Consider the following 57,511-nt stretch of genomic DNA (forward strand, 5'->3'; position numbering starts at 1 on the left):
AATCGGTGGAGCTGCATGACAAAGTCATCGGGCATTATCTGAACATAAAACACTATCAATAAGTTGGAGTCATTACCGAAACATGAAAGCAATTTTTCTAAATTAGAATATGCATTCTAATTTAACGTATAGGAAAGGAAATTGAAACCATTTTTGCCACGGGATGTGGTATTCAAAATTTAATCAACTGTCAACCCATGGGGTAACGGGTAAATGGATGTTATGTAACATGATGATACTAATGTGTTTCAAGGTCGTCCTTTAGGCTGATTCAGGTTTGCAGACAAATCTCCCTGCATCAGGTCGGAATATATCTCATCAGACTGAACGTAAGAGTCTATCTCAATAGGACTTTATTCCAGACGAACGACCACAGGCAAAATGCAAGATGGCCTTGTAATTTTCGGCTTTCTTTTCCCATCGGGTCAGGACTCGACGAAAGCGATTCATCCAGCTATGCTTCCGATCAACTACCCAACGATGGGCTTTGAACTCCATGATTTTACTGGCATCAGACTCCTCTTTACGGGACTGGATGTGCGGCTCGTAGAGGCGACTCTTTAGATAGGTTTTCAGCCAGCCTGCTTCGTAACCTTTGTCCAGGCAGAGCCTGACTTTTTGACCCGGACGGCCTGTCTGAAGGGCATTGAGTGTATCTGCAACCCGTTTGATGTCGTGCATATTCGCTGCTGCGACGACCAGTGACAGAGGAAGCCCGTTAGCATCCGTCAGCTGGTTGCGTTTTACGCCTTGTTTCCCTCTGTCCGTGGGATTGCGGCCAGTTTTTTTGTTCCCGACGGCGGCGATTTGGTCATACAGCCGCCCATTGACAACCATGACCAGTCAATGCCGTCCAGATGTTCACAGGCAAGCAAACCGCTCTGCCAGAAGCGCTCAAAAACACCTGCATCACGCCATTCCTGGAAGCGCCGGTGTGCAGAACTCGATGGACATATCCCGGTAGCATTCAGTGCGTTCCACTGACAGCCAGTTCTGAGGACGAAGAATATGGCATCCATTGCAGCACGGTTATTCTTTCTGCACTAACGGCAGCCATTATGCCGGTGAAGCAAATATCCCAACGCTCGGCTTCGGGCCATCACGGGAGAACTTAGCTCATGTGATCGATGAATACATCGAAGTGAAACAACTGCTGGGCGCATCACAGGGTTACTATGCGTTGGCAAAAGCGTTAACTAAATCTGAAAGTTGAGCCGCCGATGTCGTTAGAGACAGCTTGATTGCGAAGGCTTTCACGTGCAGAACGCCCGATTCCGACTGCGCAGAGCATACTGATGTTCTGTGCGTCGGAACGTGTTTGTTCAGATTGATGCCGGAACGAGACAATTTAAGAACAAACCGCCCCCGGTTAGCAGGATCGTCTCGTCCGGCAGGAAAGCATGCTAACACCTACATGAAGTTCCTGTCAGTGCCAGTCTCCGACTCAACACCACCAATCTGCATTTCACCACTGCGAAGTAAGGGGCGCAACGTCCGGCTATGAAGGGTCAGATTTTTTCTCCTGTGTACTTTTTGTTCTCCATATCTGCATCCGGTTAATCGTTTCCCGACACAACCCGTCCCGCAAGGGTGAAGTGCACGCATGCAGCGCCCTTGCTGGACAGAACGACGCCGGGAAAGCGAACCGTCAGGCGATACGAAGACGAAAATCATACACTGACGGAGAAAAAACCATGACGATTTCCTTGCATACAACCCGGACAAGCACCCCTAACACCGCAGCGGCGACCAGCGTATCCCCGCTGGACCCGTCAGGCTCCTCAAAAACGAAATTTTCTAAAACCAGAACTGACATTTATCAGACTTGCCCGCCAGAGTATCGGCAACATGCTGTCGTGCCGCGTGTAGCGTCTGCGTCAATTTGCTGTTGAACAGGCCTGATATCCGACTTGGCAGAATGTACCGGTGGATCAGCGCGGCGCAGACGATACCGATCGTTATCTCCTGCACCCGGATGATAGCAATGTTAAACACCGAGCCTGGGTCGGATACGGCGGGAAAGCCAATCAGGCTTGCGGTGTAACCGGCCAGTACAAAGGCATAGGCGCGGGGAGTACGGTCAAGCAGGGATAACCAGAGGCAGAAGGCTATCCAGCCTGTCATCATCACGCTACATAAAATAGGCATATTCACAAACGTGGGTACGATCAATACCGTTGCCCCTGCGCCCGCCACGGTGCCGGCCAGGCGATAAAGACACCGGCTCAGCGAAGCACCCACCGAGGTTTGCGAAACAATATAGACGGTGATGATGGCCCAGGAGGGCCGTTCCAGGCCAATCGATAGGGCGATATAATAGGCGAGCATTGCAGCGGCAAAACTCCTGAGGGAATAGAGCAGGGCATGGGCGTCGCTCAGTAGCATGGGAGTGATTATGCTGCCTGACCAGCGGCGTATCGCGTGCCAAAAAGGGACGTGTTGGGGGATGATTGTATTCATGCCGAGAATTATTCCCGGTTTGCACACGTCACTAAATACTCTATTCTGTCAAAAAATACCTAAATGTTGCCAATAACATGACATCCCGACTTGCCAATACCTTTTTTGATCCCGACAGCGCGTCGAGCCCGGCAGTCGCTCGTCATATCGATTTCGTCGATTACGCAGCCGAAGTGCCGGTTCATACGCACCGTAAAGGGCAGTTGATTATTGCTCTGTATGGGGCGGTAATTTGTCGTGCGGAAAACGATATCTGGATTGTGCCACCCGATTGCGCGGTGTGGATCCCCGGCGGCGTTCCTCATAGCGCCAAAGCGACCTGGAATGCGCACCTTAACTATCTGTTTATTGAACCAGGCACTGCCGCATTGCCGGAAAAATGCTGCACGCTGGCCATTTCACCGCTGATTAAAGAGTTAGTTGATCGTTTAACGAATGAAGGCGTTGATTACGTACCACAGAGTCATGTTGGCAGGCTAACCAGAGTGACACTTGATGAACTCGTGACCATGCCACAGAAGAAATTGAGCCTGCCGGTCTCTGCGAACCCTAAAATTCGTGCTATGGCCGATGCGTTAGTCAGCAATCCAGACGACCGGAGTACATTCAAGGTCTGGGCAAAGCGACTGGCACTCAGCGAACGCTCGTTAGCACGCTTAATGCTGCGTGAAACCGGTCTGACCTTCGGTCGCTGGCGTCAGCAACTGCACTTGATTATTGCCCTGCGGGAGCTGGCAAGTGGGGTGTCAGTACAAAATGTGGCAGCAAACCTGGGGTATGAGTCGGTTAACGCATTTATCACCATGTTCAGAAAAACCATGGGCAGTACGCCAGCGCACTATTTTTCTGTTCGCAAAACGGCGGATTCATAGGCCTGATAAAGTGTGAGGCTCTTGATTTACGCGTGGGCAAGATGCGGGCAAGCTTAGTGAGTTGAACGTCTGCTATGAGCGAGAAACGGACATTCAGCTTAAAAGTGAAAAAAGTGCTGATTTTGCTTTCAGCTCCTGTTAACTTGAATGAAGATGAAAACAATCTCTGTGCTATTCCATTCAATCATTATTATCACCTGTCGAATTCAGGTGGGATAACGTTCGCCATTTTCCCGCCGGTAAGGCGGGCCTTGCCGGTAACAATCCAGTGAGGTAAATAATGGACAAAAATACAGTAACGACGCCTGAAAAACCTGTTCTGCACTTGTTATGTGGAAAAATTGCATCAGGAAAATCCACATTGTCAGCAAAATTAGGAGCATCACCTGGGACCGTAATTGTCAGCGAGGATCACTGGCTGGCTGCTCTCTTTGCCAATGAAATGCAATCCATATCTGATTATGTGCAGTGTTCATTAAGACTGAGAAATGCTATGAAGCCTCATCTGGTGTCACTACTAAAAGCTGGTTTATCAGTAGTTCTTGATTTCCCGGCAAACACAAAAACAAATCGTGAATGGATGATGAGCATTATTAAGGCGTCAGGTGCCAGTAATCAGCTGCACTATCTGAAAGTATCTGATGAAGTATGCAAATCACGCTTACACGCTCGTAACGCAGAAGGAGAACATGAGTTTTCGGCCTCAGATCAACAATTTGAAATCATAACGCGTTATTTCTCAGAACCAGCAGTTGATGAAGGGTTTGATATTATTGAATACAGCTGAATCTGCCTTACTACACATAAGCCGTCAGCTGGCGGCTTTGTTAATTTTTCCATCGTTTACAGCTCTACACGATTCAACAGTGTATTCAACGTCCGCTCCTGGCACGAAGCGGACAAGTTACCTGAGCTGAAGGTCCACTACGTGCGAGGAGCAGACATACCTGAAACATGGACTTTTATGCAGTCAGATAAAAAGGACAGAAATGCTAGCAAAATCGCAGGTAAATTAACAAGGAGAAGATAACACTGATGCTGTTTTGCATATAGGGTATAGATAACCGATCTATACCCTAACCATCTTATTTACCAGTGGATTTACTTGGCTTTAATCCCGGAGTATTACCGGGAGTATCTTTATTATCACGCCGGCGTTGATCCGGTTTACCTGTCGATTTGGCGATTGGTTTAGGACCTGGCTTAAGACCCATGATAGTTATCCTTCATATGTTTGAGAGAAAATCTCCCAAAGTTGGTATATGGGAAATAGTAGAAATTATCAAGATGGGTAAATCACCTATTTATGATTAATTCGTCATTGTTTGAGCGATGTCAGTTTGTTGGTAAAAGCAGTCAAAATGCAGATGGATGGTAACGGCGTAAGAGTATCAATGCTTACCGGCATTCCTGTTTGCTGAGGTGATGGTATTAGAGTCCGGTCAAAATGGACTTCTGTTTAGCCACATGAGGACTGACTATCGTGAGTGTTGTCCGTTATCAGGGCCGAGTATGATCTCAGATTGCTTCATTTCAGCCCTGAAGGATACACAAGAACCCCGTTCGGTCCGCATTGGACCCACGGAGGAGTCAGAAACTGTAGCGCACTCAGAACCTAGGTGTAGCCAGACTGCAAGAGCGTACTGATCGACCAGAATTCACTTGCTGCTGCTGTGAGTAATAGCGTGACCAGAATGAGTACGATGACCGACGTTATTCGCTCAACCCGGCCACTGCCTGCAACGCGACAATAACGGGTTCGTCCCGCATTGTATCCGGACGGTAATGGTAAACCGTTCTGCTCAGGTTCGGACTTCGGCAGGCCTGAAAGATACTGAGTCCAACTGTCGTTTCAGATGAATGACCAGCTCACGCTTACAGGCTGGTTTTAAAGCTTTTTTTCGATGACGTCTTTAAGTGCCCGGCACTCAAGGCTGAGATCAGCAAACATCTGTTTCAGACGTCGATTCTTATCCTCAAGGTCTTTGATTTTTTAATATCGGCCGCTTCCATCCCGCCATACTTTGCCTTCCAGTTAATGGGATGGACTACCTCCTCCCGCTACGGTTAACTGTACGAAATGCGCTCACCAGGAGAATCACCATGAATATCGTATTTCTGGGTATTGATCTGGCTAAAAATGTTTTTCAGATCTGCGGGTTAAACCAGGCCGGCAAACCGGTTTATACGAAACGCACTGCCCGAAAAGAATTGCTCCAGACGCTGGCAAATATTCCTGCATGTCTGATTGGGATCGAAGCGTCCACCGGGGCATTTTACTGGCAGCGTGAGTTTGAGAAACTGGGTCATAACGTAAAAGTCATCAGCCCCCAATATGTAAAACCTTTTGTCCGTGGGCAAAAAAATGACGGTAACGATGCGCAGGCGATAGCTGTGGCTCTGATGCAACATACGATGCAGTTTGTTCCACCAAAAAGCCCTGAACAGCAGGATATTCAGGCTCTGCACCGTGCAAGACAGCGTATTGTCATGCGACAGTCTGTCAAATCCGGGGACTGCTGCTTGATCGGGGAATAACAATCGGCGCGGCAGTCTCAAGAGTTCGTCGTGCTGTTTCGCTTATCCTTGAAGATGCTGAAAATGGTCTTAGCGTTAGAATGTGCAGGACGATTGCCGAACTCTATGATCTCTTTAACGATCTCGAGCGTCGGATCCATTTTTTTGATAAGAAAATTGAAACAGTATTCAGGCAATCAGAAGCCTGTCAGCGTATCGCCAAAGTTAAAGGCATTGGCCCTAAAACGGCCACGGCCGTTGTTGCTGCTATTGGCAAAGGAACTGAATTTAAGAATGGCCGCCACTTTGCTGCATGGCTGGGTCTGGTTCCACGCCAGCATTCGAGTGGCGACAGGCAGGTGCTGATGAATATGACGAAAAAAGGCGACAAGCATCTGCGAACACTTTTTATTCATGGTGCCCACGCTGTCGTCAGGGTTGCCACGAATAACAATGATGGTCATATGAATCAGTGGGTTAACCAGTTAAAGGAACGGCGCGGATTTAATAAAACGACCGTGGCGGTCGCTAACAAAAACGCGAGAATAATCTGGTCGATGCTGAGAAATGAGACCGAGTATCAGGTAGTGTGAAATTAATCCCCTGCCAGCAAAAGTTGCAGCGTACTGAGAAATGGTGACAGGTTGCACCTGCACAATCGGAACCTGACTATTATATTGGCCTCAGAGGCCGTCCAGTTGTTGAGGCGATTGTGTGTGGATTACCCATTTGGGCACAGATTTTCCTGATGCCGGATAGATGTAAGCAACAACCCAAAACCAGATTCAGTACTTGCAAAACGGAGGTAGTCCATAGATGTAGTAAGTGGCTTCAGAGATACCGGCCTCCCGGCAGACATCTTGAACGGTTCGTCCGGCTTCAACCGACTTAATCGCAGCGATGATCAGATGCTCAGTAAAACGGACTTTACGCATAGCGATCTCCTTCGTTGGCAGAGTGATTATGCTGGATGATCACTAAATATGAATGGCACGATTATGCGGGATACTTACATTTTCTTACCGACGTTAATGTTTTTCACGAGCACCGACTCTTGGCACTCAGCGGGCAGACTCTAAGCATGGAAGATCTTCCGAGAGCGTAAAATAGACCCTGGAACAGCGATAAAGTAAAATTTTATGGCTTCAGTACTTTTTAAACCATTAGTGGTTAGTAACATATTCTATAGTGAATAATCAGATTGATGGGGTAAATGAATAAAATAAGTATACTAGTAAGCAAAACGTTAGCATCGTCTTTAATGATCTCAGATAACCAGGTTTAAATAGCTATAATGAGCACAAATCACTATTAAAAAAGGTAGGGATAGTTAACTTTTACTTCAATGTGATAGCTTCATTGAAACGTAACTAATTGATTTGTTGTAAGTGTTATGCCTGATAAGCAACTATTTCATAAGTTATGTTGTTATACCTACTAAAATTATTCTTGTGATCGCGTAAAAAATAATTTACATTCAAGCTACTATTGAATTTACTCTGGGTAACAGAACGTTATCATTTTTTCGAAGCAGAGTTATAACCGTATCTGATTTGATAATTTAACACTGATCGCCGCCAAAACAAAAAAAGTAGTCAATGCTAATCATTTAGACTTTACTGAGGCTTAGTATGCACAGGAAAAAACAAAAAATTCTGAAGCCGTTAGCCTTTCTTGGTGTGGCATTTTTGGTTGGGGCAATTTTAGATTGCACCATTTTTGTTCGAGATCAAAATGAGCGAAACAGAACTACGGCTATCGAACTTACCTCAGTGATTGAGAAAATCATTGCTTATGCGGATGACGTGAATACCAGAGTGCTTAAGCTCCCCTATAGTAGTAATTCCTGCGAACGACAGTTACCTGAGATTAGGACCATTATTACAACGACGCCTTTTATCCGCTCAGTACTTACAGGAAATGGTAATACCATCACATGTCATTCGTTAATCGGTAAATTGAATGTGGTTGATACTCAAAGAGAGTATCAGGGTGGTAAACTTGCCCTGCTGTCCGGAAATCTGATACAGACAAGGCATCCTATTTTATTAGTGAGAGATATACGTGGCTCATTTTTTCTGTTTCTGCCATTGATGGTGTGTATGTTCAGACAGTTATGCAGCAACTTACGGAGTCAGGATCAGTAATACAATTTACGATTGGTAATGTAAATCTGCATTCAGATGGTTCATTGAGCTGGGAATCCTATTCCGGTAAAACGGTTGCTTTTCAGAAGGTATCTTCAGACAGATACCCCTTTGATCTGAGTGTCAACCTGAATAATTCGTCGATTCTCGGTGCCTGGTTTATGTATCAAAAAATGCATATCGTCCTGATGGCGCTGCTCTTTGTTGTTCTCTCCGGAGTAGTGCTCTTCCAGGGCAGAAAGAGTTTTAGTCTGGATGATGACATTAAGCTTGGGATTAAGGGTAATGAGTTTATTGCTTATGGCCAACGTATTGTTGACCTCGATAAAAATAGCGTGTCGGGAATGGAGATTCTGGTTCGGTGGATTCATCCAACAGAGGGCATCATTCGTCCCGATCTCTTTATACCTCACGCAGAGCGGTCAGGGATGATTATTCCAATGACCCGAAGTTTGTTTGTTCAGGTTGCCAACCATATCAACAGCTCCAGTGTGCCAGACGGTTTTTATTTTTCATTCAATATAACAGCAAAACATTGCACTGATATGGGATTGTATGATGACTGCATGACTTTTCTGGAAAGTACAAAAGATAAGAACATCTCCCTTGTACTGGAATTAACAGAAAGAGAAATGGTTCCTCAAAATGAACAGACACTCAGATTGTTCAAAATGCTCAATGACGCGGGCGTCATGATCGCCATTGACGACTTTGGTACTGGTCATTCCAGTCTCTCTTATCTTCATAACCAGCACATCACCGTACTGAAACTGGATCAGTCTTTTGTTGCCAAGATTAATACTGATGCGGTTTCCGGGATCTTGATTGACAGTATTATTGAACTCGCTCATAACCTGTCCCTGAAAATAATCGCAGAAGGTATCGAAACTAAAGGGCAATCCATTTATCTGAAAAGGAAAGGCGTAAAGTTTGCGCAAGGCTATCTGTACGGAAAACCTCAACCCGTGGATGAGTTGTTGTCTTCATTGAGAAAATGAGGCGGAGCAGTCTGGTTTGAAGAAGGGGCGTTTCTGACGAGCCTTGATAATTAACAATCCCACCCAAATTTTGCCAGAAACGCCGGCTTAGTTTATGTCAGATGTGTATATACCATTAACCATTTACGACTGGATTTTTCCTGTTTTAGCCAGGGTTACGGTAAATTAGTTCATTTTGATTTATCGATAAAATCTGGCCATATAACGAAACCGAGACTAGGTTTATATTGCTTCATCTGAAATTTATTGCTTATCTTATGGTTATGTGGTGCCACAGTCAGGACGAGATCGTGGCTTCCAGGGAACACAGCTGCCGGATGTAACGTGGTTCAGGTGAATGGAAAACCTTTTAAAGGGGCACTGAAATCATTTCTTGTTTTATTTAGAAGTTGCGCAACTCATTGCCCGCACCCCGCGGCATTTTTTACGGTTACATTATATGTTTGCGGGAAGTATTTCAGAATACAACCTTTGCGGTTAATTAATATCGTATTCAGTGCCAGCAAAGCCAGCGGTTTCTGGCTCTATGTTATTCACCGTGTTTTTATCAATCAGTGTTTAATATAATGCCATCTCTCGGGATGGCATTATATGGTCTATCAGCGTACCAGATGGAGGAAATGCAGATGCTTCTCGTACTGGTCCAGAATGTCGTTAATGAGCTGCTCCTGATTCCAACCCATAACATCATAATTCTGACCGCCTTCTTTCAGATAGACATCTGCCCGGTAGTATTTATGCTGCTCTGCCTGAATTTCATCGCTGTCCATTGCTGCCAGCGCAAAGGCTGGCGAGTTATAGCCGCGAAGACGGACCTCATAGATAAAGTCGAGCTCATTACCCAGGTCCACTTCAAACCGAAGGCGGTCTTCGCTGGCGTTGCTGATATGACTGTTTGTCCCCTGTTTGTTTAGTTCTTCCTGTACAAGCCCCATCGCTGGTTCAATAACGTCGTCCATGAATCTTTTGACCAGGGACCGTTTCGGCAGATAGGCAATATTTCTCAGCCTGCGCTGCCAGGGGATCGGATTACGGGCTGCAGTGGGGGCGATGGTGGCCATGCTCAGGCTTTCACGTTTTGTTAAATCCCGGCGTAGCGCTTTCAGTAATCCATAGATGGAAATCAGGAGTATCACTGAGAAGGGCAGAGCACTGGCTATGGTCACCGTCTGTAAAGCGCTGAGCCCGCCCGCAATCAGGAGTGCTACTGCTACTGCCCCCATCATGGCCGCCCAAAAAATGCGCTGCCAGACCGGAGTGGTTGTGACACCTCCGGATGCCAGGGTATCGACCACCATCGCTCCGGAGTCAGCTGAGGTGACAAAGAAGACAATAACCATCGCCATCGCGATAAACGAGAGCACGCCTGAGAATGGGAAATGCTCAAGGAAGTTAAACAGTGCGAGGGCGACATCCTGCTGTACCGTATCTGCCAGGTCAGTCGCCCCCTGAAGCATGATGAGATAAATTGCGCTGTTACCAAAAACGGTCATCCACATCAGCGTGAACCCGGCCGGAACAAAGAGTACGCCGGTGACAAACTCACGTATCGTTCTGCCACGCGAAACACGGGCAATAAACATGCCAACGAAGGGAGACCATGACAGCCACCACCCCCAGTACAGCAGTGTCCAGCCACCCAGCCAGCTACTGGATTTCGGCTCGTAGGCATACAGATTAAACGTTTTGCTGACCAGCTCAGACAGATAGCCACCGGTGTTTTCGACAAACGATTTCAGCAACAGTACCGTTGGCCCCAGGAACAGCACCAGCGCCAGCAGCAGAACGGCCAGCCCGAGATTCAGTTCGGACAAAATACGGATGCCTTTATCCAGTCCTGTCACGACAGAAATGGTTGCCAGTCCGGTAATAACAACGATCAGGATCACCTGAACGGTTTCGTTAACGGGGATCCCGAACAGATGATTCAGGCCGGCATTAACCTGCAGAACGCCGTATCCCAGAGAGGTTGCGACACCGAACACTGTACCAATGACCGCAAAAATATCGACAGCATGACCTGCCGGGCCATAAATACGGTCGCCGATAATGGGATACAGTGCTGAACGGAGTGTCAATGGCAGGCCATGCCGATAGCTGAAAAAGGCCAGTATCAGCGCCACGATGGCATAAATTGCCCAGGCGTGCAGACCCCAGTGGAAAAAGGTCAGACGCATTGCCTCTTTTGCTGCCTCCACGGTTTCGGGGGTTCCTGTCGGGGGAGAAAGATAGTGCATGACGGGCTCTGCCACCCCGAAGAACATAAGCCCGATGCCCATCCCGGCAGAAAACAACATGGCAAACCAGGAGTGGTAACTGAAATCGGGCTGGGCATGATCGGGGCCAAGTTTGATGTCACCGTAACGGGACAGCCCGAGAAAAGTGACGCTGAGCAGGATCAGTGCCACTGCCAGAATGTAAAACCAGCTGGCATTTGTGAAAATTTGCTGCTGCAGTAGTTTGAATTTTTTATCAGCGAGTTCCGGGAACAACGCCGCAAAGACAACAAGAAGGACGATCAATATTGCTGAAGGAAAGAAAACAGCCTTATTTATCTGGCTCCCGGATTTCTGTGGGGTGCTTTTTGTGTCACTCATATCCATATCCACTTTGTCAGGTTTGAGACTGATCTCAAAGAGGTCTGAAGGTTAATTTTGGCATAGAAATTATCCCTGTGCCGCTTCGTTGCCGGACAACTTTAGTTCCGGCGTTAACACCGCTCTTGTTGCGCCTCATTCTGTTTAAAAATACTCCGAATCTCACTTTCTGATTTCCCTCAGCAGTAAAAGCCACCATAAGAAGATCCCCATGTTGTAAGTATCCCCGCAAAAGTAAGCGTCGCATACTGACCGTGTTGACGCTCGCATGGAGGTGTATCAGCTCAGACTTTAGTTGATAGGTTTTGTTGATTTAGCATAATCAATCTGACAAGGACTACTTTGAGCGAAAATCGGACGTTTTGCTCATTGATCCTGCGTTGGCATTCATCCACTCAGCAAGAGAATCGAGTGTCGGACGCAGCGATTTGCCCAGCTCAGTTATTTGATACTCAACTCTCGGTGGAACTTCAGCAAACACAGTTCTGTTAACCAATCCACGAGTTTCAAATTGCCGCAGTTGGCGAGTAAGTTCTTTCTGAGTAATAGGGCTGACAGCTCGTTGTAACTCACTGAAACGAACAGGTTCGCCTAATAAAATGAGACGATAGAGGATGGGGATCGCCCATTTACCAGCTATCAGATTCACAAAACTAACCATCGGGCAGCCTGTGTTGCTCTCTATTAAATCTGAAATATTTTCTTTCATTGGACCCTCATCTTATGCCATAGCATTCTATAAGGTTACTTAGTATCCATATAGTTCCTACTTCCCAAAGGATACTAAAGGATGAATAATTACTCCACTACTTAAACGTGGAGTTCAGAAAATGGGCCGACTTGATGGTAAATATGCACTGATTACTGGTGGCACCAGCGGTATTGGTTTAGAGACAGCACGTCAATTTCTGGCAGAAGGAGCGAAGGTTGCCATCACTGGTCGCAGTGAAAAAAAACTACAAGAAGCAAAAGAAGAGTTAAGCGACGTAATTCTTTTTCAAACTGAGTCAGGCGATATTCCTCAACAAGCTAACCTGTCGGCAGCGTTAGAGAAACTATGGCCAAGACTTGATATCTTATATATAAATGCAGGGGATGTTACGCATAAGCCGCTGGAACTCTGGGATGAGCAGACTTACGATGCTCTCATGAATACCAATCTTAAAGGCCCGTTTTTCCTGATAAAAGCACTGCTTCCAATATTATCCAATCCGTCCTCCGTTATTGTTTGTGGCTCAGTTAGTGCGCATATTGGTTTTCCACAAAGCAGTGCTTACGCTGCAAGTAAAGCCGCGATACTTTCTCTGGCACGAACTCTCTCCGCAGAGCTTCACCCGCGTGGAGTCCGTGTAAATGGTTTAAGCCCCGGCCCGACTGAAACACCGGCATTAAACAAAGTTGGGGGCGAAGTGGACAAAAATAAATTCAGAGAAGATATCAGAGCACTGGTACCCATTGGGCGTTTAGGTACACCCTATGAATTAGCTAAGGCAGCTGTTTTCCTGGCTTCTGATGAATCTGCATTCATGGTTGGTACTGAGCTACTGGTAGATGGTGGAGTTGGGAATCTTTAGCTGAGTGATATCCGATAGCCTGATTGAAAAGGATCAGGCTAACCCGTTCCTTACTAATCATTACAGTAGAAATTTAGCTACTTCTGCCTCTGGCACAGAGCAGCCAGTCAGATTAGATCCAGCTCTGTGCCATAACTGCGTCGGGTCAAATCAGCAGAGGTAAGTCGGCCTTCCACGGCAGCAGATCGCGCAGCCGGTTCACCGGCCAGTCCTGGATGTGGCCGATGACGTAACGCAGCCACGCCTCCGGCTCCACACCGTTCAGCCGGCAGGTGCCGATCAGCGAGTACAGAACCGCTGCACGCTCCCCACCTGCGTCTGAACCGGCAAACAGCCAGTTCTTCCGGCCCAGGGCGACACACCGCAGCGCGTTTTCCGCGATGTTGTTGTCGATTTCCGCCCAGCCATTGCTGCAGTACAGGTTCAGCGCGTCCCACTGCTTCAGCAGGTAGGCGAAGGCCTTCGCCGTATCCGAGTGGCGTGACAGCACCTTCATCTGAACCTGTATCCAGTCGTACAGCGACTGCATCAGCGGCACGGTCTGCGCTTTCCGGACCGCCAGTCGTTCCTCTGCCGGGCTTCCGCGTATCTCCGCCTCGATGGCATACAGCTCGCCGATGCGCTTCAGCGCTTCGGTGGTGACGTCGGTCGGCGTGCGGGCATGGACGTCGTGGATTTTCCGCCGGGCGTGCGTCATGCAGGCCGCTTCCGTAATGCGGCCGTCTTCGTACAGGGCGTTGTAGCCCCCGTACGCGTCCGCCTGCAGGATACCGCTGTACCCGGCGAGATGCTGCTGTGGATGAACGCCCTTACGGTCCGGCGAGTACGCGAACCACACCGCCGCCGGGAGCTGCGACCCTGCGTGGCACGACTCAACTCCAAGCCCTGACGGCTGTATATCTCCGACTGACGATAGTGTGGCGTGTGCTCCGCGAACTTCGCCGTGACGATGTGCGCCAGCAGGCCGGGGCCGGCATAGCTGCGCTCGATGGGTTTTGACGGCATGGGGGCCTGAACGATGTGGTCACAGCGGCAGCAGGCAAGCTTAGGCCGCCGCGTTTCGATGACCTTAAAGGCGCTGCTGATGAGCTCCAGCTGCTCCGATACGTCGCAACCCAGCGCGCTGAGCTCGCCGCCGCACGCCGGACAGGCGGTCTCATCCGGAGACAGCGTGCGGGTTTCGCGCGGGAGTGAGGCCGGCAGCGGTTTGCGGGCGGAAGACTGGCGCAGCGGCTGTGGCAGTACCGGGTCATGCTGCTCGCCCAGCACTTCTGCCATCTCCTCCTGCAGGGCATTGATGCGCTCCTCTGCCTCGCGCACCTGGCGCTGCGTTTTCTCACGCAGCTTTTCGGAGCTTTTGCCGAACTGCATGCGCTGCAACTTAGCGACCAGCGCCTTCAGCCGGTTGATTTCGCTGGCGTACGCCGCCACCCGCCGTGAGAGCAGGCGGTTATACTCCGCCATCTGGCGGATGGTGTGCTGCTGCGTGTCCAGCAGCGCCCGGAGACGGGCATTTTCGTCGGAGAGTGAGCGTGCCATGTGCTGACTTTACTGCAACTCATATGCGCAGGCCAGGGCGTTCCGTCCGCTGCGGGTGCTTCCAGTTAATGCCTTCCAGCAGCATCGCCAGCTGAGCCGGCGTCAGATGCACTTTGCCCTCGCGGGTGACCGGCCAGACGAAGCGCCCACGCTCCAGACGTTTGGTGAACAGGCACAGGCCGTCCCGGTCTGCCCACAGTACCTTTATCATGTCACCCCGACGTCCGCGGAAGATGAAAAGGTGGCCGGAGTATGGTTCATCTTTGAGGACGTTCTGAACCCTTGAGGCCAGACCGTTGAAGCCGTTACGCATGTCGGTCACGCCGGCGACCAGCCAGATACGTGCGCCTGCAGGAAGGGAGATCACCGCTGACCTCCCTGCATTTCCCGGATAAGCATCTGCAGAAGTTCCGGCGTGAGTGTCCCGCGGATACGCAGCGTACCGGCGGGCAGAACCAGTTCGCAGCAGGGAGACGCTTCCGCAGAGGGGGGCAGCGCGCTCACCGGTCTTTCGGCAGCGGTCAGCGTCACGGGGAACAGTGCTGGCGTATTGGCCGGAGTCCCCAACAGCCCCAGCTGATACAGCCGGCGCCAGTTGAACAGCAGATTGTCATTGATGTCATTTTCGCGGGCAAGCTGCGCCACGCTGACGCCCGGCATCATCGATTTCTCCACCAGGGCGATTTTGAACTCCCGGGGGAAGTTGGGGCGGCGTGGCCGCCTGTGAACTGCCGGTGTTTCAGCAGCGGCAGGGGGTACGACGGGAAGAACGGACGATTTTCGGGAGGCCTGCCGGTACAGGCGTTTATCCAGGCTTCTGGCATCTACGCTGACCGGCAGAGGCCAGACTAGTCCAGCATTCTTAAAGCGAGCGAAGAGTTCGCAGACGGTGGTTTTGGGGATGCCTAACCTGCGACCCGCTTCTATTCGCGAAAGATTTTCATCAAAATGAAGGCGCAGAGCCTCAGTAATCCATGTCCGGTTTTTCACGCGATAATGTCCATTAAAAATGATGGACATTATTGTCCCGCAACGGGAGTCTACCGGACAGACGGTCTACATGAGCCGCTTACCTGCAAAACGAACCATTAATTTTTTAAGAGTCTCTAGGCCGCCAACTTCCGCTTGTGGAACGTAACGGACCGCTTGAAGAGGCGTGTGGTCTGCTAAGAGCTGTGAGTTCACAGTTTGACAAAAACATGACTAAAATCGTGGCTTGTTAAATAACAGGTAAAGGGATATTTATTTTTTGTTGATTATTATTACAGTTGTATCGGGAGGTTAACTAAAAATATATATTTATCATGGGTATAGAGTTTTATGAAATTGCTATCCTACCTCAGATTATTGGGCTGGCCTAATCTATAGATCAGGTTTCTGTGTCCTGAATTATATTTTCCATACAGGCATTCCTGTTTGCTGAGGTGACGGTATTAGGTCCCGGTCAAAATGGACTTCTGTTTAGCCACATGAGGACTGACTATCGTGAGTGTTGTCCGTTATCAGGGCCGAATATGATCTCTGATTGCTTCATTTCAGCCCGGTAGGATGCACAAGAACCCCGTTCGGTCCGAACAGGGCTCACGGGGGAGTCAGAAACTGTAGCGCACTCATAACCCAGGTGTAGCCAGACTGCAAGAGCGTACTGATCGACCAGAATTCACTTGCTGCTGCTGTGAGTAATAGCGTGACCAGAATGAGTACGATGACCGACGTTATTCGCTCAACCCGGCAATATGACTGCATTGCGGCATTAACGGGAAGGCCCGCCAGCTCCTGATAATCCTGTTCATCCAGAAAACCATATAACTTATTTCTCCAAGTGGTTCTGTTTTTTCCCAACAGTGAAAGGGAATGTCTGTTGATATAGACCGACATCCCGTATGAGATGGCGATATATAGGGCCAGTGCACAAAATGCCAGGGCATACACTTTTTGCGGACCACTTGCCTTCAGAGACTCCAGACTGTAACGAAGAACCAGCGTGCTGATAACCAGGGCCATATCTTTCCACAACGCGGAGGCCAGATCCCGCGACTGCTGTAGAATTTTCTGGGTCTCCTCCGCTAGGCTTTTTCGCAAATCGGCCAGCGATTTCAGGGTGTCTTTTCCCCCCGTCCGGATATGGGCCTTGTAGAGCAGCCTGGCTGACTCTAGCGCAGGGGGGAGCCGGTACACAATGCCTTCACAGAACGTGATACCCTCCGGCCATTCTCTGGCCAGTTCGCTGGACAGAAAGGTATGTTTAAGCTCAATTTCGTCCCCTTCCAGAAAAATCCATTTTGCCGTTTCCTGAATGACATCAAAGGCGGGCAGAGCTGCATGTTCTTCCCCGAAAGGGATTTTCCGTGGTGGTTTTCCGGACAATCCGACTTTTTTTATTTCGGCGGAAAAAAGCTCATTGACGAAACACTTCAACAACTCCCGGCAGGCGAGCGACGCCCAGAGCTTCATTGGTTCGTCGGTCATTTTATCACCGGATATCAGGAGCCAGGGGGCAATGGTATCCGGAGGAAGAAAATCGGTTGAAAAACACCTGATAATACTTTTTGTGAGGGAGACTGTCCGTACGGGGACGTTGATTTCACTTGCCTCCGGCTGCATCTGTTTCCATGGCACAACCTTCCACTGTTGTGTTTCAAACGATTCATTGACAAACAGGGCGTAGATACGGTGATACTGACGAAGCCTGGGATCCTGGAGTAAAAACGTGCGCCACCCTTCAAGGGTGAAGAGTCGCAGGATCCCGGGGATCTCATCGCTGATTATGGTGATAAAGTGCTTCTGACCGGGGACACCCTGTGCGGGGTGGATATCATCCCGACTTTCATCAACAAAGGTGATCCGAAGGTTTTCAGCATCAGTATCGATCACTTCTCCCCATAACTGAAGGATGTCATTATCCATGGTTCCGGAAATGAACAGTTTCCGGGTGGTTGTTTGCTGATCTTCCGTGATCACCAGATCAGATGCGCGGCGTGAGCAGTCAATTGCCTTACCGATTTTTTCCAGTATCGATGTCATCTGTCACCAGCCCAGCAGTCACAATCACTATACGTTTTCGCCCGTCTTCCATCGTTTCGATATCCGGGGCATTATCCTCATCGTAGATAACGATAACATCTTCCAGTGTTTCCAGCTTTCTTTTCCGTGGCTTAGGGATGTTCTCAGGGACGATCCGGAAAGATTCACCTGAAATGCCCAGGTCTTTTATTTTTCGGGTGAAGGATTTGACCAGTGGATGATCTTCTTCCATCGGTCCAAAAATCTGGTTCAGCAGGGAAAGCGGCTCATCGGTATTAAAATCCTGTGCCCCGTGATGTAACGTTTCATAAATCTTGTTAACACCGCTGCGTCTGATGTCGTCTGGCAGCATGTCGCGGTGCTTTTTGAAGACATCCTTAAGCGCGGCAACCAGTTTGTTGCTGAGGTCGGTTGTACTGTTGACTCGTTGTACCTGCAAAAAACGCTCAAAATAAACGGAGATATTGGTTCGTTTGCTGCGATCCCGTACGACAACCTGTCCACCCTGAGCATCTGCCGTCAGGCGGACCAGAGCAATTTTCTGCATGGCTTCCGCTTTCTTGACGAAGCTTTCGCGGAAACGTTCGAGTCTGGGGACCTGAAACTCGTTTCCTTCTTCATCCAGCACGTAACGCACCACATCTTCATTATCATATTTAATGAGAGCAAACAGTTTTTCATCGTTGAGGGTGTGAAGCTCAAAAAGAAAGAATACCCCCATACTGGCATTCTTGGTGTGATGGTGAGACTGAAAATCGTTTGCAAGAAAAGTGGACTGTTCGGTGAAACTACTGGTGTCGGTATCGGCATGGTTCCTGATGAGGCGCAGAATACGCTCTGTATTGGACAATTCCGTAAACCGGAACATGTTACCGCTTAATGCAGATTTAATCCGCTCGAGAAAAAAATCGACGTGTTCAGGCGGTGATATTTCACTGAGCAGCACGGGGATCTCCAGCTCTCCGCCAACGACATGGAAAATCATTCGTTTTATTGTCAGTCCATTAATTTCTTCATCCGTTAAAAAGCTCATAGCGACATCCCGTTATTTTGTGTCTTATATTATCATTAATTGCTGTGACAGGCTTTAACTTGGGTAGTATAGGTAATCCATTGTCCCTGCGTAAAATATTTCAGGACAGGGTCAGGTGTTAGTGAGCCTCCAATACCTCTGTGAAGAAAGGTATACAGGGAAAAAAATAAAATAAGGAAACATTCTCCCGGCATTTCTGCCGGGAGAAAAGATTATAATTATTGTCTGGCGTAATCGAAAGGTGAGACCGGCTTTTCATGGTTTGCATCCAGAAAATCCCCCCACCACTGCAGCATGAGCCTGCGTTCATCCAGAAACTCCGCTTTATGAATGTAAGCTGCACGTACGCCATTACGTTCCTGATGGCTCATCTGGCGTTCAACAGCATCTCTCGACCATAACCCTGACTCAATCAACGAACTACAGGCCATTGCCCGGAAGCCGTGACCACAGACATCGACCTTTGTATCGTACCCCATCAGGCGTAATGCGTTATTCACCGTATTTTCACTCATGGGTTTCCACGGATTGTGATCGCCAGTGAAAATCAGCTCATATTCCCCGCTGATGGCGTGGATCTCTTTCAGAATCTCCAGCGCCTGAGTCGAGAGTGGCACCAGATGCTCTGTCCGCATTTTTGAGCCACGATGGGAATACTTCACCCCTTCAATAGGTTTCCGCTCTGGAGGAATGGTCCACATGGCTTTCTTGAAGTCGATCTCAGACCATCTGGCAAAGCGAAGTTCACTGGAGCGGATGAAGATAAGCAGGGTAAGTTTAGTTGCCAGTCGGGTGAGAGGTTGTCCTCTGTAGGTATCCAGTCGTTCAAGTAGCTCTGAAATGCGATTTAAGGCGAGGGCAGGGCGATGCTGGCGTTTCACCGTCGTTAAAGCGCCAGCCATATCCACGGCAGGGTTATAGCTGATAATGCCTGACTGGGCAGCATAGCGCATGATTGCAGTGATACGCTGCTGAAGGCGGGCTGCAATCTCATAAATCTCTTTAGCTTCGGCTGCTTTAACGGGGATAAGTAAATCTGGAGTCCTGAGAGTGGTAATATCGCGTGAGCCGATAAAGGGAAAAACATGGCTCTCGAGACTTTTCAGTATCTTCTCACTATGTGAGGCAGACCATTTTTTGTTGCTCTTATGCCACTGACGGGCAATGTGCTCAAATGTATTTTCGACATCTGGTACGGCTTTCTTTGCTCGTTTCTGTTCGCAGGGGTCAATACCATCAGAAATGATTCTTCTGGCTTCATCACGTTTCTCGCGTGCTTCAGATAAAGAGACTACAGGATACTGACCGAGGGCCAGTGTTTTTTCTTTACCAAGATGGCGATAGCGAAGCCGCCAGTACTTTGAGCCGTTCGGATGGACCAGCAAATGCAGGTTGCCGCTGTCGGCTAGTTTATACGGTTTCTCATCCGGTTTAGCTGCCCGAATTTTGGCGTCAGTCAGTGCCATAGCTGGGTTCCTGGTTGATTTGAGGGTACAGAATTTTATCGAATCAGACTATACCCTCAGTTGTACCCTCGCAAGGGACTTGATGCGGGTTGAGGTTGATTGAGTCGGGTGGAGTTAAGGGATTGTTGAAGTGTTGATTTTGGCGGGCTTAGAATGCAAAAACGGACCTCCGTGGAGGTCCGTTGATATGAATTTGGTGCCCGGACTCGGAATCGAACCAAGGACACGGGGATTTTCAATCCCCTGCTCTACCGACTGAGCTATCCGGGCAACGGGGCGCATTAAACCCGATCTGCCCTCAGTCGTCAACGAAATTTGTTGTTTTCGTTACAGACTGCGCAATCTCTCACCATTTAGCCGCAAACTTAAGCGAAAAGGTGTGTCCAGAGCGCAGAGAGCGGCATGGCGATCAATAGTGCGGGCAGCATATTCACCACGGCAAACATCTTAATTCCGCAGATGCGCAGCCCGGTTGCCAGCAGGAGCAGTCCGCCAACGGCGGTGAAATCGGCCATCATCGCCGGCGTTGTCAGCGGGAGAATCAATGTGGCGCAGGTAGCGAGCGCCAGTTGGATTACTAGCATCGGGACGCAAATCACCGTAACGGCGACGCCAAGTGTAGTGGCGAAAATGGTGGCGGTGAAGAAATCGAGAAACGCTTTTGCAATCAATATGCTCGGATCGCCGGTCATCCCTTCCTGCATCGAACCAAAAATCCCCGTACCGCTGGCGCAAAACAGAATAATGATTGCTACATAGTTCTGAATAAACGACTCATGCGAACCGTGTTTCGCCTTGCCGCCTGGTCGGGAAATCAGGCTTTTGGCTCTACTCACCGCACTGTTAATGCCTTTTTCCAGATAGCAGAATTCGCCAATTAGCGCGCCGAGCAGAGTCGCCAGCACCATCACCGGCAGGTTGGCGCACTTGATCACCAGCAAAATGCCAATCCCTAACGATGCCAGTCCGAATATTGAGGGCATAGATGAGCGAATACGCTCCGGCAACCGCTGACTCAGCACTGCGCCGAGAACACCGCCCAGCAATACGGCTCCGGCGTTGATAAATGGCCCGATAACCACGCTTAACTCCTGTTACTTAATCATTGGTATTGCATGATTATGACATGTTAGCGCTGCATTACGCTTGGCTTTGGGTGGTTTAATGCATAATGATTCCTTCTTGCACCTGAAAATAAAAGGTGACATTATTGCGCGAATTTTCTCCTTCCTGTCTCACCACTCGGTGAGGGTAACTGCGCTTATGAAAACCATGAAAATCGCCGTCAGCCGCGAGCTGGTCTCTTCTGTGTCTACGCACCGTGAAAAGGTGACGTTGGACAATACTGATTTCACCGATGTGGCGGCAGTCGTTGTTTCGACGGCTGACAGTCGCAGCGGTATTCTTGCGTTGTTGAAACGTACGGGCTTTCAGTTACCGGTGTTCATTTTCTCGCAAGAGCCAATGGAAGTGCTGGATGGCGCTGCCGCAGTAATCTCGGGAAAAGCTCAGGAGTTTCTGGAACTGGAAACTGCTGCCAGCCGTTATGAAGAGAATCTGTTGCCACCCTTTTTCGACACCCTGAGCCAGTATGTGGAGATGGGCAACAGCACCTTTGCCTGTCCGGGACACCAGCACGGAGCATTTTTCAAAAAACACCCAGCAGGGCGGCAGTTCTATGATTTCTTCGGGGAGAACGTGTTCCGCGCCGATATGTGCAATGCTGATGTGAAACTGGGCGATCTGCTGATCCATGAAGGTTCCGCCAAGCATGCGCAAAAGTTCGCGGCTAAGGTGTTTAACGCGGATAAAACCTACTTTGTGCTAAACGGTACGTCGGCTGCCAACAAGGTGGTGACTAATGCGCTGCTGACCCGCGGCGACCTGGTGCTTTTTGATCGCAACAATCATAAGTCCAACCATCATGGGGCATTGATCCAGGCAGGTGCCACGCCTGTCTATCTCGAAGCAGCGCGTAACCCGTTTGGTTTTATTGGCGGGATTGATGAGCACTGCTTTGATGACGCTTATTTGCGGAACCTGATCCGCGAGACGGCTCCGGAGAAAGCCGACGAGGCGCGTCCGTTCCGCCTGGCGATCATTCAGCTTGGCACCTACGATGGCACGATCTACAACGCCCGCCAGGTGATCGACAAGATCGGTCATCTGTGTGACTACATCCTTTTTGACTCGGCCTGGGTGGGTTACGAGCAATTTATTCCGATGATGGCGGAAACATCCCCGCTGTTACTGGAGCTGAACGAGAACGATCCGGGTATTTTCGTGACCCAGTCGGTGCATAAACAGCAAGCCGGGTTCTCGCAAACCTCTCAGATCCATAAAAAGGATAACCATATTCGCGGTCAGGCACGTTTCTGTCCGCACAAGAGGCTGAACAATGCGTTTATGCTGCATGCCTCCACCAGCCCGTTTTATCCGCTGTTCGCAGCGCTGGATGTGAATGCCAAGATCCACGAAGGCGAAAGCGGACGCAGGCTCTGGGCCGAGTGTGTTGAACTGGGCATTGAGGCGCGCAAGGCGATCATTGCCAACTGCCATATGATCAAACCGTTTATACCGCCGGTGGTGGCGGGTCGGCCGTGGCAGGATCATCCCACACACGCCATTGCCAGCGAACGCCGCTTCTTCAGCTTTGAGCCGGGCGCCAAATGGCACGGGTTTGAGGGGTATGCCAGCGAGCAGTATTTTGTCGACCCTTGCAAGTTGCTGCTGACCACGCCGGGAATTGATGCAGAAACGGGGGAGTACACCGGGTTCGGTATTCCGGCGACCATTCTGGCGCATTACTTGCGGGAAAACGGCATCGTGCCGGAGAAATGCGATCTCAACTCGATCCTGTTCCTGCTGACGCCAGCCGAGAGCAGTGAGAAGCTGGCGCAACTGGTCGCGATGCTGGGCCAGTTTGAGCAGCATATTGAAGACGATACGCCACTTGCCGATGTTCTGCCGACCATCTACCAGAAGTACCCGGTGCGTTACCGGGATTATACCCTTCGCCAGTTATGTCAGGAGATGCACGATCTCTACGTCAGTTTTGATGTGAAAGATCTGCAGAAGGCAATGTTCCGTAAAGAGAGCCTGCCTGATGTGGTGATGAATCCGCAGGATGCCAACCAGGCGTATATTCGCGGCAACGTAGAGCTGGTGCGCATACGAGATGCGGAGGGACGAATTGCTGCCGAGGGGGCGCTGCCCTATCCGCCAGGCGTACTGTGCGTGGTACCGGGTGAAATCTGGGGCGGGGCGGTACAGCGTTACTTCCTGGCACTGGAGGAGGGCATCAACATGCTGCCGGGATTCTCACCGGAACTACAGGGTGTGTACAGCGAGAAGGATGCCGACGGGATCAAGCGGTTGTATGGGTATGTGTTGAGATAGTGCGGGCTGTTGCCCTCACCCTAACCCTCTCCCACAAGGAGAGGGAACATTCCATCAAACCGCATTACGCCTGTACATCCTCCTCGGATGCCCAATCTTACCGTACAGCATCTCCACCGTCAGAAACCCCGCCTCCACGCAGTGCTCCAGATAGCGCCGGGTAGTGGTTTTACTTAACCCGGTTTCCTGAACCACCTCATCGACTGAAAAACAGTGTGTGGCCTGCTCGTTAAACAGCGCCTGCACCCGCGCCAGCGTATTTTCCTCAATGCCTTTGCTGCCGTTGTCCTGGCGGTAGTTTTTCGCCTGTAACTGATACAGCGAATCCACGTTTTGCTGGTCGACAATCTTCCAGACGCGCTGTTGCTCGGCGAATTGGACAAACCGCTCCAGTGACTGACTGAGCCGCTTCCAGGAGACGGGTTTGAGGATATAGTCGAAAGCGCCATTACGAATAGCCTGGCTGCAGGTGTCCATATCGCTGGCGGCGGTAATGAAAATCACCGAGCAGTTGGCGCGGGCGAGCATGGGGTTATTGATAAGCGAGATACCTTTGCCATCAGGCAGGTAGTTATCCAGCAGCATGAGTTGTGGCTGTTTGCTTTCAAGCTCAATCTGAGCCGCCGCCAGCGACGAGGCGATACCTACCAGTCTCAGACGCGGATGTTTACTTATCAGTTCCGCGTGCAGTTGCGCCAGTTCGTTCTCGTCTTCAACAATCAGTACGTCGATAAGTTCATGTTGCATAGTCGGTGTCTTCCAGTTGCCGGGCGATTCCCGTGGCAGGGATAAACAATGAGAAAATGGCGCCGCGCGGAGTATTATCGGCAACTTCTATTGCGCCCCCAGCCTGCGTGACATAGCTTTCGATCAGATACAGGCCAATCCCATGATCGCCGCGTGTTTTGGTGGTGATACCGCGTTCAAATATCCTGTCACGGATCTCCGGTTTAATGCCAACGCCCTGGTCGGCCACTTCTATAATCAGTTCCTGTTCGCTGAGTTTTATCAGCACTTCCACCGGTGCATGGGGCTGCGGTGAACGTTGTGTCGCTTCAATGGCGTTATCCAGCAGGTTCCCAATAATTGAAATCAGCTCTTGCTCCCCAAGGGGCAGGAACGGTCTGTCCAGTCGACAGGCCGGGTCGAAACTCAGTTCGACCCCTTTCTCCCGCGCACGGGCGGCTTTCCCCAGCAGCAGGCCGCACAGGGTCGGGGAACTGAAGCGTGAAGAGATAAAGTCCAGCAGCTCCTGGGCGTGCTCAGACTGCGCCTGAATGTAGCCAATCGCCTCTTCATAGCGCCCCATATGCAGCAGGCCGGACAAGGTCGTCATCCGGTTTAACTGCTCATGGCGCATGATGCGCAGGTTATCGACATAACGCTTAACCTGGCTGAGTTGAGCGCTAAGCGAGTCTATTTCATTGCGATCGCGGAAAGTGATCACCCAGCCCTGTAACTCACTCTCAAGCATGATGTGTACCCGGCTGGCAATCACCGTGAGATCGTTAAAACGGCAAATCTCATCATGGGTATCTTTCGCCAGCATCGTCTGCGTGTCGAAGAACGGGACCGGATCGATCACCTGGCTAATCAACTGCCCGCGCAGTTCGCGTGCTGGCTGGCTCAGACCCAGTAGTTTTCGCGCTGCCTGGTTAATCACTTCAATGCGCCGTTGATCGTCAATGGCAATCACCCCTTCATAAATAGACTCCATCATCGCCTTTTGCTGGCGCACCAGCAGGCCGATCTCTCGCGGTTCGAGGGAGAAAATCTGCTTCTTAATGCTGCGGGTAAAGAACCAGGAGAAGATGAAGAGAGCTATCAGCAACAGCACGGCGGCAATCAGGATATTGACGACTTTACTGACGGTAACGGTCTCAAGGTAGCTGGTGAGATAGCCTACCGAGACAATGCCAACCACTTGCCCGGCATCGTTGAAAATAGGGGCTTTACTGCGTAGCGAAATGCCCAACCCCCCTTTACGGATGGTGGTGATACTTTTTCCCTGTAAAACGGCTTCGTTGTCTCCGCCAACCAGCGTTGTGCCGACTCTGTCAGCAAAAACGGAATGAAAAAGGTGCTGTCCCTTATTATCCCCAATCACAATAAAGCTGGCGTCACTGTGTGAAGCTATTTTCTGCATAAAGTTGTGAATACTTTTGATATCTTTTTGTTCAACTTCATCGCGTAATGTAGGAATAATCGCAATTTCTTCTGCCTGTATTTTGGCACGCGCACTCATTTCCTGATAAAGCTGTTTGCCGACGTCGACATAATAATATCCACCCAGTAACGCAAAAAGTACTGAGAAAAAGGCAACCAGCGAAATAAACAGCTTGATCTGGAAAGATACTTTCATAACTATCACGCGAGGTAGCAACAAAGAAAGCCAATATATCATCTTTTTTCGAGTGGATGACTGCTTTGCCGAAAACTTGTGATCCCTTGCACAGCGGGGGCTGTAAAAGATTTATCCTGAAGGCTTATGTGCTTCAGACCGAACAATAAAATGTTATTTGTTTGTTCAGTTCGGAAAAGAAACCATAAAAACCACGACAATAAATAAGGTGTTAATCACATTAAATAAAAGAAACCATTAAAACCATAGCTGCCATTAAAACTTCGCTTTTAATATGCCATTCCTCACATAAAGTAAGCCTTTGTGACTCTAAGCTGAACGCACAAAATAACCAAGGGGCTTATTATGAGCACAACTGACGATTCTTTCTCTGTTACCCACGACCCGATTGATATTCAGCGGCCATCGCTCAAAGAGCGCTGGTGGCATATTATGGATACCTGGAAAATCGGGATTATTCCTCTGCCACTGTTCGTTCTTGCTGGTGCACTGATTGCGATTGATTGTCTGGGCGGGAAACTGCCGAGTGATATCGTGGTGATGGTGGCGACGCTGGCTTTCTTTGGCTTTGCCTGCGGCGAGTTTGGCAAACGCCTGCCGATTGTCGGCAAGCTGGGAGCGGCGGCGATTTGCGCCACCTTTATCCCTTCCGCTCTGGTCTATTACGGCCTGCTGCCGGATGTGGTGGTCGAGTCCACGACCAAGTTCTACAAATCTACCAACATTCTCTATCTCTACATCTGCTGCATCATTGTCGGCAGCATCATGAGTATGAACCGCACGGTACTGATTCAGGGCTTCCTGCGCATCTTCTTCCCGATGCTGTGCGGCGAAATCGTCGGCATGCTGGTGGGGATGGGCGTCGGTCTGGCGCTGGGTCTTGAGCCATTCCAGATCTTCTTCTTTATCATTCTGCCGATTATGGCGGGTGGCGTAGGGGAAGGGGCGATCCCGCTCTCTATCGGTTATGCCACCCTGTTGCACATGGACCAGGGTGTGGCGCTCGGTCGCGTGTTGCCGATGGTGATGCTCGGTGGTCTGACGGCAATCATTATCTCCGGCTGCCTGAACCAACTGGGTAAACGCTACCCACATCTGACCGGTGAAGGCCAACTGATGCCAAACCGCGCCAATGCGGATACCACCGTCTCTCAACCTGCCTTCTCCGGTAAAGCGGATGTCACCACGATTGCTTCTGGCGCGCTGCTGGCGGTACTGCTCTACATGCTGGGGATGCTCGGTCACAAACTGATTGGTCTGCCTGCACCGGTTGGCATGCTGTTTATGGCGGTACTGGTGAAGCTGTGCAACGGTGCTTCTCCGCGTCTTCTGGAAGGTTCTCAGGTGGTCTACAAATTCTTCCAGACCTCAGTAACTTACCCGATTCTCTTCGCCGTTGGCGTGGCGATCACCCCGTGGCATGAGCTGGTGGCCGCGTTCACAGTGAGCAACCTGTTAGTCATCGTCAGCACGGTTTCTGCACTGGTGGCGACCGGTTTCTTCGTCGGTAAAAAGATTGGTATGCACCCGATTGATGTCGCCATCGTCTCCTGCTGCCAGAGTGGCCAGGGTGGTACCGGCGATGTGGCGATCCTGACCGCAGGCAACCGTATGAGCCTGATGCCATTTGCCCAGATTGCAACCCGTATCGGCGGCGCGATTAACGTCTCTATCTCACTGCTGATTCTGAGCAACTTCCTCGTCTAAGTTTTCAGGAAAGAACAATGAAACTCGCAAGCTTTTTATACCAGGGAAAACGCAGCTACGGCATCGTGCAGGCCGAAGGTGTAATTGATTTAGGTCGCCGTCTGGGCGACCGCTACAGCGACCTTAAAGCGCTGTTGCAGGGCAACGGGCTGGCACAGGCCACCCGTTATCTGAACGATGCCGTGGATGTACCTCTGAATGCAATCACCTTCTTACCGGTGATTGAGCAGCCAGAAAAAATCCTCTGCGTGGGCATGAACTACGCCGACAAGCGCAAGGAGTTTGACCAGCATAACCCGGCCCCGACGCTGTTTGTGCGTTTCCCGGATTCCCAGACCGGCCACAACGAGCCGGTACTGAAACCGCGCCATTCCAGCGAATTTGACTACGAAGGCGAGCTGGCGGTGATCATCGGTAAAGGCGGGGAGAACATCAGCCGTGACGATGCACTTCGCCACGTGGCGGGTTATAGCTGCTACATGGACGGTTCCGCCCGCGACTGGCAGCACACCTGGTTCACCGCCGGGAAAAACTGGCGTCAGACCGGAGCATTTGGTCCGTGGATGGCAACTGCCGATGAAATTCCTGACCCGCATCAACTGGTGATCCGCACCTGGCTGAATGGCCGTATGGTGCAGGAGGACAACACCAGCAGCATGATCCACAAGGTTGCGGAGTTGATCGAGTACATCAGCACCTTTACTCGCCTCAGCCCAGGCGATGTGATCATCACCGGCTCCCCTGGCGGGGTGGGTAAAAAGCGTAACCCGCCGTTGTTTATGAAAGAGGGCGATCGCATTGAGGTGGAGATCGAGCATATCGGTCATCTGAGCAATGTGATCATGGAAGCGCCAGCCACCGGGCTTGCGGTAGCACACTAAGTAAGGCGGCAGTATGCAATCGCAACCCATTGATTTTCGCCACACCCTCGTGGCGAAGCACCCGGAACGCTTAAGCCAGATCCGTTATCTGCTGGCAGACAGCGGCCTTGGCCTGGACAACGACATTGAGCTGTTTGTCGAAGCCTGGTCCGGCACGCAGTTGGTGGGTTGCGCCGGGCTCGCTGCCAACGTCATCAAGTGTGTGGCCGTAAACGAGCAGCTTCGTGGCGAGAACCTCAGCGCGCGTTTACTGGCGGAGGTGCAGAATGCAGCGCTGGAGCGCGGCCATTTTCACCTATTCCTCTGCACCCGTCCGTGTAACCGGGAGCGTTTTGCCCGCAGCGGCTTCTGGCCGATTGCGCAGAGCGGCAACAACGCCGTACTGATGGAGAACACCCCGCAGGGGATTGAGCGCTACTGTCGTTCGCTGAGGCGTCAACGTCAGAACGGGGAGAAGATTGGCGCGATCGTAATGAACGCCAATCCGTTCACCCTTGGTCATCGTCATCTGGTGGAGCAGGCAGCGAAGCAGTGCGATGCCTTGCATCTGTTCGTGGTGCGCGAAGACGCCTCGTTCTTCCCCTTCAGCGCACGCATCGAGATGGTGCGGGCGGGTGTCGCGCATCTGACGAATGTGTTAGTGCATGAAGGCTCGCAGTACATCATCTCCCGCGCCACATTTCCGGCCTATTTCCTGAAAGAGACCGGCAAAGTGCAGCAGGCGTGGAGCGAAATCGACGTGTTGATCTTCCGCGACTTCATCGCCCCGGCATTGGGTATCACCCATCGCTTTATCGGCTCGGAGCCGTTTTGCGATATCACCCGCCAGTACAACCAGACGCTGCACGACCTGCTGATCACGCATATCGAGGTGGTGGAGATGCCGCGCATCAAGGCCACCGGTAACGCTATTTCGGCGTCAGAAGTACGCCGCTTACTCAAGACACAGCAGTTTTCCCGGATCCGGGACATTGTTCCGGACTCCACCTTCGCGCATCTCGAAACGCATTACCGTGCGAGTGCGGAAGTCGCTTAATTACCAGGAATTTATCATGAAAATTGTTAGGGAGGCGCTGGCCGGAACACAGGAATCCAGCGACCTGATGGTGAAAATCGCTCCCGCTCACGGCGAGCTGGAGGTTGTCATCCACAGTGAAGTGATTAAGCAGTTTGGCGAGCAGATCCGCCAGGTGGTCAACGACACATTGCGCGCCATGAACGTGCTCCAGGGATTAATCATTATTGAAGATAAAGGGGCGCTGGACTGTGTGATCCGCGCCCGCCTGCAGAGCGCACTCCTGCGCGCTGCGGATGAACAGGCTATCAACTGGGGGGCGCTGAAATGAGCAAACTCCGTCGCAGCATGCTGTTCCTGCCGGGTGCTAACGCCGCCATGCTCTCAACCGCGTTTATCTACCGCCCTGACTCCATCATGTTTGACCTTGAAGACGCCGTCGCTCTGCGCGAGAAAGACACCGCCCGCATGCTGGTGTTCCATGCGTTGCAGCATCCGATGTACCAGGATATCGAAACCGTGGTGCGCATTAACCCGTTGAGCACGCCGTTTGGCTTGCTGGATCTGGAAGCCGCCGTGCGGGCTGGCGTGGACGTGATCCGTCTGCCGAAAACCGATACCCCGGATGACATCTACGAACTGGAAGGCCACCTGGAGCGCATTGAGCAAGAATGCGGGCGCGAGGTCGGTTCTACCCGTGTGATGGCGGCCATAGAGTCAGCCATTGGTGTGATTAACGCCGTGGCAATTGCCCGCAGTTCTCCACGCTTGATCGGCATCGCGCTGGCCGCCTTTGACTACGTGATGGATATGCAGACCGAACGCGGTGACGGCACCGAGCTGTTCTACGCCCGCTGCGCCGTGCTGCACGCCGCTCGTGCGGCGGGCATCGACGCCTTCGACGTGGTGTGGTCAGACGTTAACGACGAAGCCGGGTTCCTGCGCGAGGTCGATCTGATCCGCAAGATGGGCTTTAACGGTAAATCGCTGATTAACCCACGCCAGATCGACCTGCTGCATAACGCTTACGCCCCGACGCAGGAAGAGGTGGATCACGCGAAGCGGGTGATTGAAGCGGCTGAAGAGGGTGAGCGTAACGGCCTGGGCGTGGTTTCGCTCAATGGCAAAATGGTGGATGCACCGATTATTAACCACGCGCAGGTGGTGCTGGAACGCGCGGCGGCTTCCGGCGTGCGTCGTTAAGGATGAGATAATGAATCAGACAGAACTGCTCCATGTGAATTTTCCCCATCTGCGGGACTTAAAACCCTTTGATACCGCCCACAGTGCGACGCCGTGGCTGAACAATCCAGAAGAAAAACATACCCGTAAGCTGTGTTCTTCTGTTGAAGAGGCCGTGTTACGTAGCGGCTTGCAGGACGGGATGACCATTTCGTTTCACCATGCGTTTCGCGAAGGTGACCGGGTGATCAATAACGTTGTGGCACTGCTGGCGAAGATGGGTTTCAAAAACCTGACCCTGGCCTCCAGCTCACTGATGACCTGCAACGATGCGTTGATTGAGCATATTGAACGCGGTGTCATCACCCGAATTTATACCTCCGGGATGCGCGGCAAACTGGCGGATGCCATCTCTCATGGCCTGATGGATGAACCGGTGCAAATTCACTCCCATGGCGGGCGCGTGAAGCTGTTGCAGGACGGCGAGCTGAACATCGACGTGGCGTTTCTTGGTGTGCCATGCAGCGATGAGTTCGGCAATGCCAACGGCACACACGGCAAATCGAGCTGCGGCTCGCTGGGCTACGCCATGGTGGACGCGCACTTTGCCAGCAAGGTAGTACTGCTGACCGAAGAACTGGTGCCATTCCCCAATATGCCCGCCAGTCTGGTGCAGGATCAGGTGGATTACATTGTGCAAGTCGAGAGCGTAGGTGACCCGGCGAAAATCAGCGTCGGCGCGGCACGCGTCACCAGTAATCCGCGCGAGCTGATGATTGCCCGCTATGCAGCGGATGTGATTGAACACTCCGGCTACTTCAAACCTGGCTTCTCAATGCAGACCGGCTCCGGCGCGGCGGCCACCGCCTGTACGCGCTTTATGGAAGAGAAGATGGAGCGCAGCGGCGTGAAGGCACGCTTTGCGCTCGGCGGCATCACCGGCAGCCTGGTGGATCTGCACGAAAAAGGGCTGATCGAAAAGCTGCTGGACACCCAGTGCTTTGACGGGCAGGCAGCAGCATCGCTGGCGCGCAACCCGAACCACGTGGAGATCTCCACCAACGTTTACGCCAACCCGGGCAGTAAAGCGGCAAGCTGCGACCAGCTCGATGTGGTGATCCTCAGTGCGCTGGAGATCGACGTTGATTTTAACGTCAACGTCATCACCGGTTCCGACGGCGTGATGCGCGGCGCGTCCGGCGGTCACTGCGACGTGGCCGCCGCAGCGAACCTGACCATTGTGGTTGCGCCATTACTGCGCAGCCGCATTCCGACGGTGGTGAAGCGGGTTACCACGCGCCTCACGCCGGGCGAAAGCATCGACGTGCTGGTCACCGATCACGGCATTGCGGTCAACCCGGCGCGCCCGGAGATCCGCGAGCGGCTGCTGGAAGCCGGACTGAAGGTTGTGGATATCAACGCGCTCTACGAACGGGCGATTTCCCTGACGGGTGTGCCCAAACCGATTGAATTTACCGACAAGATCGTCGGGGTGATCCGCTACCGTGATGGCAGCGTGATCGACACCGTTCGACAGGTGAAGGAGTAAATATGACTTTAGCGACACCCGTGCGGGCGGGTGTCAGCCTGGACGAACTGCTGGCGGCGAAAGAGTGCCGCGCAGCGCGTCAGGTTGACTGGCTTACGCACTATCAACAACCGGTGATTTCCCTCACGCTGGTTACGCCAGGAGAAATCAAAGACAGCCTGCGCTATCGCAACACAATGGGCGTGGCATTGCAGATGTGCGATCAACTGCTGTGGGAAAACCGCTGGCAGGTGCTCGACCGCCAGGTGCTGTGGTTGCCAACCGGGCCCGAAGCGCTTTGGTGTGTGTCGCATCCGGCGGCTGAAATCAAAGCGCACTGTGCGGATCTGGAGCAGACACATCCGCTCGGCAGGCTGTGGGATCTGGACGTGATCTGCCCTCAGCACGGCCATGTCGGGCGCCAGTCGCTGGGGACCAATCTCAGACGCTGTCTGATTTGCGATGAACCGGCCCACGCCTGTTCCCGTTCGCGTAACCATCCCGTTGAACAGGTGGTTTCTCGCGTGGAGAAGATGATCGATGACTGGTTTGCTCGCGACTAAACCGCGCCAGGCTGACGTACCTGCGCTTGCCGAAGCGGCGTTGTGGCAGGAACTGGAACTGACACCCAAACCGGGGCTGGTGGACAAACTCAATAACGGTTCACATCGCGATATGGACCACGCACTGTTTGTCCGCAGTATTGCGGCGATTACGCCGTGGTTTTCGCGCTTTGCTGAACTCGGTAACGCGCATGCAGATAGGCCCGCAGATGAACAGTTACGGATTATTCGCCCGATGGGAATGGCCTGCGAACAGGCGATGTATGCCGCGACGAACGGAGTGAACACGCACAAAGGCGGAATTTTTGCCCTGGGTTTACTGTGCTATGCCGCCGGACGTGTGAAAAATGTCTCCCCAGAAAGCCTCTGCTGTGAGGTAAGTAACATCTGCAGTGGGATGGTGTCGCGGGAGCTGGTCGCCCGCAGCGGACAGGCTACAGCGGGAGAGCGTCAGTTTCAGCAGTATGGCTTCACCGGCGCGCGCGGTGAGGCAGAAAGCGGCTTTGCTACGGTGCGTAAGGCGCTGGTGCAATGGAACGGGCATTCACTTCACGGCCTGCTGTTACGCCTGATGGCAGTCAATCAGGACAGCAATCTGGTGTCACGCGGTGGCATTGAGGGGCTGCGCTATGTGCAGGGATATGCGCGTGAATTACTGGTGAACGGCTGGGATCGTGAGGCGTTGCTTAGAATGGATGAGGCATTGATTGAACGCAATCTGAGTCCGGGCGGTAGCGCGGATTTGTTGTCGGTGGGTTGGGCACTCTCTGAAATAAAATAGCCGGGTGGCGCTAACGCTTACCCGGCCTACGAACGGTGGTTTTTGTAGGCCCGGTAAGGCGAAGCCGCCACCGGGCACAACACCACAAAGATTAGTGCGCTATCGGCTGTGTACCGTGCGCTTCACGGACGTGCTTGTACTTGAACAGCGCGATAAACGCGAAGAACAGCACCAGCGAATATGCAGCGAAGATGAGCCACACTGGCTGCCAGTTGGTGATGCCGTTAGTGGTATACATCTCAACCACTTTACCGCTCACCACACCACCCAGAATACAGCCGAAGCCGTTGGTCATCATCAGGAACATACCCTGCGCACTGGCGCGGATTTCAGGCTTCACTTCTTTTTCCACAAACACCGAACCGGAGATGTTGAAGAAGTCGAAGGCGCAGCCGTAAACAATCATCGACAGAACCAGCAGCACGGTGCCGAACGGGCTTGGGTCGCCGTAGGCGAACAGACCGAAACGCAACATCCACGCGGCGATACTGATAAGCATCACGTTCTTGATGCCGTAGCGGCTCAGGAAGAACGGGATGGTCAGGATGAACAGCGTCTCAGAGATCTGCGAGATAGACATCATTACTGACGCATGCTCAACGATAAAGCTGCCAGAGAACAGCGGGTTGTTATCGAAGCTGTGCAGGAAGGTGTTGCCGAACATGTTGGTGATCTGCAGTTCAGCGCCCAGCAGCATGGAGAAGATAAAGAAAATCGCCATGCGTTTGTTTTTAAACAGCGCGAATGCGTCCAGGCCGAGCATGGTGCTCCAGCTCTGGTTTTTCTGCTGATTAGAAACCGGAATGGTTGGCAGAGTCAGGGTGAACAGCGCCAGTAGCACGGAGAGCGCCGCACCGATATAGAGCTGCATATGGCTCAGTTCGAAGCCTGCGAAGCTCACGCCCCACATCGCCATGATAAAGCCGATGGTGCCCCAGATACGGATTGGCGGGAAATCGGTCACGATATCCATATCATTGGATTTCAGGCGGTAGTAGGAGATGGTGTTGATCAGCCCAAGTGTTGGCATGTAGGCCAGCGAGTTAAGCAGGATCACCATGAACATCGCCCCCGGCGTGGTCACCTGGGCTGCCATAAACAGCGTCCCCGCACCTACCAGATGGCAAAGCATGTACAGCCATTTAGCACTTAACCACTTATCTGCCACGATACCGAGCAGCGTAGGCATGAAGACAGCCGCAATACCGAGCGAGCTGTATACGGCACCGATTGACGCGCCATCGAACTTGAGCGTCACAAACATATAGGAGCCGAGTGTAGTCAGCCAGCTACCCCACAGGCAGAACTGCAGAAACGACAATATTTTAAGCTGCAGCTTAAGGTTCATGTTACTTTCCTCACAAGTGAGCGGGAGATATGTTGTTTTGGGAACATTCAGGGTTGTTATTTGATGCAATTCTATCAGTTGGCAACGATATGTTTTGTTACCTCCCGCAAAAAAATGCAATCCACATTAATTTGCAGTTTGGATTGTGATGCAAATAGCATTTTCGTATGGGGGTTCGAATTCCCTCTCCCATTTGGGGAGAGGGGTAGGGCAAGGGGCGTTTTTTAGCGACGACGATAGTTCTTCTGCGCCGTATTCACCTTATACAGATAACGGCGGGATTCCGCGGACGGGTGGCGGGTGGTCAGGGTTGAATAAACATCTCCTGGCGCCATGCTGTTGATGATGTTTGCGGCCTGCACTTTGTCATTCGAGAACACGCGCAACACGCTGCCCGCACCACCGTTATACGCAGTAATCACCGCATAACGACGTGACGTCGGGTTATCAATTCCGCCCAGGTACACATTGTTGAGCATGGCCAGGTAAGCTGTGCCGGTATCAATGTTGCTCTGTGGGTCGAACAGATAGCCGCGGCTTGGTGTGCCGGATTTACCCTGAGCACGGAAGACATCTTTACCGGCGCTGTGTTGCACAACCTGCATCAGCCCCAGAGCATCGGAACGACTGACCGCGTACGGGTTAAACGAAGATTCCGTTTGCATGATCGCCAGGATCAGCGACTCATCCACACCATATTTACGCGAGGCCTGACGCACCATTCCCAGGTACTTATGCGCACGCTTGTCGAGGTGGTTCGGAACGAGGTTGATGGTGACGCTGTAGATAATCTTCAGGCCGTTTGAGCGGCTTTTCAGACGGGTCTGCAGCAGATAGTCAGCAAATTTTGTGGCGCGACCTTCCCAGCGGATAGGTTGTCCGGTCTGATCGACGACCTGGCCGTACAGGAACGGTTCCTTCGAGATAGTAATATCGTCGGCGTCGGAGTAGAGATCGATAGAGCCTGGATCGTCACCCATCAGCAGGGTTTTGATAATTGCCTGCCGTAACCGTGCCGCCGGATCTGTGCCTGCGATGGTCTCTATCGTGATCGTACCGTCATCGAAGTTGATGTGGCTACGGGTCAGATAAGCGTCGGTGTACTTAACGTAGTCCTTAGGTCCGGCAATAAGAACTTCGTTAAATCCCCATATGTTCTCGATGTTGTGGGCAAACTGCCCCATCAAAATGTCAAAACCGTTGGTGTCCTTGATCCAGGCTTCGTTGTAATCATCGCCTTTTTTTGACGAACACGAGACAAGCAACGGCGCAACAAGTGCTAGCGCTAAAAGTTTTTTCATCATTCCGGGAGTGCGTGTTGTGTTTGCTTTAACGGCGGGGGTATCCCCGCGCGCTGTTATTTTTCCGGCGGCGTATAGCCTTCGATGTGTACGTCTTTGCCTTCAAACAGGAAGCTCACCATCTCCTGTTCCAGCAGCTTGCGGTGTTCCGGGTTCATCATGCTGAGTTTTTTCTCGTTGATCAGCATGGTCTGTTTTTTCTGCCACTGTCCCCAGGCTTCTTTGGAGATTTCGTTATAAATGCGCTTACCCAGATCGCCCGGGTAAAGCTGGAAGTCCTGGCCTTCAGCGTCACGCTGCAGGAAAGTACAAAAAATCGTTCTGGCCATACTCATTCCTCTTTTTTAGCCGATGCTAAACCATTGCACCGGCACGTAATTGCTGTAACAGGCGCTCCACGGGAGCCGCCAGCCCGACTGATGGCGGTTGCGCTAAGTTATACCAGAGAGCAGTGCCTTCATCCATGCATGAGGTGAATGAGGACACGGGAAGCCACATCGGAACAATATCCAGATGGAAATGGCTAAAGGTGTGGCGAAACGCGGTCAGTTGCGTCATTTTATCGGCCGCAATCCCGCGCTTTTTAAGCCATTCCCGAAGCAAATCTTCATCTTCAAACTGTGGGAAGCAATACAGACCGCCCCACAGACCGCTCGGTGGACGCTGGGCGAGGAAAACGTCGTCCCCGTGTTGCATCAACAACATATAGCCTGTGCGCTCCGGCAGAGTCTGTTTAGGTTTCTTGCCCGGATACTGCGCCCATGAATGGTTGGCATACGCCACGCAGAGATTGTTGACCGGGCAGAGCTCGCATTTAGGCTTCGAGCGCGTGCAGACCATCGCGCCCAGATCCATCATCGCCTGGTTAAAACGCTCTACACCTTTGGCTGGGGTCACGTCTTCACTGATCTCCCAGAGACGTTTTTCAACGTCCTTCTTCCCAGGCCAGCCATCGACGGCATAGCAGCGTGCCAGTACGCGTTTTACGTTGCCGTCGAGGATCGGGAAATGTTTGCCGAGTGACAACGAGAGAATGGCACCTGCGGTTGAACGTCCGACGCCAGGCAAGTCCGCCACCTCGTCGAAAGTTTCCGGAAATTGTCCGTTGTGGCGCGTCGCGACCTGCTGTGCGGCCTTGTGAAGGTTACGTGCGCGGGCGTAATAGCCAAGTCCGGTCCACAAGTGCAGCACTTCGTCCAGCGGCGCATTGGCCAGATCGGTCACTGTCGGGAAGCGCGCCATAAAACGCTCAAAATAAGGAATTACCGTGGCGACCTGCGTTTGTTGCAACATCACCTCGGAGAGCCATACTTTGTAAGGCGTTTTTTCAATTTGCCAGGGCAGGGTTTTACGCCCGTATTTGTCGTACCAGTCCAGCACCTGGGCTGAAAATTGAGAGGCTTGCATGGTCATCGATTCGCATAATCAGGGACGCAGATTGCAGCACAGCGTCAATCTGCTGTAAACCGGATCTTTCCCATGCTTGCATAGAAGCCTTAACTTTGGATAATGCCCGTTTCCCGAACATTCTCACAAGCAGACAACTCTTTTATGAAAAACGACGTCATTTCACCGGAATTTGATGAAAACGGTCGCCCGCTGCGCCGTATTCGCAGCTTTGTCCGCCGTCAGGGTCGCCTGACTAAAGGGCAGCAACACGCGCTGGACAACTACTGGCCGGTGATGGGCGTTGAATTCACTGAACAGCCTGTCGACTTTGCCGAACTGTTTGGCCGCGAAGCGCCCGTAACGCTGGAGATCGGTTTTGGTATGGGTACCTCGCTGGTGACCATGGCCAAAGCTCGCCCGGAACAGAACTTCCTCGGTATTGAAGTACACTCGCCTGGCGTCGGTGCATGCCTGGCAACAGCTCATGAAGAGGGCGTTGAGAACCTGCGCGTGATGTGTCACGACGCGGTGGAAGTGCTGCACAAAATGATTCCTGACAATTCTTTGAACATGGTTCAGCTCTTTTTCCCTGACCCATGGCACAAAGCACGTCATAATAAACGCCGTATCGTTCAGGCTCCGTTTGCGGAGCTGCTGAAAAGTAAGTTAAAACTGGGCGGTGTCTTCCACATGGCGACCGACTGGGAACCTTATGCGGAACATATGCTGGAAGTGATGTCGTCGCTGGACGGGTATAAAAACCAGTCTGAAAGCAATGACTATGTACCGCGTCCGGATTCGCGTCCGGTAACGAAATTTGAACAGCGTGGCCATCGTCTTGGCCACGGTGTATGGGACTTAATGTTCGAGAGGGTGAAATAATGGCAAAGAATCGTAGCCGTCGTCTGCGTAAAAAAATGCACATCGAAGAATTCCAGGAAGTGGGTTTCTCCGTTGCGTGGCGTTTCCCGGAAGGCACCAGTGTAGAACAGATTGATCAGGACGTAGATGCGTTCATCAATGACGTGATCGAACCTAACAAGCTGGCCTTCGACGGTAGCGGCTACCTGGCATGGGAAGGTCTGATCTGCACCCAGGAAGTGGGTAAATGCACCGAAGAACATCAGGCTCTGGTACGTAAATGGCTTGAAGACCACAAACTGGAAGATGTCCGCGTCAGCGAACTTTTCGACGTTTGGTGGGACTAATAAAGAAGTCAAGGGCCAGCATTAGCTGGCCCATTTTGTCTGAGGGAGTGTTTAAGATGCGCAAAACGTTGCTGGCTGTGGCTTTGATGGCAACCGGATTCACCGCCCATGCGGATTACAAATGTAGCGTCACCCCACGTGATGACGTGGTGTTAAGCCCGCAAACCGTGCAGGTCAAAGGCGAAAATGGCGATCTGGTGATTACGCCGGATGGTAACGTGACGTTTAATGGCAAGGTGTACAACCTGACTGCCGCGCAGCGTGAGCAGGCGAAAGATTACCAGTCCGATTTGCGTACCGCGCTACCGTGGATTGACCAGGGCGCTCTGACGCGCGTTGAGAAAAGCCGCGTTGCGCTGGATAAGATCATCACCAAAGAAGTGGGTGAGAGCAGTAATATGCGCACCCGTCTGACAAAGCTCGATAAACAGCTGAAAGAGCAGATGAACCGTATTATTGAGCATCGTACCGACGGCCTGACGTTCCACTACAAAGCGATTGATCAGGTCCGCGCTGACGGGCAGCAGCTGGTGAACCAGGCGATGGGCGGTATTCTGCAGGACAGCATCAACGAGATGGGGGCTAAAGCGGTGCTGAAAGGCGGCGGTAACCCATTGCAGGGCGTTTTAGGTAGCCTGGGCGGCCTGCAGACCTCGATTCAGAACGAATGGAAGAACCAGGAAGATGATTTCCAGCAATTCGGCAAAGACGTGTGTAAGCGCGTGGTGTCGCTGGAAGACAGCAGAAAGGCGCTGGTGGGGACGTTGAAGTAAGATCTCTGCGCGCTGGTCTCCCCAGGGGAGAGGGAGAGGGAGTAAGAGTTCCCTCTCCCTGTGGGAGAGGGTTAGGGTGAGGGCATCAGGCATTGCAGTCGTTGAAGAATGAGATTTAACACTGCTTCTTCGTTAACGCGAAATTCATTATTCCAGAACCGCATAACCTCCCAACCGTTAGTTTTCAAATATGCAGTCCGCCGCTGATCGTAGGCCTCTTCGTCCTGATGTTGTCCCCCATCCAGCTCAATAATCAGTTTCGCCTTAAGGCAGGAAAAATCAACGACATACGCGCCGATCGGCATCTGGCGGCGAAACTTATATCCAAAGAAATGACGACCTCGAAGCAAATACCAGAGGCGTAATTCTTCGGGCGTCATTTGTTTGCGAAGTTGTTTTGATTTTTCCATCCTCACACTCTGTCAGCCTTTCCCTCAGCTGGCAGAACGGGATGCAAAATCCTGAATCAGCCTTCAGGGAGCTTCAGCGAGGAACAGCTCAAGAAGAGAGTTTAAGAACAGTTTGCCGTGCTCGGTGATTTGCCAGTATTCATCACATTCGGTCAGATACCCCTGCGCCAGCGCTTCGTCAATCTGCGGACGAATCACAGCTTCCGGCAGGCCGGTGTAGAGTTCGAACTCTTTACGCGGCGCGGCTTCCAGCAGGCGGAAACGGTTCATAAAGAACTCAAACGGCTTATCCGCCGCCTCAACGTCATGCTGACGCTCCAGGTAGCGACCTTCCATATACCCACGCGGGTGGCGAGTCTTGGCCGTGCGCAGAATACGCCCGTCCGGGAACGTCACTTTACCGTGAGCGCCGCAGCCAATCCCCAGGTAATCACCAAAACGCCAGTAGTTCAGGTTGTGTTGACACTGGTAGCCCGGCTTTGCATAGGCAGACGTTTCATACTGCTGGTAACCCGCAGCGGTCAGAAGCTGATGGCCCTGCTCGAAGATATCCCACAGCGCGTCGTCATCCGGCAGTACCGGAGGGCGGGAACCAAACAGCGTGTTCGGCTCAATGGTGAGCTGGTACCACGAAAGATGCGGTGGGTTCAGCTCGATCGCCTGGCGCAAATCGTCCAGCGCCTCGTCCAGCGACTGGTCCGGCAGGCCGTGCATCAGATCGAGGTTAAAGCTGCGCAGGCCCAGCCCTGTAGCCAGCTTTGCCGCACGCTTCGCCTCTTCCGGGCCGTGAATACGCCCCAGACGTTTTAACTTCGGCTCGCTAAAGCTCTGCACGCCGATGGAAATACGGTTCACGCCCGCACGTTGATAATCGACAAAACGGTCAGCTTCAACGGTGCCGGGGTTGGCTTCCATTGTGATTTCAGCATCTGCTGCCAGGTTCAGGCGCACACGCACGCCGTCCAGCAGCGTTTGCATCGCCGGACCTGACAGCAGGCTCGGTGTACCGCCACCAATAAAAATGGTCTTAACTTCACGTCCCTGTGCGTAAGGTACATCGGTATCCAGGTCGGCCAGCAGATGTGCAACGTAGTCATCGTGTGGCACTTCACCTTTCAGCGCGTGCGAATTGAAATCGCAGTACGGGCATTTCTGCACGCACCACGGGATGTGAATATAAAGACTCAGAGGTGGCAAATTAGCCATTACGTAACGCTTCCAGTAACAGTTTCAGTGCGCGTCCACGGTGGGATATCGCGCTTTTCTCTTCACGGGTCAGTTCCGCCGCGGTTTTACCCTCAGACGGAACAAAGAAAATCGGGTCATAACCAAAGCCGCCGTTGCCTGCTGCTTCACGAGTAATCACACCCGGCCAGCTACCGTGGCAGACGATGGGTGTTGGGTCTTCAGCATGACGCATATACACCAGCACACAGTGGAACTGCGCGGAACGCTGTTCGGCAGGCACATCTTTCAGGGCGACAAGCAGCTTTTCCAGATTCTGCTGATCGGTTGCGTCTACGCCAGAATAGCGCGCGGAGTAGATCCCCGGCGCACCACCGAGAACATCCACGGCCAGGCCGGAATCATCGGCAATTGCGGGCAGGCCTGTTATCTGCGAGGCATGACGTGCTTTCAGGATCGCGTTTTCGATAAACGTCAGGCCTGTTTCTTCGGCGGAGTCGACACCGAGTTCGGTCTGGGCAACCACATCCAGCCCAAAATCATTTAATAGCGAGGCCAGCTCGCGTACTTTACCGGCATTACCGGTCGCGAGAACAACTTTCTGCATGGTTTAGTCCTGTTCTGTCAGTGCCGCGACTTCCGTCGGGATAGATTGCGGGTTGAGGATTTTTACCTGTTTATGCCGCCCAAGTTCGCCTTTTTCGATGATGACCTGGCTTTTCGCCACGCGAAACTGTTTTGCCAGATATTTGGTCAAATGCGCGTTCGCCTGGCCGTCAACGGGTGGGGCAGTGATGGCGACTTTTAACTCGTCGCCATGCAGTCCAACAATACTGTCACGGCTGGCTTTCGGCTGAATATACAGCCGCAAAACCAGCCCGTCAGCGCAGGTGCTTACGGCGCTCATAGCGCCATCCACAGCCCCGGCAGCAGCATATCGCCCGTGGACTGTAATAGCTCAGCGATGCCCATATTGATCACATAGAGCAGCAGAACCAGGATCATTGGGGAAAAATCGATGCCGCCCATAGACGGAAGCAGGTTACGGATCGGGCGCAGCAGAGGTTCGGCCAGTTGCATCAGTGCGTACTCCACCGGGCTACGACCCTGGCTCACCCAGCTCATGATTGCCATGACCAGAAGCACCCAGAAGATCAGCAGACCGACGGTTTTAATCAGGATCAGTACCGCCGCAATCCAGATAATCGGCTGGAAGGTGATGACCATAAACAGCACAATCGCTTTGATAATGCTCAGAATAAACGCCACCAGCACAGAAGCACTGTCGATGGGCCCCATCGCCGGGATAATACGACGCAGCGGTCCGACAACAGGCTGCGTGATTTTCACGACAAACTGCGAGAATGGGTTGTAAAAATCAACACGGGCCCACTGCATCCAGACGCGCAACAAAAGCGCCATCGTATACAGCTCAATGACCGTTGAGAGCAGGAAAGTCAACGTCTTCATGGCGTTCCTCAGGTTTCCTTATTATTTTGAGTAGTCGCGCGCACCGAAAATTGCCGTACCGATGCGCACCATAGTGCTGCCTGCCGCGATGGCGGCTTCCATATCATCCGACATGCCCAGAGAAAGCGTGTCTACCGTTTGATAGCGCGTTTTAAGCGCCTCAAATGCTACAGCCATTTGCTGTGCTACGGCAAACTGCCTTTCATAACTTGACTCGGGCGCCGGTATTGCCATCAATCCACGCAGTGTTAAATGCGGCAATTCGGCGACTTCTGCGGCCAGTGCATCCAGTTCGTCCAGAGTAATGCCGGACTTGCTGTTTTCGTCACTGATGTTGACCTGAATCAGCACATTAAGAGCGGGCATTTCAGCCGGACGCTGCTCGTTCAGACGGGTAGCGATGCGCAGACGGTCAATGGTATGACACCAGTCGAAGTGTTCCGCGACCAGTCGGCTTTTGTTCGACTGCAGTGGGCCAATAAAGTGCCATTGCAGATCCGTAATCCCCTGTTCCTGGAAGTAGCGAATTTTATCCACGCCTTCCTGCACATAGTTTTCGCCAAACGCCCGCTGGCCAGCATCAATTGCTTCTGCGATGGCGCTCGCAGGCTTAGTTTTGCTGACTGCAAGTAACGTAATTTCTTCTGAAGCACGGCCGCAACGTGTTGCTGCAGCTGAGATTTTGTCCCGGACCTGTGCCAGGTTATGCGCAATGTCGTTCATTTTCCGAGGAGTAGTCTATGGATGTGGAAGAAATTGTGGCCCTTAGTGTAAAGCATAATGTCTCCGATCTACACCTGTGCAGTGATTCGCCACCTCGCTGGCGTAGATTAGGCCGTCTTGAACCGGCACCGTTTCCGCCTCCTGATGTCGAGGCATTGTTAAAAGGGTGGCTGAATGATGAGCAGCAGGGAGCATGGTGGGCAAACGGGCAGGCGGATTTTGCCGTAACCATTGCAGGAGGCCAGCGTTTGCGCGGCAGTGCCTTTAAACAGATGAAAGGGGTCTCTGTGACGCTACGGCTGTTGCCGCGAAGCTGTCCGCAACTCGCTTCGCTGGGGGTACCACGGGCTGTGCCGGAACTGCTAACGAACGACAACGGATTGATTCTGGTCACGGGCGCGACCGGCAGCGGCAAATCCACCACGCTGGCGGCGATGGTCGATTTTCTCAACCGTAATACTGACGGCCATATCCTGACGCTCGAAGATCCGGTGGAGTTTATGTACCAGAGTGAACGCTGCCTGATACAGCAGCGAGAGATTGGCCAGCACAGTCCGTCATTCGCCGAGGCGCTACGCAGCGCGTTACGCGAGGATCCTGACATTATTCTGCTGGGGGAACTGCGCGATAGCGAAACGATCCGTCTGGCGCTGACGGCGGCGGAAACCGGGCATCTGGTGCTGGCAACCTTGCATACGCGCGGTGCATCCCAGGCGATTGAACGGCTGGTCGATACGTTCCCTGCTCAGGAGAAAGATCCGGTGCGTAATCAACTGGCCGGCAGCCTGCGGGCGGTACTGGCGCAAAAGCTACTCCCCGATCTACAGGGCGGTCGCGTGGCGCTGTATGAACTGCTGGTGAACACAGCGGCTGCAGCGAATCTCATTCGTGAAGGAAAAACGTGGCAACTGCCCGGTATCATTCAAACCGGTCAGCAGGTGGGGATGCAGAACTTTGACCAGAGCCTGGCAGAAAGGCGGGCACAGGGGCGACTTCAGGCTCCCTGTGCTCAGTAGCCCTGTTCGAAATAGCTTTCGAGAATGATGACGGCAGAAGCAGAGTCTACGCTGCCTTTGTTGAGCGCCCGGAAGCCCCCATGCTCAAACAGGCCTGCACGCGCTTCGACAGTGCTAAGACGCTCGTCGTGAAGCTTTACAGAAACGCCAAAGCGGCCATGGATTTTATTGGCAAACTTTCGCGCTCTGGCGGTCAGTGGCTGCTCTGTACCATCCATATTCAGCGGCAGTCCAACGATAACATCATCCGGCTGCCACTCTTTGAGCAGACGCTCAATAAGATTCCAGTCAGGCGTGCCGTCGTTGGCCTTCAGTGCCGCGAGCGGACGGGCGGTACCCGTGATGCGCTGACCCACGGCGACACCGATGCTTTTTGTACCAAAATCGAAGGCCAGAAGTGTTCCGCTCATCAGGCGTGCCCCGCTACGCCAGGCATGGTCAGAATATCAATGCCAATCAGTTTCGCCGCCTCACGCCAGCGATCGGCGATAGGGGTTTTAAACAGGATATTCATGTCCGCAGGTGCCGTAAGCCAGGCGTTATCGAGTAGCTCTTGCTCAAGCTGGCCTTTTTCCCATGACGAGTAGCCCAGCGCCACCAGTACTTCAGAAGGCTGCTCTGCAGTACCCAGCGTTTCAAGCACGTCGCGTGAGGTTGTGATGACAGTATTGTCAGAGATTCGAATACTGGAAGAGAACTCTGGCGGCGTGTGCAGGATAAAACCACGGTCTTCTGCAAGAGGTCCGCCCAGCATCACCGGTTTATCAAGCCGGATTTCCGGCAGGCGCGCTTCAGCCGAAATTTTCAGCTTTTCCAGAATCCCCTCAACCTGGAGGTTTTCCAGCGGTTTGTTGATGATGATACCCATCGCACCGTCTTCGTTGTACTCGCAAATATAAACCACGGCGCGGCGAAAAATCGGATCCTGGAGAGCAGGCATGGCAATAAGAAAGTGATGCTGTAAATTCATTGTCAGAGGTACTGTTTCCTGGTTTAAAAAGCGACAGCGCCCAGTATGCGGACAAACTGTGGGGCTGTCACTAATAGTATTAGTAAGTTATTTCTGGATACGTTTCTCGATCGCGTCCATCAGCATTCCGGTAATCGAAATCGGGAATTCCGCTTCGATTTCACGAATGCAAGTCGGGCTGGTAACGTTCACTTCAGTCAGGCGGTCGCCGATGATATCCAGACCAACAAAAATCAGACCTTTGGCTTTAAGCGTTGGGCCGACGCGGCGGGCAATTTCCCAGTCGCTTTCGGTCAATGGACGCGGCTCACCACGGCCACCAGCCGCCAGGTTGCCACGGGTTTCGCCACCCTGCGGGATACGTGCCAGGCAGTAAGGAACCGGCTCGCCATCCACGACCAGAACGCGTTTATCCCCATCTTTAATGGCAGGAAGGTAGTTCTGGGCCATGCAGTAACGGGTGCCGAGTTCGGTCAGCGTTTCAGCAATTACACCAATATTCGGGTCGCTTTCTTTCACGCGGAAGATTGACGCACCACCCATCCCATCCAGCGGTTTCATGATGATATCGCCGTGCTTTTGCCAGAATTCTTTCAGCTGCGCTTTGCTGCGGGTTACCAGGGTTTCCGGCGTCAGGTCAGAGAACCAGGCGGTGTAGAGCTTCTCGTTACAGTCGCGCAGGCTCTGCGGTTTGTTGACGATCAGGGTGCCTTTCTCTTCGGCACGCTCAAGAATGTAGGTGCAGTAGATGTATTCGGTGTCGAACGGCGGATCTTTACGCATCAGGATGACATTAAGATCGGCAAGCTGGATATCCTGCTCGGTGCCGAATTCATACCATTTGTCGTAGTTCTGCTCGACGTTAACGATGCGGGTGCGTGCGCGAGCTTCACCGTTGATCAGATAAAGATCGTTCATCTCCATGTAGTGGAGTTCATAGCCGCGACGCTGTGCTTCCAGCAGCATTGCGAAGCTGGAATCTTTCTTGATATTAATGTTTGCGATGGGGTCCATCACGATGCCGAGCTTTATCATGTGCTTCTCCGTTAATGCTTCAACCCAGATCGCCAAACCGTACCTGTAGCGCGGTAATGGCCGTGAGTGCCGTTGTCTCAGTGCGCAGAACGCGAGGTCCCAACAGAATATCAGTAAACTGGTAACGTGCCGTCATCGCTATTTCGTCGGCCGACAGGCCGCCTTCCGGGCCAATCAACAGGCGTACACGTTCAACGGGCAGCGGCAGCGTATTGATACTGGCGCTGGCGCGTGGATGAAGATTGAGCTTCAGCCCGTTCTCTTCTTCAGCACACCAGTCCTCCAGAGCCATCGCCGGGCGGATCTCCGGAATACGGTTGCGGCCACTCTGTTCACAGGCAGCAATGGCGATTTTCTGCCATTGCTGGATCTTTTTGTTCAGACGTTCCGCATCCAGTTTAACGCCACAGCGCTCAGAAAAAAGTGGCGTAATGAGGCTTACACCCAGTTCAATCGATTTCTGGATGGTGAATTCCATCTTTTCACCGCGCGACATCACCTGGCCTAAATGAATATGCAGCGGCGATTCACGGTCATCCACTTCGCCACGCAGCACATTTACGTGCACACTTTTCTTATCCGCTCGCGTGATTTCGGCGTCGAAAACCTGATTAGATCCGTCAAATAGCAGTATGGCCTGGCCTGCACCCATGCGCAGCACACGGCCAACGTGGTTGGCGGCTTCATCAGACAGGGCGATTTCGCGACCTGCGGTAATCAGTTCAGGGTGGTAGATGCGAGGAATGCGCATAGTCAGAAATTCCATTAGTCATGCGATGTAAGCGAATTGCCGCTAGTGTAGGTTAGCTCTTTTGCGCCTGGCAAGCCCGCTGGACATAAGGGTTATGATTCCCCTGAACTCTGGCGATACGTTCGTCGCGCTGGCATTCCCACTCCGTTACCGGGTATTGCTTATCCCATGCATTGAACAGTTGGGTTTGCTGACGCGAAAGGTTGAGGTCGTAACGGTCACGCATATAGAAGTAGGTGCGGGCGATACTGCCGCGCGCGCGGGCTGGAGGCTCGGCAACTTTCTCTTTGAAATCAACCTTCATACCGCACTGTCCGTACTGGCCTTCGCCACCGTTCCACTGGCTGTACATAAAGTTGCCGCGGTCGCCATTCACTTCACCCACGGCGGGTTGCAGGTTATGCATATCGCTTTCCATCTGGCGATAAACCGGGTCGCTGGCGCAGTTTTTACGTCCGCCATCCTGCCAGCACTGACGCTGGTGGCCAAACTGCCATGCCGGCACCACATGTTCCCATTCGATGCGGCTGGCTCGATTCTCGTTTTTACGCACTTTATAGCCGCAGGACTCCAGGTCAACGATCCCTTTTTTACCCTGCCAGTTAATCTTACAGCCACAATAAAAATCACCGGGAACGTCCGCGTTAACTTTTACACCTGCGGCTTTAGCCTGAGAGAAACTATTGATACCGTCGGCCAGTGCATGGCCTGAGAGCGCCGTCGTCAGAAAAGCGACCGCGAGAGAGAAATTACGGGACATCTTACACTCCGTGTCAAAACGAGCCCGCAACGTAACGAATGTTGTTCCTGTATGCAATCAGTCAGATCAGAAAAGTTCCTGAAAGTTCAGCTGATTATTCCGCGATCAGCGGTTCGCCACATTTGACACAGCGGTAGGTTGCTTCGCCTCGCACCACGCGATTGTGACGGCGAACGGTGAGCTGATGCTGCTGACACTGGCAGCGGTAAGAGTAGGTATTGCGGCGTACTGATTCCAGCTCGAACTGATGGGTTCTGCGAGCCGGAACACCGAGCACGGCTTCCATCATCCATTTCCACTCTTTTCCGTGAGGTGCGACGCGGCCAAAGTGTTTCCATACCAGAAGGTGTGCCAGCTCGTGCGGAACCACTTCCTCGATGAACGCCTGCTGGTTTTCCATCATTAACACCGGATTAAGGCGGATCTCGTAAGACTCCAGCCTCGCGGTACCCGCTGCGGTTCCACGCTGCTGGTAGACGAGTTTGGGTTCAGGATAATTGCGGCCGAGCTTCAGGTTCGCCTGGGCGAGTTTTTCCCGCAGGCTGCGCATAACGGCTTGCTGGATGGCAATGGGGAGACGGGGTGCTTTCATAGGGGCAGAGCATAAAACGCGAAGCGGGGAGGTGCAAGGGGCACCTCCCCGTGAGGGGAATTAGTCGTGGGCGCCGATTTCGCGCAGCGGACGACCTTTCATCAGGTTACGTTCTATATGTTCCAGCGAAACGTGTTTGGTTTCTGGAACCAGCCAGATAGTCAGAACAATAAAGAACAGGTTCAGACCAGAGTAGACCCAGAATGTGTTGGCATTCCCCAGACTGTTGAGCATGGTCAGGAAGGTTGCGCCGACAATCATGTTTGCCACCCAGTTGGTCGCGGTTGAGCAAGTGATACCAAAATCACGCCCTTTCAGCGGCTGAATTTCGGAGCACAGCACCCAGATCAGTGGACCTGCACTCATCGCGAAACCAACGATGAACATCAGTAGCATGGCCACGGCAAAGTATTGTGCTGACGATGAGTGAATGCCCACATGCATCATGGTGCCGAGCACACCCATCCCAACAGCCATCACCAGGAAGCCCAGTGTTAGCGTTGGTTTGCGTCCCCAGCGGTCAACCAGGCCGATGGCGATAAAGGTTGCCAGCACGTTGGTCAGACCCACGATGACGGTACCCCACATCTGCTCGGTGGTATTGGTGTAACCCGCCAGTTCAAAGATTTTTGGCGCGTAATACATGATGACATTCATCCCGGTGAACTGTTGCATTACCTGCAGCAGCACGCCGAGGAACACCGCGCGGCGGAAGTTGCTGTTCTCTTTAAATAGCGCCCAGCCGGACTGTTTCACTTTCAGGCTTTCGCGGATCTCTTCCAGCTCGTTTTTCGCTTCTGCACTGGTATCACGCAGGCGCAGTAGCACGCGTTCTGCATCAACGAAGCGGCGTTTGGCGGCAAACCAGCGTGGGCTGTCCGGCAGGAAGAACACGCCAATCAGCAACAGAATGGCCGGGATGATGATCACGCCGAGCATCCAGCGCCATGCGCCGCTGTAGCTAAATGCGGTATCAGAAAGGTACGCGCCCAAAATACCGATGGTGATCATCAACTGGTACATGGAAATCATACTGCCGCGGATTTTCTCCGGTGCAATTTCAGACAGGTAGAGTGGGGCGGTATATGACGCCACCCCTACGGCCAGGCCGAGCAGCACGCGGGAAACCAGCAGCACTTCTACGTTTGGCGCCGCCGCCGAGAACAGTGAACCGGCCACGAACAGGATAGCGCCGATCATCAGGCTTTTTTTACGGCCCAGTTTGAAGGAGAGCCAACCGCTGCCGACTGCACCAACCGCTGCGCCGAACATCATGGAGCTCACCACCCATTCCTGAGTGTGGGCACTTATCTGAAACTCATCGGTGATGAAGGGGAGCGCACCGGCTATCACGCCGATATCCAGGCCAAAGAGTAATCCTGCCAGGGCGGCGAGGAAGCAGACGAAGAAAGTCATCGCCTTGTTGGACGTACGCCCCTGTTTTTTATTGTCAGGCATTATGCCCTCCAGTTGGGTTATCAGTTTTATTGATATTAAGGGTAGGTGAGTGACCCGCAAAAATATGTGAGATTAATCACAATGGTGTAATCGGTTACACTAACTTGTAATCGTCAATAATATTAACGCTTTGAAAATATAGAGGTAAACGGAGTGATATGCATCACGAAAGACGAGATTTCAGACTTAACTTAAATGGAATGTAACGGCAGAAAAAAGATGCTCATGCAAAGAGATTGTTCTGAAAGAAAAGCATGAAAATAGAGGTGGAATCGATTACATAGGGTGCAGTTTTGAGCTACCAGCCGACAAAAAAAAAGCCAGCACAAAGGCTGGCCTGTTTAACGCCGTCAGTCGATTATTTCAGACCGGCAGCTTCACGCAGCAGAGCGGCTTTGTCGGTTTTTTCCCATGGGAAATGTTCACGACCAAAGTGACCGTATGCAGCGGTTTCTTTGTAGATAGGGTGCAGCAGATCCAGCATCTGAATCAGACCGTATGGACGCAGGTCGAAGAACTCACGCACCAGCAGAGTCAGCTGTTCTGAAGGTACTTTCTCAGTACCGAAGGTTTCAACCATGATGGAGGTTGGTTCAGCTACGCCGATAGCGTAGGACACCTGAATCTCACAACGGTCAGCCAGACCTGCAGCAACGATGTTTTTCGCAACATAACGCGCGGCATACGCAGCAGAGCGGTCAACTTTTGATGGATCTTTACCAGAGAACGCACCACCACCGTGACGTGCCATGCCGCCGTAAGTATCAACGATGATTTTACGACCAGTCAGGCCGCAGTCACCCATTGGGCCGCCGATAACAAAGCGTCCGGTTGGGTTGATGAAGAATTTGGTTGCTGAGCTCAGCCATTCACCAGGCAGAACTGGCTTGATGATCTCTTCCATCACTGCTTCTTGCAGGGATTTCTGGTCAATCTCTTCGGAATGCTGGGTAGACAGAACTACCGCGTCGATACCGACGATTTTGCCATCGTCGTACTGGAAGGTGACCTGGCTTTTCGCATCCGGGCGCAGCCACGGCAGGGTGCCGTTTTTACGCACTTCAGCCTGACGCTGCACCAGACGGTGTGCGTAGGTCACAGGTGCTGGCATCAGCACGTCAGTTTCGTTGGTTGCATAACCGAACATCAGACCCTGGTCGCCCGCGCCCTGTTCCAGCGGATCGGCACGGTCCACGCCCTGGTTGATGTCTGGAGACTGTTTGCCAATTGCACTCAGTACCGCGCAGGAGTTGGCATCAAAGCCCATATCAGAATGGACATAACCGATTTCACGCACCGTGTTACGGGTGATCTCTTCGATATCAACCCATGCGCTGGTGGTGATCTCACCGCCAACCAGAACCATGCCGGTTTTGACATAGGTTTCACACGCCACGCGCGCTTTTGGATCCTGGGTCAGGATCGCATCCAGCACCGCATCGGAGATTTGGTCAGCAATTTTATCAGGATGTCCTTCTGATACGGACTCGGACGTAAACAGGTGTTTTGCCATGTTTTATTTCACCTAAGAGGAATTTGGTTAGCTCAAGCTGCTGTGTAGAATAGCCAAAGGAGATAATTCTACCAAGGCCTGCAGGTTTTTGACACTGGCAGTCTGAGTGTTAATCAGTATGGATGGATTAACATCTGGACGTCTATTTTAGGTCACTTCTTCACCCGATTTCCAGTTTTTTTTGACTAACCTCTCGCTGAGTTGAAAAGGCTACTGGAAATTTTTCCTGACGGTACTGGCAACACGCGCATTTTTGTTTTGCTTTTTAGCCCCCTTCTCGGTATAAAACGCGGCGCGCGGCTCATACAAAAAAAGCGCTCGATGAACTCATCGTGTCGCCACTTCCAGCCGGGTTAAGCAGTGAACTTTTAGCTTTGGCTTGTGGTCCGTTTCAGCAGGAGCGGCCGTGGAGGTGATACGAGATAATGAACCATCGTTTTCCGCTAATTCAGCGCAGCCGTTCTGGCGCGCATTTGATTCCCGCAACCCGCATTTCTAGTCTGCAAACCTGCCGATGTTATACCCATCTCGGCGCTTCTCAGGATTCCAGGGCCGGTAACGCTTTGTGAAAACTGAACAAGGGCGCTCTTGTTAATACAAGAGTTTTCTCGTGGTTTCGCCGAACCTTGTCATACAGAGTTCGGATACGTGTTTTACAATGATATGAATAAGAAACCGGTCGCACGGTCTGGATTTCAGCATACTCTGCTGGGAAACGGAGCCGTTTATGGGTTGTTATCGCCGTATAACGCTGCGATAGTAGTCAACTGTTTTACACTTAATACAAAGAGTTGAGGTTCGCTATGTCTGACGACATGTCTTCTTTTTCGCCTTCGTCAGCGGGCGAACAGGGTGTACTACGTTCTATGCAGGAGGTTGCGATGAGCTCCCAGGAAGCCAGCAAGATGCTGCGCACTTACAATATTGCCTGGTGGGGCAATAACTACTACGACGTCAACGAACTGGGCCACATCAGCGTCTGCCCGGATCCCGACGTCCCTGAAGCGCGCGTGGATCTCGCCAAACTGGTGAAAGCCCGCGAAGCACAGGGCCAGCGTTTGCCTGCACTGTTCTGCTTCCCGCAGATCCTGCAACATCGTCTGCGTTCGATTAACGCCGCGTTCAAACGTGCGCGTGAATCCTATGGTTATAAAGGCGACTACTTCCTGGTTTACCCTATCAAGGTAAATCAGCACCGCCGCGTGATTGAATCTTTGATCCACTCCGGTGAACCGCTGGGCCTGGAAGCGGGCTCAAAAGCAGAGCTGATGGCCGTGCTGGCGCATGCGGGCATGACCCGTTCTGTAATCGTCTGTAACGGCTATAAAGACCGTGAATACATTCGTCTGGCGCTGATTGGCGAGAAGATGGGCCATAAGGTCTACCTGGTTATCGAGAAGATGACCGAAATCGCTATTGTGCTGGAAGAAGCCGAGCGTCTGAATGTGGTGCCTCGCCTGGGTGTGCGTGCGCGTCTGGCCTCGCAGGGGTCCGGTAAATGGCAGTCTTCCGGCGGCGAAAAATCCAAATTCGGCCTTGCGGCAAACCAGGTTCTGCAACTGGTAGAAATTCTGCGTGAGCGCGGTCGTCTGGACAGCATTCAGCTGCTGCACTTCCACCTCGGTTCGCAGATGGCTAACATTCGCGACATCGCCACCGGCGTGCGTGAGTCCGCGCGTTTTTACGTTGAGCTGCACAAGCTCGGCGTCAATATTCAGTGCTTTGACGTGGGCGGCGGCCTGGGTGTGGACTATGAAGGCACGCGTTCTCAGTCCGACTGCTCTGTGAACTACGGCCTGAACGAATATGCTAACAACATCATCTGGGCGATTGGCGATGCGTGTGAAGAACACGGTTTGCCGCATCCGACGGTGATCACTGAATCTGGCCGCGCAGTAACCGCGCACCATACGGTGCTGGTGTCCAACATTATCGGCGTAGAGCGTAGCGAAATTTCCGAAGCCACGCCGCCGCAGGCTGATGCACCTCGTTCCCTGCAAAATATGTGGGAAACCTGGCAGGAGATGCACGAACCGGGTACGCGCCGTTCCCTGCGTGAGTGGCTGCACGACAGCCAGATGGATCTGCACGATATTCACGTTGGCTACTCTTCAGGTAACTTTAGCCTGCAGGAGCGCGCGTGGGCCGAACAGCTCTATCTGAACATGTGCCATGAAGTGCAGAAACAGCTCGACCCGAGCAACCGCGCGCACCGTCCGATTATCGACGAGCTGCAGGAACGTATGGCGGACAAGATTTACGTCAACTTCTCCCTGTTCCAGTCGATGCCGGATGCCTGGGGTATCGATCAACTGTTCCCGGTTCTGCCGCTGGAAGGGTTGAACCATGCTCCGGAACGTCGTGCGGTGCTGCTGGACATCACCTGTGATTCCGACGGTGCTATCGACCACTACGTGGATGGCGATGGTATTGCGACTACCATGCCAATGCCAGAATACGACCCAGAGAACCCGCCAATGTTGGGCTTCTTCATGGTCGGGGCATACCAGGAGATCCTCGGTAACATGCACAACCTGTTCGGTGATACTGAAGCGGTTGACGTGTTTGTCTTCCCTGACGGAAGTGTGGAAGTGGAGTTGTCTGACGAAGGCGACACCGTGGCGGACATGCTGGAATACGTTCAGCTGGATCCGAAAACGTTGCTAACCCAGTTCCGCGATCAGGTGAAAAACACCGGTCTGGACGATGCACTACAGCAGCAGTTCCTGGAAGAGTTTGAAGCGGGTCTGTACGGGTACACCTACCTGGAAGACGAGTAAGATCTTTTTCCCTCTCCCATGGGGAGAGGGGTGAGGTGAGGGGCAAAGACCGCTCCATCACCTATACTCTCTTGAACCCGTATGAATTAACGGTGATAATTCGCCCCAATATGCTATTTACGAATCAATCCCTTCCTCGTCGGGTTTAACGACGCGGAGGGGATTTTTTTTCATCTGTTTTTAATGTATCGACTTTAAAAGAGGTCAGGACATGAGCACTTTAGGTCATCAGTACGATAACTCTCTGGTATCTAACGCGTTTGGTTTTTTACGCCTTCCGATGAACTTCCAGCCGTACGACAGCGATGCCGACTGGGTTATCACTGGCGTGCCATTTGATATGGCTACCTCTGGCCGTGCTGGTGGGCGTCATGGCCCGGCAGCCATCCGTCAGGTATCGACTAACCTGGCCTGGGAGCACAATCGCTTCCCGTGGAACTTCGACATGCGTGAGCGCCTTAACGTAGTTGACTGTGGTGACCTGGTTTACGCTTTTGGCGACGCGCGTGAGATGAGCGAAAAACTCCAGGCGCACGCCGAGAAGCTGCTGGCAGCAGGTAAGCGTATGCTCTCCTTCGGTGGTGACCATTTTGTGACTCTGCCACTGCTGCGTGCGCACGCAAAACACTTCGGTAAAATGGCGCTGGTGCACTTTGATGCCCATACAGACACTTATGCGAACGGCTGTGAATTTGATCACGGCACTATGTTCTTTACCGCGCCAAACGAAGGTCTTATCGATCCAAACCACTCCGTGCAGATCGGTATTCGTACTGAGTTCGATAAAGATAACGGCTTTACCGTGCTGGATGCCTGCCAGGTAAACGATCGCGGTGTTGACGACATCATTGCACAGGTGAAGCAGATCGTGGGTGACATGCCGGTCTACCTGACCTTCGATATCGATTGTCTGGATCCAGCGTTTGCTCCGGGTACCGGTACCCCGGTGATCGGCGGCCTGACTTCTGACCGTGCCATCAAACTGGTTCGTGGTCTGAAAGATCTGAACATCGTCGGGATGGACGTAGTGGAAGTGGCTCCGGCTTACGATCAGTCCGAAATTACCGCTCTGGCTGCGGCGACGCTGGCACTGGAAATGCTCTACATCCAGGCTGCGAAAAAAGGCGAGTAAGTTTAGCGGTTAAGTAAAAGCCCTCACCAGCTGGTGAGGGCTTTTTTATGCTTTTTAAAAGGAGGTAAAACAGCTTCCTTCTGAAATTATTTAATTCCGTCTGCGGCCATACGGTCGCGAATATGCTGCGCGCGCTCTTCTGAGGCTGGGTGATCATCAAACATTGAGCTTTGACGCCCTGCTTCCAGTTTGGCCAGTTTTTCGAAGCTGGTGGCTAAACCTGATGGATTAATGCCACGTTTGCGCAACAGATCGTAGGAGTAGTCATCCGCTTCGGACTCCTGACGCTGGGAGAACTGAGAATTAACCAGCTTTTCTCCGACATCGCCAAGCTGAGACTGCGACAGGCTACCAACAATACCGCCCGCTGAAGCCGCCGCTGCGCGAATAGCATTGGTACCTAAGGCAACTTGCATCCCTTTCTTCACGTGGCCGAGCGCAACGTGGCCCATTTCATGGCCGATCACCGCTTCAACTTCGTTGTCAGTCATCATATCCATCAGCCCGCTATAGACGCGGATACAACCGTTCGCCATTGCGAAAGCGTTCACGTCTTTGGCCATGTAAACCTTGTAGTTTACCGGCTGGCCGTTGATGTTATCGCCCAGCGCGGAAGCAATCTTATTCAGACGCTGCGTGTAGGTACTGTTAGCAGGGGCAAGTGTGGCTTTTCCGTCCATATCTTTACAGGCCTGGTCGCTCAGCGCTTTTACCTGCGCGTCGCTCAGGGAATAAGCCTGAAAAGCTTCTGCGCCTGAGGTCATCAGGCCGTTAGAATCCATATTCTGACAGCCACTCAACAGGAGCGTTGTTCCCAGGGCCAGCACTATTGCACGCATTTTCATGAGGTTGCTTCCGTACTCGTTAATCTGAATAAAATCCGAAAAGTACACCGGCAACGAAGCCGGGGTCGGGCTAAGTATAAGGAATATCTACGGGGCCGGGCGAGCAGATTGCGCAACATGCGAGCATGATCCAGAGATTTCTTAAGCTGCAAAAGAATGCTCCATGTACATGGCATGCCGCTTGGGTTACATTGTTGGCACTTTTTTCCGGCGTAGCCCAAAACGCGCTGTCGTCAAGGGCATGGCCTTTAACAGTCCGATCTGGAGTTAAAATGTCCTCACGTAAAGAGCTTGCTAATGCTATTCGTGCGCTGAGCATGGACGCAGTACAGAAAGCCAAATCCGGCCACCCAGGGGCCCCTATGGGTATGGCTGATATCGCCGAAGTCCTGTGGCGTGATTTCCTGAACCACAACCCGCAGAACCCGGCATGGGCTGACCGCGACCGTTTCGTGCTGTCCAACGGCCACGGCTCTATGCTGATCTATAGCCTGCTGCACCTCACTGGCTACGATCTGCCGATTGAAGAGCTGAAAAACTTCCGTCAGCTGCACTCCAAAACTCCAGGTCACCCGGAAGTGGGTTACACCGCTGGTGTTGAAACCACAACCGGTCCACTGGGACAGGGTATTGCGAACGCTGTGGGTATGGCGATTGCTGAGAAGACCCTGGCGGCGCAGTTCAACCGTCCTGGCCACGACATCGTAGACCACTTCACCTACGCGTTCATGGGTGATGGCTGCATGATGGAAGGCATTTCTCACGAAGTGTGCTCCCTGGCGGGTACCCTGAAACTGGGCAAACTGGTTGCATTCTACGACGACAATGGTATCTCCATTGACGGTCACGTTGAGGGCTGGTTCACCGATGACACCGCTAAACGTTTTGAAGCCTACGGCTGGCACGTTGTGCGTGGTGTTGATGGCCACGATGCTGACTCGATTAAACGTGCAGTAGAAGAAGCGCGCGCTGTTACTGACAAACCATCCCTGCTGATGTGCAAAACCATTATCGGCTTCGGTTCACCGAACAAAGCCGGTACCCACGATTCCCACGGTGCGCCACTGGGCGACGCGGAAATTGCACTGACGCGTGAAGCGCTGGGCTGGAAACACCCGGCATTCGAAATCCCATCTGACATTTATGCTCAGTGGGATGCCAAAGAAGCAGGTCAGGCGAAAGAAGCCGCATGGAACGAGAAATTCGC

Annotated in this window: 53 protein-coding genes, 1 tRNA gene and 7 pseudogenes (1 of these 61 cut by a window edge); 26 read left to right on the forward strand and 35 right to left on the reverse strand. The window is 52.3% G+C overall.

Going from position 1 to position 57,511, the window contains the following annotated elements:
• Positions 1–62 (forward strand): IS1 family transposase (locus V6E55_RS25785; RefSeq protein WP_071528444.1); only part of this gene is annotated, 62 nt, incomplete at its 5' end.
• 275 nt (positions 63–337) lie between these two features.
• Here V6E55_RS25785 and V6E55_RS07515 read toward each other — a convergent pair.
• A pseudogene (locus V6E55_RS07515) lies at positions 338–1,040 on the reverse strand (IS5 family transposase); the annotation flags it as partial.
• 654 nt (positions 1,041–1,694) lie between these two features.
• On the opposite strand from V6E55_RS07515, the pseudogene V6E55_RS07520 reads away from it, so the two are divergent.
• Positions 1,695–1,826: pseudogene (locus V6E55_RS07520) on the forward strand (DNA primase); the annotation flags it as partial.
• Here V6E55_RS07520 and V6E55_RS07525 read toward each other — a convergent pair.
• Positions 1,819–2,385, reverse strand: a pseudogene (locus tag V6E55_RS07525) (FUSC family protein); the annotation flags it as partial. The pseudogenes V6E55_RS07520 and V6E55_RS07525 overlap by 8 nt on opposite strands.
• A gap of 152 nt (positions 2,386–2,537) precedes the next feature.
• Here V6E55_RS07525 and V6E55_RS07530 point away from each other — a divergent pair.
• Positions 2,538–3,332, forward strand: coding sequence for an AraC family transcriptional regulator (locus V6E55_RS07530; protein ID WP_229222964.1), 795 nt, complete (start codon positions 2,538–2,540; stop codon positions 3,330–3,332).
• 280 nt (positions 3,333–3,612) lie between these two features.
• On the forward strand, positions 3,613–4,119 hold the full coding sequence (locus V6E55_RS07535; protein ID WP_316942519.1) for an AAA family ATPase: 507 nt from the start codon (positions 3,613–3,615) through the stop codon (positions 4,117–4,119).
• Between the two features lie 941 nt (positions 4,120–5,060).
• On the opposite strand, the pseudogene V6E55_RS07540 reads toward V6E55_RS07535, so the two are convergent.
• Positions 5,061–5,369 (reverse strand): annotated as a pseudogene (locus V6E55_RS07540) (transposase); the annotation flags it as partial.
• 66 nt (positions 5,370–5,435) lie between these two features.
• Here V6E55_RS07540 and V6E55_RS07545 point away from each other — a divergent pair.
• Positions 5,436–6,442 (forward strand): annotated as a pseudogene (locus V6E55_RS07545) (IS110 family transposase).
• A gap of 225 nt (positions 6,443–6,667) precedes the next feature.
• On the opposite strand, the pseudogene V6E55_RS07550 reads toward V6E55_RS07545, so the two are convergent.
• Positions 6,668–6,784: pseudogene (locus tag V6E55_RS07550) on the reverse strand (transposase); the annotation flags it as partial.
• A gap of 696 nt (positions 6,785–7,480) precedes the next feature.
• On the opposite strand from V6E55_RS07550, the gene V6E55_RS07555 reads away from it, so the two are divergent.
• Positions 7,481–7,996: a CSS-motif domain-containing protein gene (locus V6E55_RS07555; RefSeq protein ID WP_192478204.1), complete on the forward strand. Its 516-nt coding sequence runs from the start codon at positions 7,481–7,483 to the stop codon at positions 7,994–7,996.
• Positions 7,966–8,994, forward strand: a complete 1,029-nt coding sequence (locus V6E55_RS07560) for an EAL domain-containing protein (protein WP_192478205.1) — start codon at positions 7,966–7,968, stop codon at positions 8,992–8,994. The genes V6E55_RS07555 and V6E55_RS07560 overlap by 31 nt, the downstream gene beginning before the upstream one ends.
• Positions 8,995–9,593: 599 nt before the next feature.
• Here the strand turns inward: V6E55_RS07560 and V6E55_RS07565 are convergent.
• Together V6E55_RS07565 and V6E55_RS07570 are read right to left on the reverse strand one after the other, a co-directional pair.
• Positions 9,594–11,591, reverse strand: a complete 1,998-nt coding sequence (locus tag V6E55_RS07565) for a BCCT family transporter (RefSeq protein WP_192478206.1) — start codon at positions 11,589–11,591, stop codon at positions 9,594–9,596.
• A 337-nt stretch (positions 11,592–11,928) separates the two neighbouring features.
• Positions 11,929–12,300, reverse strand: a complete 372-nt coding sequence (locus V6E55_RS07570) for a winged helix-turn-helix transcriptional regulator (protein WP_225622831.1) — start codon at positions 12,298–12,300, stop codon at positions 11,929–11,931.
• A gap of 121 nt (positions 12,301–12,421) precedes the next feature.
• Between V6E55_RS07570 and V6E55_RS07575 the strand changes: the two genes are divergently transcribed.
• A complete protein-coding gene (locus tag V6E55_RS07575) occupies positions 12,422–13,165 on the forward strand; it encodes an SDR family oxidoreductase (protein ID WP_192478207.1) in 744 nt (247 codons plus the stop codon).
• A 145-nt stretch (positions 13,166–13,310) separates the two neighbouring features.
• Here the strand turns inward: V6E55_RS07575 and tnpC are convergent.
• The 8 genes and pseudogenes from tnpC to V6E55_RS07615 all read right to left on the reverse strand — a co-directional run bounded on the left by tnpC (position 13,311) and on the right by V6E55_RS07615 (position 21,309).
• Positions 13,311–14,704: pseudogene (gene tnpC, locus V6E55_RS07580) on the reverse strand (IS66 family transposase).
• Between the two features lie 19 nt (positions 14,705–14,723).
• Positions 14,724–15,071, reverse strand: coding sequence for an IS66 family insertion sequence element accessory protein TnpB (gene tnpB / locus V6E55_RS07585; protein ID WP_063145389.1), 348 nt, complete (start codon positions 15,069–15,071; stop codon positions 14,724–14,726).
• Positions 15,068–15,724: an IS66-like element accessory protein TnpA gene (tnpA, locus tag V6E55_RS07590; protein ID WP_063145388.1), complete on the reverse strand. Its 657-nt coding sequence runs from the start codon at positions 15,722–15,724 to the stop codon at positions 15,068–15,070. Before tnpA ends, tnpB begins: the two co-directional genes overlap by 4 nt.
• Before the next feature lie 561 nt (positions 15,725–16,285).
• Entirely contained in the window at positions 16,286–17,728 is a 1,443-nt protein-coding gene (locus tag V6E55_RS07595; protein WP_125125484.1) for a hypothetical protein, read from the reverse strand.
• Positions 17,700–18,761, reverse strand: a complete 1,062-nt coding sequence (locus V6E55_RS07600) for a nucleoid-associated protein (protein WP_125125483.1) — start codon at positions 18,759–18,761, stop codon at positions 17,700–17,702. The genes V6E55_RS07595 and V6E55_RS07600 overlap by 29 nt, the downstream gene beginning before the upstream one ends.
• Before the next feature lie 218 nt (positions 18,762–18,979).
• Positions 18,980–20,227 carry a tyrosine-type recombinase/integrase gene (locus tag V6E55_RS07605; RefSeq protein WP_125125482.1) on the reverse strand — a complete coding sequence of 416 codons (1,248 nt, stop codon included), beginning with the start codon at positions 20,225–20,227 and terminating at the stop codon, positions 18,980–18,982.
• A gap of 194 nt (positions 20,228–20,421) precedes the next feature.
• Positions 20,422–20,497, reverse strand: a tRNA-Phe gene (locus tag V6E55_RS07610).
• A gap of 95 nt (positions 20,498–20,592) precedes the next feature.
• Entirely contained in the window at positions 20,593–21,309 is a 717-nt protein-coding gene (locus tag V6E55_RS07615) for a DUF554 domain-containing protein (RefSeq protein ID WP_316942521.1), read from the reverse strand.
• Between the two features lie 181 nt (positions 21,310–21,490).
• Here V6E55_RS07615 and V6E55_RS07620 point away from each other — a divergent pair, with 181 nt between their 5' ends.
• A complete protein-coding gene (locus V6E55_RS07620; protein WP_316942522.1) occupies positions 21,491–23,626 on the forward strand; it encodes an ornithine decarboxylase in 2,136 nt (711 codons plus the stop codon).
• A gap of 54 nt (positions 23,627–23,680) precedes the next feature.
• Here V6E55_RS07620 and V6E55_RS07625 read toward each other — a convergent pair whose 3' ends face one another.
• Entirely contained in the window at positions 23,681–24,373 is a 693-nt protein-coding gene (locus V6E55_RS07625) for a response regulator (RefSeq protein WP_316942523.1), read from the reverse strand.
• Positions 24,363–25,988: a sensor histidine kinase gene (locus V6E55_RS07630; protein ID WP_316942524.1), complete on the reverse strand. Its 1,626-nt coding sequence runs from the start codon at positions 25,986–25,988 to the stop codon at positions 24,363–24,365. Before V6E55_RS07630 ends, V6E55_RS07625 begins: the two co-directional genes overlap by 11 nt.
• A gap of 345 nt (positions 25,989–26,333) precedes the next feature.
• Between V6E55_RS07630 and V6E55_RS07635 the strand changes: the two genes are divergently transcribed.
• The 8 genes from V6E55_RS07635 to citG are packed head-to-tail and all read left to right on the forward strand — an operon-like array spanning position 26,334 to position 33,645.
• Positions 26,334–27,695 (forward strand): 2-hydroxycarboxylate transporter family protein, encoded by a 1,362-nt coding sequence (locus tag V6E55_RS07635; RefSeq protein WP_316942525.1) that lies wholly within the window; start codon positions 26,334–26,336, stop codon positions 27,693–27,695.
• A 17-nt stretch (positions 27,696–27,712) separates the two neighbouring features.
• On the forward strand, positions 27,713–28,576 hold the full coding sequence (locus tag V6E55_RS07640) for a fumarylacetoacetate hydrolase family protein (RefSeq protein ID WP_316942526.1): 864 nt from the start codon (positions 27,713–27,715) through the stop codon (positions 28,574–28,576).
• A 13-nt stretch (positions 28,577–28,589) separates the two neighbouring features.
• Positions 28,590–29,612 carry a [citrate (pro-3S)-lyase] ligase gene (gene citC, locus V6E55_RS07645; RefSeq protein ID WP_316942527.1) on the forward strand — a complete coding sequence of 341 codons (1,023 nt, stop codon included), beginning with the start codon at positions 28,590–28,592 and terminating at the stop codon, positions 29,610–29,612.
• Positions 29,613–29,628: 16 nt separating this feature from the next.
• On the forward strand, positions 29,629–29,922 hold the full coding sequence (citD, locus tag V6E55_RS07650; protein ID WP_316942528.1) for a citrate lyase acyl carrier protein: 294 nt from the start codon (positions 29,629–29,631) through the stop codon (positions 29,920–29,922).
• On the forward strand, positions 29,919–30,794 hold the full coding sequence (citE, locus tag V6E55_RS07655) for a citrate (pro-3S)-lyase subunit beta (RefSeq protein ID WP_023306921.1): 876 nt from the start codon (positions 29,919–29,921) through the stop codon (positions 30,792–30,794). Before citD ends, citE begins: the two co-directional genes overlap by 4 nt.
• Positions 30,795–30,804: 10 nt before the next feature.
• The gene (gene citF, locus V6E55_RS07660; protein ID WP_316942530.1) at positions 30,805–32,322 is read left to right on the forward strand and encodes a citrate lyase subunit alpha; all 1,518 of its coding nucleotides are present in this window, start codon (positions 30,805–30,807) and stop codon (positions 32,320–32,322) included.
• Between the two features lie 2 nt (positions 32,323–32,324).
• Positions 32,325–32,864 (forward strand): citrate lyase holo-[acyl-carrier protein] synthase, encoded by a 540-nt coding sequence (gene citX / locus V6E55_RS07665; RefSeq protein ID WP_236921132.1) that lies wholly within the window; start codon positions 32,325–32,327, stop codon positions 32,862–32,864.
• Positions 32,842–33,645: a triphosphoribosyl-dephospho-CoA synthase CitG gene (gene citG, locus V6E55_RS07670; protein WP_316942532.1), complete on the forward strand. Its 804-nt coding sequence runs from the start codon at positions 32,842–32,844 to the stop codon at positions 33,643–33,645. The genes citX and citG overlap by 23 nt, the downstream gene beginning before the upstream one ends.
• Before the next feature lie 91 nt (positions 33,646–33,736).
• On the opposite strand, the gene V6E55_RS07675 is transcribed toward citG, so the two are convergent.
• From V6E55_RS07675 to mutY, 4 genes are all read right to left on the reverse strand, one after another.
• The gene (locus V6E55_RS07675; protein ID WP_237995096.1) at positions 33,737–34,993 is read right to left on the reverse strand and encodes a nucleoside permease; all 1,257 of its coding nucleotides are present in this window, start codon (positions 34,991–34,993) and stop codon (positions 33,737–33,739) included.
• Between the two features lie 224 nt (positions 34,994–35,217).
• A complete protein-coding gene (gene mltC / locus V6E55_RS07680; protein ID WP_114980009.1) occupies positions 35,218–36,294 on the reverse strand; it encodes a membrane-bound lytic murein transglycosylase MltC in 1,077 nt (358 codons plus the stop codon).
• Positions 36,295–36,350: 56 nt separating this feature from the next.
• Complete coding sequence (locus tag V6E55_RS07685; RefSeq protein WP_023309138.1) at positions 36,351–36,623, reverse strand: oxidative damage protection protein; 273 nt, start codon at positions 36,621–36,623, stop codon at positions 36,351–36,353.
• 25 nt (positions 36,624–36,648) lie between these two features.
• Positions 36,649–37,701, reverse strand: a complete 1,053-nt coding sequence (mutY, locus tag V6E55_RS07690; protein WP_236921134.1) for an A/G-specific adenine glycosylase — start codon at positions 37,699–37,701, stop codon at positions 36,649–36,651.
• Between the two features lie 144 nt (positions 37,702–37,845).
• On the opposite strand from mutY, the gene trmB reads away from it, so the two are divergent.
• Genes trmB through V6E55_RS07705 form a run of 3 tightly spaced genes read left to right on the forward strand, consistent with a single transcriptional unit; the run spans position 37,846 to position 39,664 of the window.
• A complete protein-coding gene (trmB, locus tag V6E55_RS07695; RefSeq protein ID WP_114980011.1) occupies positions 37,846–38,565 on the forward strand; it encodes a tRNA (guanosine(46)-N7)-methyltransferase TrmB in 720 nt (239 codons plus the stop codon).
• Positions 38,565–38,891 carry a YggL family protein gene (locus tag V6E55_RS07700; RefSeq protein WP_014885198.1) on the forward strand — a complete coding sequence of 109 codons (327 nt, stop codon included), beginning with the start codon at positions 38,565–38,567 and terminating at the stop codon, positions 38,889–38,891. Before trmB ends, V6E55_RS07700 begins: the two co-directional genes overlap by 1 nt.
• A 56-nt stretch (positions 38,892–38,947) precedes the next feature.
• Positions 38,948–39,664 (forward strand): DUF2884 domain-containing protein, encoded by a 717-nt coding sequence (locus V6E55_RS07705; protein ID WP_236921136.1) that lies wholly within the window; start codon positions 38,948–38,950, stop codon positions 39,662–39,664.
• Between the two features lie 71 nt (positions 39,665–39,735).
• Here the strand turns inward: V6E55_RS07705 and V6E55_RS07710 are convergent, their stop codons facing one another.
• From V6E55_RS07710 to V6E55_RS07735, 6 genes are all read right to left on the reverse strand, one after another.
• Positions 39,736–40,074 carry an endonuclease domain-containing protein gene (locus V6E55_RS07710; protein WP_316942533.1) on the reverse strand — a complete coding sequence of 113 codons (339 nt, stop codon included), beginning with the start codon at positions 40,072–40,074 and terminating at the stop codon, positions 39,736–39,738.
• Positions 40,075–40,137: 63 nt separating this feature from the next.
• Positions 40,138–41,280 (reverse strand): radical SAM family heme chaperone HemW, encoded by a 1,143-nt coding sequence (hemW, locus tag V6E55_RS07715; protein WP_316942535.1) that lies wholly within the window; start codon positions 41,278–41,280, stop codon positions 40,138–40,140.
• Positions 41,273–41,866: an XTP/dITP diphosphatase gene (locus V6E55_RS07720; RefSeq protein ID WP_114979897.1), complete on the reverse strand. Its 594-nt coding sequence runs from the start codon at positions 41,864–41,866 to the stop codon at positions 41,273–41,275. The genes hemW and V6E55_RS07720 overlap by 8 nt, the downstream gene beginning before the upstream one ends.
• 3 nt (positions 41,867–41,869) lie before the next feature.
• Positions 41,870–42,166 (reverse strand): DUF167 family protein YggU, encoded by a 297-nt coding sequence (yggU, locus tag V6E55_RS07725; protein ID WP_014885193.1) that lies wholly within the window; start codon positions 42,164–42,166, stop codon positions 41,870–41,872.
• On the reverse strand, positions 42,163–42,729 hold the full coding sequence (locus V6E55_RS07730) for a YggT family protein (RefSeq protein ID WP_028018384.1): 567 nt from the start codon (positions 42,727–42,729) through the stop codon (positions 42,163–42,165). The genes yggU and V6E55_RS07730 overlap by 4 nt, the downstream gene beginning before the upstream one ends.
• Positions 42,730–42,750: 21 nt before the next feature.
• Positions 42,751–43,452, reverse strand: a complete 702-nt coding sequence (locus V6E55_RS07735) for a YggS family pyridoxal phosphate-dependent enzyme (RefSeq protein ID WP_129995020.1) — start codon at positions 43,450–43,452, stop codon at positions 42,751–42,753.
• A 17-nt stretch (positions 43,453–43,469) separates the two neighbouring features.
• Between V6E55_RS07735 and V6E55_RS07740 the strand changes: the two genes are divergently transcribed.
• Complete coding sequence (locus V6E55_RS07740; protein ID WP_316942536.1) at positions 43,470–44,468, forward strand: type IV pilus twitching motility protein PilT; 999 nt, start codon at positions 43,470–43,472, stop codon at positions 44,466–44,468.
• Here V6E55_RS07740 and ruvX read toward each other — a convergent pair.
• The 8 genes from ruvX to metK all read right to left on the reverse strand — a co-directional run bounded on the left by ruvX (position 44,462) and on the right by metK (position 51,547).
• A complete protein-coding gene (gene ruvX / locus V6E55_RS07745; RefSeq protein WP_114979901.1) occupies positions 44,462–44,878 on the reverse strand; it encodes a Holliday junction resolvase RuvX in 417 nt (138 codons plus the stop codon). The genes V6E55_RS07740 and ruvX overlap by 7 nt on opposite strands.
• Positions 44,878–45,438 (reverse strand): YqgE/AlgH family protein, encoded by a 561-nt coding sequence (locus V6E55_RS07750; protein WP_028018381.1) that lies wholly within the window; start codon positions 45,436–45,438, stop codon positions 44,878–44,880. The genes ruvX and V6E55_RS07750 overlap by 1 nt, the downstream gene beginning before the upstream one ends.
• Before the next feature lie 87 nt (positions 45,439–45,525).
• The gene (gene gshB, locus V6E55_RS07755) at positions 45,526–46,473 is read right to left on the reverse strand and encodes a glutathione synthase (RefSeq protein ID WP_114979902.1); all 948 of its coding nucleotides are present in this window, start codon (positions 46,471–46,473) and stop codon (positions 45,526–45,528) included.
• A 19-nt stretch (positions 46,474–46,492) separates the two neighbouring features.
• Entirely contained in the window at positions 46,493–47,224 is a 732-nt protein-coding gene (gene rsmE, locus V6E55_RS07760) for a 16S rRNA (uracil(1498)-N(3))-methyltransferase (protein ID WP_316942538.1), read from the reverse strand.
• 52 nt (positions 47,225–47,276) lie between these two features.
• Positions 47,277–47,984, reverse strand: a complete 708-nt coding sequence (gene endA / locus V6E55_RS07765; RefSeq protein ID WP_114979904.1) for a deoxyribonuclease I — start codon at positions 47,982–47,984, stop codon at positions 47,277–47,279.
• A 94-nt stretch (positions 47,985–48,078) separates the two neighbouring features.
• A complete protein-coding gene (locus V6E55_RS07770; RefSeq protein ID WP_316942540.1) occupies positions 48,079–48,576 on the reverse strand; it encodes a SprT family zinc-dependent metalloprotease in 498 nt (165 codons plus the stop codon).
• A 60-nt stretch (positions 48,577–48,636) separates the two neighbouring features.
• On the reverse strand, positions 48,637–50,034 hold the full coding sequence (gene galP / locus V6E55_RS07775) for a galactose/proton symporter (protein ID WP_114979906.1): 1,398 nt from the start codon (positions 50,032–50,034) through the stop codon (positions 48,637–48,639).
• A 358-nt stretch (positions 50,035–50,392) separates the two neighbouring features.
• A complete protein-coding gene (gene metK, locus V6E55_RS07780) occupies positions 50,393–51,547 on the reverse strand; it encodes a methionine adenosyltransferase (protein ID WP_114979907.1) in 1,155 nt (384 codons plus the stop codon).
• A 425-nt stretch (positions 51,548–51,972) separates the two neighbouring features.
• On the opposite strand from metK, the gene V6E55_RS25790 reads away from it, so the two are divergent.
• From V6E55_RS25790 to speB, 4 genes are all read left to right on the forward strand, one after another.
• On the forward strand, positions 51,973–52,116 hold the full coding sequence (locus V6E55_RS25790; protein WP_431603072.1) for a hypothetical protein: 144 nt from the start codon (positions 51,973–51,975) through the stop codon (positions 52,114–52,116).
• A 94-nt stretch (positions 52,117–52,210) separates the two neighbouring features.
• Complete coding sequence (gene yqgB, locus V6E55_RS07790; protein WP_127312443.1) at positions 52,211–52,342, forward strand: acid stress response protein YqgB; 132 nt, start codon at positions 52,211–52,213, stop codon at positions 52,340–52,342.
• Positions 52,343–52,350: 8 nt separating this feature from the next.
• A complete protein-coding gene (gene speA / locus V6E55_RS07795) occupies positions 52,351–54,327 on the forward strand; it encodes a biosynthetic arginine decarboxylase (RefSeq protein WP_114979908.1) in 1,977 nt (658 codons plus the stop codon).
• Positions 54,328–54,538: 211 nt separating this feature from the next.
• Positions 54,539–55,459 (forward strand): agmatinase, encoded by a 921-nt coding sequence (gene speB, locus V6E55_RS07800; RefSeq protein WP_025757725.1) that lies wholly within the window; start codon positions 54,539–54,541, stop codon positions 55,457–55,459.
• Between the two features lie 86 nt (positions 55,460–55,545).
• Here speB and V6E55_RS07805 read toward each other — a convergent pair whose 3' ends face one another.
• The gene (locus V6E55_RS07805; protein WP_021242066.1) at positions 55,546–56,304 is read right to left on the reverse strand and encodes a M48 family metallopeptidase; all 759 of its coding nucleotides are present in this window, start codon (positions 56,302–56,304) and stop codon (positions 55,546–55,548) included.
• A 272-nt stretch (positions 56,305–56,576) separates the two neighbouring features.
• On the opposite strand from V6E55_RS07805, the gene tkt reads away from it, so the two are divergent.
• On the forward strand, positions 56,577–57,511 hold the 5' end (the start) of the coding sequence (gene tkt / locus V6E55_RS07810) for a transketolase (RefSeq protein ID WP_049004948.1). 1,057 nt of this gene lie beyond the right edge of the window; the window shows 935 of its 1,992 coding nt (coding positions 1–935); the start codon lies at positions 56,577–56,579; the stop codon falls past the right edge of the window.

The sequence above is a fragment of the Enterobacter sp. 342 genome, from assembly GCF_036663495.1.
Lineage (GTDB): Bacteria > Pseudomonadota > Gammaproteobacteria > Enterobacterales > Enterobacteriaceae > Enterobacter.

Coding starts and splice junctions, on each gene's coding strand:
- V6E55_RS07530 (WP_229222964.1), top strand. CDS start 2,538: ATGACATCCCGACTTGCCAATACCTTTTTTGATCCCGACAGCGCGTCG.
- V6E55_RS07535 (WP_316942519.1), top strand. CDS start 3,613: ATGGACAAAAATACAGTAACGACGCCTGAAAAACCTGTTCTGCACTTG.
- V6E55_RS07555 (WP_192478204.1), top strand. CDS start 7,481: ATGCACAGGAAAAAACAAAAAATTCTGAAGCCGTTAGCCTTTCTTGGT.
- V6E55_RS07560 (WP_192478205.1), top strand. CDS start 7,966: ATGCAGCAACTTACGGAGTCAGGATCAGTAATACAATTTACGATTGGT.
- V6E55_RS07565 (WP_192478206.1), bottom strand. CDS start 11,591: ATGAGTGACACAAAAAGCACCCCACAGAAATCCGGGAGCCAGATAAAT.
- V6E55_RS07570 (WP_225622831.1), bottom strand. CDS start 12,300: ATGAAAGAAAATATTTCAGATTTAATAGAGAGCAACACAGGCTGCCCG.
- V6E55_RS07575 (WP_192478207.1), top strand. CDS start 12,422: ATGGGCCGACTTGATGGTAAATATGCACTGATTACTGGTGGCACCAGC.
- tnpA (WP_063145388.1), bottom strand. CDS start 15,724: ATGTCCATCATTTTTAATGGACATTATCGCGTGAAAAACCGGACATGG.
- V6E55_RS07595 (WP_125125484.1), bottom strand. CDS start 17,728: ATGACATCGATACTGGAAAAAATCGGTAAGGCAATTGACTGCTCACGC.
- V6E55_RS07600 (WP_125125483.1), bottom strand. CDS start 18,761: ATGAGCTTTTTAACGGATGAAGAAATTAATGGACTGACAATAAAACGA.
- V6E55_RS07605 (WP_125125482.1), bottom strand. CDS start 20,227: ATGGCACTGACTGACGCCAAAATTCGGGCAGCTAAACCGGATGAGAAA.
- V6E55_RS07620 (WP_316942522.1), top strand. CDS start 21,491: ATGAAAACCATGAAAATCGCCGTCAGCCGCGAGCTGGTCTCTTCTGTG.
- V6E55_RS07625 (WP_316942523.1), bottom strand. CDS start 24,373: ATGCAACATGAACTTATCGACGTACTGATTGTTGAAGACGAGAACGAA.
- V6E55_RS07630 (WP_316942524.1), bottom strand. CDS start 25,988: ATGAAAGTATCTTTCCAGATCAAGCTGTTTATTTCGCTGGTTGCCTTT.
- V6E55_RS07635 (WP_316942525.1), top strand. CDS start 26,334: ATGAGCACAACTGACGATTCTTTCTCTGTTACCCACGACCCGATTGAT.
- V6E55_RS07640 (WP_316942526.1), top strand. CDS start 27,713: ATGAAACTCGCAAGCTTTTTATACCAGGGAAAACGCAGCTACGGCATC.
- citC (WP_316942527.1), top strand. CDS start 28,590: ATGCAATCGCAACCCATTGATTTTCGCCACACCCTCGTGGCGAAGCAC.
- citD (WP_316942528.1), top strand. CDS start 29,629: ATGAAAATTGTTAGGGAGGCGCTGGCCGGAACACAGGAATCCAGCGAC.
- citE (WP_023306921.1), top strand. CDS start 29,919: ATGAGCAAACTCCGTCGCAGCATGCTGTTCCTGCCGGGTGCTAACGCC.
- citF (WP_316942530.1), top strand. CDS start 30,805: ATGAATCAGACAGAACTGCTCCATGTGAATTTTCCCCATCTGCGGGAC.
- citX (WP_236921132.1), top strand. CDS start 32,325: ATGACTTTAGCGACACCCGTGCGGGCGGGTGTCAGCCTGGACGAACTG.
- citG (WP_316942532.1), top strand. CDS start 32,842: ATGACTGGTTTGCTCGCGACTAAACCGCGCCAGGCTGACGTACCTGCG.
- V6E55_RS07675 (WP_237995096.1), bottom strand. CDS start 34,993: ATGAACCTTAAGCTGCAGCTTAAAATATTGTCGTTTCTGCAGTTCTGC.
- mltC (WP_114980009.1), bottom strand. CDS start 36,294: ATGAAAAAACTTTTAGCGCTAGCACTTGTTGCGCCGTTGCTTGTCTCG.
- V6E55_RS07685 (WP_023309138.1), bottom strand. CDS start 36,623: ATGGCCAGAACGATTTTTTGTACTTTCCTGCAGCGTGACGCTGAAGGC.
- mutY (WP_236921134.1), bottom strand. CDS start 37,701: ATGCAAGCCTCTCAATTTTCAGCCCAGGTGCTGGACTGGTACGACAAA.
- trmB (WP_114980011.1), top strand. CDS start 37,846: ATGAAAAACGACGTCATTTCACCGGAATTTGATGAAAACGGTCGCCCG.
- V6E55_RS07700 (WP_014885198.1), top strand. CDS start 38,565: ATGGCAAAGAATCGTAGCCGTCGTCTGCGTAAAAAAATGCACATCGAA.
- V6E55_RS07705 (WP_236921136.1), top strand. CDS start 38,948: ATGCGCAAAACGTTGCTGGCTGTGGCTTTGATGGCAACCGGATTCACC.
- V6E55_RS07710 (WP_316942533.1), bottom strand. CDS start 40,074: ATGGAAAAATCAAAACAACTTCGCAAACAAATGACGCCCGAAGAATTA.
- hemW (WP_316942535.1), bottom strand. CDS start 41,280: ATGGCTAATTTGCCACCTCTGAGTCTTTATATTCACATCCCGTGGTGC.
- V6E55_RS07720 (WP_114979897.1), bottom strand. CDS start 41,866: ATGCAGAAAGTTGTTCTCGCGACCGGTAATGCCGGTAAAGTACGCGAG.
- yggU (WP_014885193.1), bottom strand. CDS start 42,166: ATGAGCGCCGTAAGCACCTGCGCTGACGGGCTGGTTTTGCGGCTGTAT.
- V6E55_RS07730 (WP_028018384.1), bottom strand. CDS start 42,729: ATGAAGACGTTGACTTTCCTGCTCTCAACGGTCATTGAGCTGTATACG.
- V6E55_RS07735 (WP_129995020.1), bottom strand. CDS start 43,452: ATGAACGACATTGCGCATAACCTGGCACAGGTCCGGGACAAAATCTCA.
- V6E55_RS07740 (WP_316942536.1), top strand. CDS start 43,470: ATGGATGTGGAAGAAATTGTGGCCCTTAGTGTAAAGCATAATGTCTCC.
- ruvX (WP_114979901.1), bottom strand. CDS start 44,878: ATGAGCGGAACACTTCTGGCCTTCGATTTTGGTACAAAAAGCATCGGT.
- V6E55_RS07750 (WP_028018381.1), bottom strand. CDS start 45,438: ATGAATTTACAGCATCACTTTCTTATTGCCATGCCTGCTCTCCAGGAT.
- gshB (WP_114979902.1), bottom strand. CDS start 46,473: ATGATAAAGCTCGGCATCGTGATGGACCCCATCGCAAACATTAATATC.
- rsmE (WP_316942538.1), bottom strand. CDS start 47,224: ATGCGCATTCCTCGCATCTACCACCCTGAACTGATTACCGCAGGTCGC.
- endA (WP_114979904.1), bottom strand. CDS start 47,984: ATGTCCCGTAATTTCTCTCTCGCGGTCGCTTTTCTGACGACGGCGCTC.
- V6E55_RS07770 (WP_316942540.1), bottom strand. CDS start 48,576: ATGAAAGCACCCCGTCTCCCCATTGCCATCCAGCAAGCCGTTATGCGC.
- galP (WP_114979906.1), bottom strand. CDS start 50,034: ATGCCTGACAATAAAAAACAGGGGCGTACGTCCAACAAGGCGATGACT.
- metK (WP_114979907.1), bottom strand. CDS start 51,547: ATGGCAAAACACCTGTTTACGTCCGAGTCCGTATCAGAAGGACATCCT.
- V6E55_RS25790 (WP_431603072.1), top strand. CDS start 51,973: ATGAACCATCGTTTTCCGCTAATTCAGCGCAGCCGTTCTGGCGCGCAT.
- yqgB (WP_127312443.1), top strand. CDS start 52,211: ATGAATAAGAAACCGGTCGCACGGTCTGGATTTCAGCATACTCTGCTG.
- speA (WP_114979908.1), top strand. CDS start 52,351: ATGTCTGACGACATGTCTTCTTTTTCGCCTTCGTCAGCGGGCGAACAG.
- speB (WP_025757725.1), top strand. CDS start 54,539: ATGAGCACTTTAGGTCATCAGTACGATAACTCTCTGGTATCTAACGCG.
- V6E55_RS07805 (WP_021242066.1), bottom strand. CDS start 56,304: ATGAAAATGCGTGCAATAGTGCTGGCCCTGGGAACAACGCTCCTGTTG.